The organism is Achromobacter marplatensis, from assembly GCF_002209535.1.
Lineage (GTDB): Bacteria > Pseudomonadota > Gammaproteobacteria > Burkholderiales > Burkholderiaceae_B > Achromobacter > Achromobacter marplatensis.
Genome location: NZ_NJIG01000023.1, coordinates 1 through 56584 on the forward strand (window position 1 = coordinate 1; position 56584 = coordinate 56584).

Sequence of the window (56584 nt, forward strand, 5' to 3'; positions counted from 1 at the left end):
CCCCACTGCAGAGGGCGCACCCTCACCATACAAGGATGACGACGGGGACGTCCGGAGCGAAGGCTCCGGACCGCAATCGTGGGCGCGCGCCGTCACGCCGACAGCGACGATGGGCGACCTACGAAGACCCGAGGCGTAACCGACGAAGACCTGCCGACGCCTACGAATAACCATCAAATACCGCCAAAACCTTCAATCGCCTAGAATCCTCCCAATTCCAGTCCAGAACTCCCCGCCATGTCCGCCGCCCCCGCATCTCAAAGCGCCATCGCCTACGGCCTTGCCACTCTTGCCGCCGACGGCACCATTCTTGATACCTGGTATCCGCGTCCGTCGCTGGCCGATCACACCCCTGCCGGCGGCACCCGGCATCTGACGCCTGAAGAAGCGCGCGCCGCGCTTGGTGAGCACGTTCCCACGGCCCTCATCCGGGACACCCGCCGCAAAGTCGACATCGTCGCCGTGCGCACCGCGATCCCCTCGCTTGCCGAAGCGCCTGTCGACGCGCATGACGCCTATCTGCGGCTGCATCTGCTCAGCCATCGGCTGATCCGCCCCCATGACGCCAACTTGGACGGCCTGTTCGGCGTGCTCGCCAACGTCGCGTGGACCTCCGTCGGGCCCTGCGCCATCGACCAGGTCGACGCCTTGCGCTGGCAACTGCGCGCCATCGGCCAGACCCTGGAGATCCGCGGCATCGACAAGATTCCCCGCATGACCGACTACGTCGTGCCCGGCGGCGTGCGCATCGCGGACACCGCGCGCGTGCGGCTGGGCGCACACCTGGCGGCAGGCACCACCGTGCTGCACGAAGGATTCTGCAACTTCAACGCCGGCACGCTCGGCGCGTCGATGGTCGAAGGCCGCATCAGCGCGGGCGTCATCGTCGATGACGGCACCGACATCGGCGGCGGCGCCTCCATCATGGGCACCATGTCCGGCGGCGGCAAACAGGTGGTGTCCATCGGCAAGCGCTGCCTGTTAGGCGCCAACTCGGGCCTGGGCATCTCGCTGGGCGATGATTGCGTGGTCGAGGCCGGCTGCTACGTCACCGCCGGCACGCGCGTGCTGACGCCGGAAGGCGCCGTGGTGAAAGCCGTGTCGCTGGCGGGCCAGCATGGCCTGCTGTTCCGCCGCAACTCGCAGACGGGCGCCGTGGAGTGCCTGGTGCGCACCGCCGCCTGGGGCACCTTGAACCCCGCGCTGCACGCGGGGCATTGAATGGAAAAGGGCCGCTGCAAGCGGCCCTTTCTTCATCCGGGAAAAGCCGGCGCGCCCGGCGCCGCTTGGGGTCGTGTCCCGGTCAGGCGTATTCCGCCGTCTGCCCCAACTGGTCGTACACCAGGTTCACCAACAGGTCCGAGCTCAGGATGCGCGTGGCCAGGCACGAGAACACCGTCTTGCCGCTGTCGTCTTGCAGGGTGACCGTCTCGGTCCAGTCATTCAGGTCGATGCGCTTGAGCGACTCGTAGGGCCAGGTGGCGCCGCCGATGTGCAGGCCTTGCGCCGACAGGGCCAGTTCTTGCGTTTCCAGGCCAGGGAACTCGCCGGCCTTGATATAGCGGAAGGGAACGCGCGTGCCATTGGCGATCATGGCTTCCAGCACGGGCAGGCGCTGCTCGACGTAGCGCGAGCGGAATCCGTCCATGAATGCGGGAAATTCGCTGGTGCCGCTGGGCACCACGGTCCAGTCTTGGGCCGAATCCGTGCGGTAGGCAAAGCTGTCTACCTGAACCGCCGCGGCCGGGCCGGAGGCGAACAGGCAAAGATCCTGGATGTCCGCGAAAGCCGCGTAATTACGCGTGTCGCCATGCTGGCTGACCACGCCCTTGTCATGCAATTCAAAGCGATCCGGGGCGCTCCCCGTGTGCGTAAACACCGCCAATGCGTCAGATGCCTGCGGGGTTTTGCTATTAGTCATGCAACTTCCTTATTCAGTTAGGGTGCTTTCGCGGCCCAGGACGTCGCAAAGTCTTGCGACACGCATTCTCCCCCATATGAGGAATACGTGCTTGATGACCCCTTTTATCGCTGATAAAGGTGTCCCCTTGGCGGACACCAAGCACCCGCTCGCGTCACGCGCCCGGCGGAATCGGCACGAAGGGATGGTGCTGCACGTCCCCGCCCCCGGCGATGATCGCGGTCGCCTCGGGCACCTCTTCCCAGGCTCCGGGCATCTCGCTCAATGGTTCGGACAGCAGCAGGAAGGCGTTCTCGTCCAGCGCGGCGATCTGCGCGTCCTGCGGATACAGTTCGCGCAGGTGGCGCACGCAGGTGTTGTGGAACAAGGTGCGCGATTCGGCCTCGCTGGAATAGCGCACGGCGATCAGGCGGTGGCCGTCCAGTGCGCAGACGGTCATGTTGATGGGATGCGTGACGCCATGACGCCGCCCAGTCTCTTCCACCGCGCCCACCATGCGGGCCAGCGCCGGGATCGGGTCCTCCTCCAGGCCGAACGTCAGCGCCAGCAGGAACATCACCTCGGAATCCGTCGACCCTTCCAGCGACCCGAAATACGCCGGCGCGATCATCAGCATCAGATCGCGGCGCAAGAGCGGATAGTCGCGGATGACGCCGTTGTGCACGAACAGCCACTGCCCGTGCCGGAACGGATGGCAGTTGGTCTCTTGCGCGGGCGTATCGGTGGCCGCGCGGATGTGCGCGACGAAGAGCGGCGCATGGATCGCGCGCGCCGCCTCGCGCAGGTTGCGGTCGTTCCAGGCGGGATGCACGCTGCGATAGCGGAACGGAGGTTCGGGAGACTGACCCGCCGGGGCGCGGCCATACCAGCCCAGGCCGAAGCCGTCGCCGTTCGTGGTGGTGGCGCCCAGGCGCGCGTGCAGGCTCTGGTCGATCAGCGAGTGCTTGGCTTTGAAGAGCACGCTCTCCATCTGCAGGGGACTACCGGTGTAAGCCAGCCAACGACACATGACGCACTCCTTCAAGACAGACTTGCCCAGTGTAGGAGCGACCCGCAATTTTCTACAAGCTTGCCCGTCCGCGCCGCGGCATAGTGGCCTTTTCCCCGCATCAGCCGGAACTTGCCTGTGACTACGCCCTCATCCGTCCCCGCCCTGCAACAGGGTTTTTCCAGCGACAACATCGCGGGCGCCAGCCCGGAAGTCTTCGACGCCCTGCTGCGCGCCGGCACCGGCCAGGCCCCGGCCTATGGCACCGACGACGGCTCCTTGCGCGTGCAGCGCAAGCTGGCCGACATTTTCGAACGTGACGTGGACGTGCTGCTGGTGCCCACCGGCACCGCCGCCAATTCCATCAGCCTGTCGGCGTTGACGCCCCCTTGGGGCGCCGTGCTGTGCCACGCGCAGGCCCACATCGCCAATGACGAATGCGGTGCGCCCGAGTTCTACACCAACGGCGCGCGCTTAAAGCTTCTGGGTGGCCAGGCCGCCAAGATCGATCCGGCAGAACTGGCCGTGGAAGCCCGCCGCAAAGTCGGCGACGTGCACTCGGTCCAACCCTCGTGCGTCAGCATCACCCAGGCCACCGAAACCGGCGGCGTCTACACGCTGGATGAAATCAACGTCATCGGCGGCATCTGCCGCGATGCCGGCCTGCCCTTGCACATGGACGGCGCGCGCTTTGCGAATGCGCTGGTCAGCCTGAACTGCACGCCGGCGGAAATGACGTGGAAGGCGGGCGTAGAGGTCCTGTCGTTCGGCGCCACCAAGAACGGTGTGCTGGGCGCCGAGGCCATTGTGCTGTTCAACCCGGAACGGGCCCGTGAACTGGAGTTCCGCCGCAAACGCGGCGGCCATCTGTTCTCGAAGATGCGTTTGCTGTCGGCCCAGTTGGAAGCGTATCTGGACAACGACCTGTGGCTGCGCAACGCACGCCAGGCCAACGCCATGGCCGCGCGGCTGGCGGCCGGCATGCAAGGGCTGCCGGGCGTGGCGCTGCAAGGCACCGTCGACGCCAACATCCTGTTCTGCCAATTGCCTGCCCAGGCCATCGAAGGCCTGCTGGCCGATGGCTTCCGCTTCTACCACGACCGCTGGGGCCCGGGCGTCGTGCGCCTGGTGACGTCGTTCGCGACGCAGGAGCAGGACGTGGACCACTTCCTGTCGGCGCTGCGCGCGCAAGTTGCTTAAGACCTGTGCTCGCGTGCGGGTCCGCGGCCTAAGCCGCCGGCTGGTACGCCGAAGGCGGCGCGCCGTAAGCCATGCGGAAGGCGCGGTTGAAGTGGCTCTGGTCATAGAAGCCCACGTCCGCCGCCACCTGGGCCACCGACACCCGCTCGGTGGCCAGCGCCGCGCAGGCGCGCTCCAGCCGCAACCGCACCAGCCACGCGTGCGGCGTCAGGCCAGCCGAATGCGTGAAACGCCGCAGGAACTGGAAGCGGCTCAATCCGCATAGCCGGGCCAGGTCGTCCAGCGCGATCTTCTCGCACAGGTGCGCCTGGCAATAGTCGCGCACGGCGTGCAGATGCGTGGACGACAAGCCGCCCTTGACCGTTTCGGGCTGCACGGCGCCGGTACGCGCGAACAAGGCGCCCATCAACGCCAGCGACTGCGATTCCTGCGCCAGCGGCTCATCCGGCGCGCCCGACATCCACACGCTGTGCAACGCCATGAAACGGGCGGCTAGCGCGGCGTCTTCCACCAGCGTCGCAGAGAAGCGTTCATCCGCAGCCGCCCCCGACACGTCTTCGATGAAGCTGCGCATCAGCTCGGGCGACAGGCGGAAGGTCTTCAGTGTGTACGAAGCACCATAAGCGTCGACGCCCGCGCCATCGTGGATCTCGCCCGGCGGCATCAGGGCAAGGCCGCCGGGGCCCAGCAGGATGCTTCTGCCCCGGAAACACTGGCGCTGCACGCCCTGCGTCACCAGGCCGATGTGATAGTCCACATGGTAGTGGCGGTCAAACTGGAATTCGCTGAACCGCGCCTGGCCCAGCACCAGCCCCGGCGTGCCGGGCACCGGGTGATATCGGACGTCGTCTTTCATGGCGTCGGCTCCCGCGCGCTACTTCTTCAACAGCGCCTTCAGCATCGCCATGCGCTCCTTGGGATTCATGGCGGCCGTGGCTTCGTCTTCCTGCACCCGCACATCGCCCAAGCCCATCTCTTCGATGAAGCGCGACGGCTCCCGCACCAGGTCTTCACGGGCGCGGCGGCGACGCTTGCACCAGCTCAGGTTCAGGCTGCGCTGCGCACGCGTGATGCCCACGTACATCAGGCGGCGTTCTTCCTGGATGCGCGTGGCCAGGTTCTCGGCCGCGCGCGCCGGGTCGCCGACTTCGTCGTCCTTGCCCAGGTGAGGCAGCAGCCCCTCTTCCACGCCGGCCAGATACACGTGCGGATACTCCAGGCCCTTGGAGGCGTGCAGCGTCGACATCTTGACGGCGTCGGGCTCTTCTTCTTCGCCGCGCTCCAGCATGGTCACCAGCGCCACGTGCTGCACCAGGTCGAAGAGCGTCATGTTGTCTTCTTCGGCCTTGCGCTTGAGCCAGCCCGTCAGTTCCAGCACGTTCTGCCAGCGCGTCTGCGCCGGACGTTCCTCGAACAATTCGAACAGGTGGCGCTCGTACTGGATGGCTTCCACCAGGTCGTCCAGGATGACGCCCGCGGGTTCGGCGGGCGCGGCGTCCTTGCCCGAGGCCGCGCCGCGTCCGGCGCGCCACTGCATGCGGCGGATGAACTCGGCAAAGGTGCGCAGCGGGTCCAGCTGACGCGGCGCCAACAGGCTTTCCAGGCCGGTTTCGGCCACCGCCGCCAGCAGCGAGATCTCGCGCGAGGCCGCGTACTGGCCCAGCACCTGCAGCGTCGCCTGACCGATGCCGCGCTTGGGCGTGGTGGCCGCTCGAATGAACGCGGGGTCGTCGTCGTCATTGGCCAAAAGGCGCAGATACGACAGCACGTCGCGCACTTCGGTCTTGTCGAAAAAGCTCTGCCCGCCCGAGATCGTGTACGGAATCTTCAAATTGCGCAGCGCCTGCTCCAGGATGCGCGACTGGTGGTTGCTGCGGTACAGGATGGCGAAATCCTTCCACTGCGCCTGGCGTTCGAAGCGCGAGGCCGACACCTTCATGGCGATGGATTCGGCTTCCTGCTCTTCGCCGTCCATCGCCGACACCAGGATCGGTTCGCCCACGCCCAGGTCCGACCACAGCTTCTTGTCGAACAGCTTGGGGTTCTTCTCGATGACCTGGTTGGCGGCGGCCAGGATGCGCTGCACCGACCGGTAGTTCTGCTCCAGCTTGATGAGCTTGATGTTGGGGTAGTCGGTCGTCAGCTTGGCCAGGTTCTCGATCGTGGCGCCGCGCCAGGCATAGATTGCCTGGTCGTCGTCGCCCACTGCCGTGAACATGGCGCGCGACCCGGTCAGCAGCTGCACCAGGCGGTACTGGCACACGTTGGTGTCCTGGTATTCGTCCACCAGCAGGTAGCGCACGCGGTTCTGCCAGCGCGTGCGCACTTCCTCGTTGCTGGCCAGCAGCAACGCAGGGATGCGGATCAGGTCGTCGAAGTCCACCGCCTGATAGGCCGCCAGCGTGGCCGCGTAGCTGCGGTAGACGTTGGCCGCTTCAACATCGCCCGGCGTGACCGCCTCGCGCGCGGCGTCGTCCGGCTCCAGCAACGCGTTCTTCCACAGCGAGATGATGCCCTGCACGTGGCGCAGGCGGGCCTTGTCGGTCGTGGCCAGCAGTTCCTGGATGATGGACATGGCGTCATCGGCGTCCAGGATCGAGAACGTGGGTTTCAGGCCCGCGTTGCGCGCCTCTTCGCGCAGCATCTTCACGCCCAGCGAATGGAACGTGCTGATGATCAGGCCCTTGGACAGCTTGCGGTCCACCAGGGTCTTCACGCGCTCGTCCATCTCGCGCGCGGCCTTGTTGGTGAAGGTCAGCGCCACCACGTTGCGGCCCATGTAGCCGCACTCGCGCAGCAAGTAAGCGATCTTCTGCGTGATCACGCGCGTCTTGCCGCTGCCGGCGCCGGCCAGCACGAGGCACGGGCCGTCCAGGTAAAGCACCGCCTCCTTCTGGGCGGGATTCATGCCTTGACCAATAGATTCGCTTGCGGACATTTTGAGTTGGGTCGTCATGCATCGCGCTCGCCGCAACGCGGATGCGGCCGCCAGGCGCAGGGCCGGCAGCCGCCCGTCAGCGGGCTGGTACTACGCGAGAAAATGGGGACGGGCGCAGCCGCCGATGCGGGCCTGCCGCGCCAGCGCGATAGAGGAAGACGATCATAGAACAATCGGATGGATGACGCATCGGCAGATGCCGAGGGGTCAGATCTCCAGCGGATCGACTTCCAGTTGCCAGCGCACGCGCGCCTCGTTGGCAATGTAGGGCAGATGGTGCGACCACGACGCCAGGAACGCCTGCAGGGCCGGTCTGCTGCTGCTTTCCACCAGCAGTTGCGCGCGTTCGATATTGGCCACCCGCACCACCCGCAGCGGCACCGGGTCATACAGCATGATCGCGTCCAGGCCCGGAAAGTCGGCCGCCCACTCCCCTTCGGGCAGCACGCGCGCGCGTTCCAGGAAAGCCTGCGCCACCTTCAACTCGCGCGCCTCGGCCGTCAGCAGCGCCTGGTAGACGAACGGCGGCAGGCCGGTGCTTTCGCGTTCATGCAGCGCATGCCGCGCAAAGCCCGCGTAGTCGTGACGCAGCAGCGCCTGGTAGACGGGCTGCTCGGGATAGCCGGTCTGGATCAGCACCTCGCCGTTGCCCTGGTGGCGCCCGGCACGGCCGGCCACCTGCATCAATTGGGCGAACAGACGCTCGGGCGCGCGGAAGTCGTGCGCGAACAGCATCGAATCGGAATTCAGCACACCCACCAACCCCAGGCGCGCAAAATCGTGGCCCTTGGCCACCATCTGCGTGCCCACCAGGATGTCGACTTCGCCCGCATGCACCGAGGCGAACAGCGCCTCGGCGCTGCCCTTCTTGCGCGTGCTGTCCGCATCGATGCGCAAGATGCGCGCGCCGGGAAAAAGCTCGGCCAGATGCTCTTCAATGCGCTGCGTGCCGCGGCCCATCGGCGCCAGGTCCTGGTCGCCGCATTCGGGGCATGCGCGGGGCACGGGCGCCTGATAGCCGCAATGGTGGCACTGCAGCCGGTGGCCGCGGCCGTCGGTGCGATGCAGCACGGTAAAGGCCGTGCAGCGCGGGCAATTACTGACCCACGCGCACGACTGGCAATGCAGCACGGGCGAATAGCCGCGCCGGTTCAGGAAGATCAGCGACTGCTCTTTGCGCTCCAGCCGCTGGCCGATCGCCTCCAGCAGATGCGGCGACATACCGTGCTTCATCTGCAGGCGGCGCGTGTCCACCAGCCGCATCGACGGCAAGCTGCTGGATCGCGCGCGCCCCGGCAGCGTCAGGCGCAGATAGCGGCCGCGCTCGGCGTGTTGCCACGTTTCCAGCGACGGCGTGGCTGAACCCAGCACCACGGGAATGTCCAGGTCATGGGCCCGCCACACGGCCAGGTCGCGCGCTGAATAGCGCAGGCCGTCCTGCTGCTTGTAGGAGGCGTCGTGTTCTTCGTCCACGACGATCAGGCCCAGCTTGCTCAAGGGCGCGAAGATCGACATGCGCGTGCCCAGCAGCATGCGCGCGTCGCCGCGCTGGGCGCGGGCCCAGGCCTGCAGGCGTTCGCCGTCGGACAAGCCGCTGTGCATCACGGCCAGGCCGTCCGGGCCCACCAGCGCCTCAAGGCGGGCGCGCAGCGCGCCTTCCAGCTGCGGCGTCAGGTTGATTTCGGGCACCATCAGCAGCACCTGGCGCCCCTGGGCCAGCACGCGTTCGGCGGCCCGCAGGTACACCTCGGTCTTGCCGCTGCCCGTCACGCCATGCAGCAGCACGGGCTTGAAGCCGGCCAGGGCGCCAATGGCGTCCACGGCGGCGGCTTGGGCCTCGTTCAGTTCGGGCGGCTGGTCGGCCTTGGCCGGCGCGCGCGCCGTCTTGCGCTTGCGGTTGTCCAGCCGCGCCACCGGCCCGCCCGCCGACCGTTTTCCCTGATACGCCGTGGGTTTGCGCAGGGGTGGCGGCAAGGTCGGCAGCATCACCTCGCCCAGGGGCCGCTGGTAGTATTCCGCGGCAAACCGCGCCAGGCGCAGCCAGTCCTCGTCAAAAGGCGGCAGGTCGTCCAGCACTTGCTCGATGGGGCGGATCTGCTTCGGGTCGAACGAGGGCTCGGCCGGGTTCTCCACCACCACCCCGATCATCTTGCGCCGCCCGAACGGCACGATCACCCGCAGGCCCACCGGCACGGGGGTCTCGCTGCGGTAATCGAAGGGGCCGGGCAAGGGCACGTCCAGCGCCACGCGCACCCAGCAAACCGCTGCGGGAGTCGTAATCGGCGGCGCTTCAGACATGGATGCTGGGAGGGTGCATGGGGCGGGTAAGACCTGGATGGCGGGAAACTGCTAAGGAAGGCGCAGCGGGGCAATTGTCGCCCCAATGCGTCGGCTTGCTCCAGCCCCCACCTGTGGATAACTTTGGGGAAAAGGCTGGGGCAACGTCAAGATTTGGAATAAGCGTAGATTGCGCACGCTGTTGCAATCCGGTGGAAAACTGGTTTTTTGTCTATTAAAACAAAGACTTAAACAGCCTTCCAAGATTGTAAACTAGCTTCTAAAGGGTTTTCCCCGAGCAAAATCTTGCTGTGCACAAGTGTCCGCCGGGGCCCTCAAACTTCGGCCCTTTGGACCGAAGCGTTCACTCACTTACCCCCGCAGCAAGCGGCTGTGTTGGTGGACTTCGTCGACCAATTCCGCTACTGCTTCCGGCGGCGTAAACCGCGAAATGCCGTGTCCCAGGTTGAACACGTGGCCGCCCTTGCCCACCGGGCCGAAGGCGTCCAGCACGCGGCGGGCTTCCGTACGAATGGCGGACGCGCCGCCGAACAACGCCATCGGGTCCAGGTTGCCCTGGAAGGCCACGGAGTCGCCCGTGCGGCGGCGGGCCGCAGCCAGGTCCACCGTCCAGTCCAGGCCTACCGCGTCGCAGCCGCAAGCCGCGATTTGCTCGAGCCACTGGCCGCCGCCCTTGGTGAAGACAATGACCGGCACGCGCCGGCCTTCGTGCTCGCGGGTCAGGCCGTCCACGACCTTCTTTGTGTACGCCAGCGAGAACTGCTGGAACAGGCCATCGGCCAGCACCCCGCCCCAGCTGTCGAACAACATGACGGCTTGCGCGCCAGCGGCGATCTGCGCGTTCAGGTACTGCAGCGTGGCTTCGGCGTTGATTTCCAGGATGCGGTGCAGCAGATCCGGACGCGAATACAGCATCGTCTTGATCAGGCGGTAGTCGTCGCTGCCCTGCCCTTCGACCATGTAGCAGGCGATGGTGAACGGGCTGCCGGCAAAGCCGATCAGCGGCACCTTGCCGTCCAGTTCGCGGCGGATGACGCTGACCGCGTCGAATACGTAGCGCAGCTTGTCCATGTCGGGCACGGCAAGGCGCGCCACGTCGTCCTCGGTACGCACCGGGCGGGCAAAGCGCGGGCCCTCGCCTTCGGCGAAATCCAGGCCCAGGCCCATCGCATGCGGCACGGTCAGGATGTCCGAGAACAGGATGGCCGCATCCAGGTCGAAACGCTCGAGCGGCTGCAATGTGACTTCCATCGCGTAGTCCGGATTCTGAGCCAGGCCCATGAAAGAGCCTGCCCGGGCGCGCGTCGCGCGGTATTCGGGCAGGTAGCGACCCGCCTGGCGCATCAGCCAGATCGGGGTATAGGGCACGGGCTCGCGCAAGAGCGAGCGCAAGAACACATCGTTCTTCAAGCTGGAAGCAGACACGACTATCCTCGATGATCGGAAGCCGTGATTTTACTTCCCCAAGCTGACAAGGCGCGCCAGGCCGGCAGACCCGGCTTGCTTGGGCGCAAGTCGGCGGCAGTTCTGCCGGGCATTTCAACTTTTTCGGCGGCGGCGCGGGGTGATCCCCGGTATTTCAATACTCCGTCCGACGCGCCAACGCCGCCTGCCGATACGGCGCGGCCTCGATGCCGTGCTTGCGCATCAGCGCCCAGAATGCGCGCCGATGCTTGTCGCAGGCCCGGGCGGCCTGCGCCACGTTGCCGCCGTGGCGTGACAACGCGTGACGAATGTAGTCCTGCTCGAAACCGTCCACCACCCGCGACTTGGCCACGCGGAACGCCTCCTGCGCCGGCAGGCGCCGTGCCTCGCGCATGCCGGCCGCGGCCTGTTCGACAAGTTCTGCCGGCAACCGCGGGCGAGCCACCTCGTGCGCTGCGGCTTCTGACCCGCCCGGATAACTGGCCGCCGGTTCCCGCACACTGGCGCGCGGCGGCTGGCGCCACACGGCGGGCCGCACCATCCGGTCCAGGCGCACCCGCATGCTTTCCAGGCAGGCGGGCTGCGCGATGAAGTCCGCCACGCCTAAGCCCAGCAGGTCTTCGATGGCGGGGGCCTTCATGTCGTCCATCAGCAGCAGGATAGGCGTCGTCAGCGCGGTGCCTGCCTGAGCCAGGGCCATGCGCGCCCACGCGACCGTGGACGGCGTCACAGGCAGGATGCAGCCGTCATAGCGCTTGAGCGATATCGCCAGGCGCGCGAGCACCTGAACGTCCTGCAGCGGATGTGGGTGGACGCCCGTGCCGTGCGCAGGAGCCGCGAGAAGCTCGGCATTGGCCTCCGCTGCGTGTGTGCGAACCAGCGGCACCAGGTGCAGTCGGATCCGCGTCAGCCGGGCTTGATGCCGGGCGACCCAATCGCGCATGGCGCCTTCATGGCCCGGCGCCAGCAGCACCCCGCAATCCAGGACTTCTCGCACGCTTTCCCCTTTGGCTAAGTAGGCAAAGTTGAAGGCTACTGTCGTGCAAGCCGCGTCGCCATTCGTAGTGAACGCATTGCGGTCGCCCCCGCACCCGGGCACATGATGCGCGGGCATGAAACGCGCGAGCATGAAAAAAGCGGCCATTGGCCGCTTTTTCCAATCCGGAGCGAACCCCGGGGTATTGCTTTGCCGCTTAGTGCGAACGACCGCCTTGGCGCAGCTTGCGCGCCGCGATGGCTTGCGCAGCCAGCATGGCGAGTTCCGCTTCGACGACAGCGATGTCAGCCTTGTCCTTGGCGTTCGCAAGGGCCTCTTCGGCCTTCTTGCGAGCTTCCAGGGCACGGGCTTCGTCCAGGTCGGCGGCACGGATAGCCGTGTCGGCCAGAACCGTCACGCTGCCCGGCTGCACTTCCAGAATGCCCCCGGCGACGAAGATGTTTTCCTCGCCTTGGTCGGCACGAACGATCTTGACCGTCCCGGGGCGTATGCGCGAAATCAGCGGGGTGTGGCCGGGCAGAATGCCCAGTTCACCCGCTTCGCCAGGCAGCACCACGAACTTCGCCTCACCGGAGAAGATCGCTTCCTCTGCGCTGACGACATCCACATGCAGGGTAGCCATATCGGTTCCTTATTGCAGTTTCTTGGCCTTCTCGAAGGCCTCGTCGATCGAACCGACCATGTAGAAGGCCTGTTCCGGCAGGGCATCGCACTCGCCGTTCACGATCATCTTGAAACCACGGATGGTTTCGGCCAGCGGAACGTACTTGCCGGGCGAGCCGGTGAACACTTCAGCAACGTGGAACGGCTGCGACAGGAAACGCTGGATCTTACGAGCGCGGGCCACGGCCTGCTTGTCTTCCGGCGACAGTTCGTCCATACCCAGAATCGCGATAATGTCGCGCAGTTCCTTGTAGCGCTGCAGCGTTTGCTGCACGCCACGAGCCACGGCGTAGTGCTCTTCGCCGACGACTTGCGGGTCTAGCTGGCGGCTGGACGAATCCAGCGGGTCCACGGCCGGGTAGATACCCAGCGAAGCGATGTCACGCGACAGCACGACGGTGGAGTCCAAATGCTGGAAGGTCGTGGCAGGCGACGGGTCGGTCAAGTCATCCGCAGGGACGTACACGGCCTGGATCGAGGTGATCGAGCCCGTCTTGGTCGACGTGATGCGCTCTTGCAGCTTGCCCATTTCTTCAGCCAGCGTGGGCTGATAACCCACGGCCGACGGCATACGGCCCAGCAGTGCGGACACTTCGGTACCGGCCAGCGTGTAGCGGTAGATGTTGTCCACGAAGAACAGGATGTCGCGGCCTTCGTCACGGAACTTCTCGGCCATCGTCAGGCCGGTCAGCGCCACGCGCAGACGGTTGCCCGGGGGTTCGTTCATCTGACCGAACACCATCGCGACCTTGTCCAGAACGTTCGACTCTTCCATTTCGTGGTAGAAGTCGTTGCCTTCGCGGGTACGCTCACCCACGCCGGCAAACACCGACAAACCGCTGTGCTGCTTAGCGATGTTGTTGATGAGTTCCATCATGTTCACGGTCTTGCCCACGCCGGCGCCGCCGAACAGGCCGACCTTGCCGCCCTTTGCGAACGGGCAGACCAAGTCAATAACCTTGATGCCGGTTTCCAGCAGTTCCACCGACGGCGACAGTTCGTCGAAGCGGGGAGCGCTTTGGTGGATGCCACGCTTTTCTTCGTGTTGGATCGGGCCGGCTTCGTCGATGGGACGACCCAGCACGTCCATGATGCGGCCCAGCGTGCCGGTGCCGACCGGCACCGAGATCGGGGCGCCCGTGCCGGTGACCTTCATGCCGCGGCGCAGGCCGTCGCTGGAGCCCAGCGCAATGGTACGCACCACGCCGTCGCCCAACTGTTGCTGCACTTCGAGCGTCAGACCCTTTTCGGCGAACGAGGAGGACTCGTCGTCGGCCAGAGTAAGCGCTTCATAAATCTTGGGCATGTGATCGCGGGGGAACTGAATATCCACCACGGCGCCGATGCACTGAACGATGGTTCCGTTGCTCATGTCGATTCCTTGCTTGATAGCTTTAGATGGGAGCTGCCTGCCTTAAACGGCGGCAGCGCCCCCTACGATTTCCGAAATTTCTTTGGTGATCGCGGCCTGACGGGTCTTGTTGTAGACCAGTTGCAGCTCTCCGATGACCTTCTTGGCGTTGTCCGACGCCGCCTTCATGGCGACCATCCGGGCCGACTGCTCCGAAGCCATGTTCTCGGCCACGGCTTGATACAGCAGGCCTTCAACGTAACGCTGCAGCAGGTCGTCGATCACGCTACGGGCGTCGGGTTCGTAGATGTAATCCCAGCTGTAGTCCGACTTCACTTCCGACGTCTTGGCCAGGCTTTCAGCACCCGTCTGGTACGGATCTTCCAAACCACTGGCCAACGGCAGCAGACGCAAGAACAGCGGCTCCTGCTTCATCGTATTGACGAAGCGGGTCGATGCCACGTACAGCGCGTCGATGCGGCCATCCAGGTAGGCGTCCAGCTGCACCTTGATCGCGCCCAGCAGGCGGTCCAGTTGCGGCTTGTCGCCCAGTTGCACTTCCTGGGAAACCAGTTTGGCGCCGATACGGGTCAGCACACCCACGCCCTTATTGCCGAAAGCGGTCGCTTGCACGGCGATGCCGTTTTTCTCGAACTCTTTCAGCTTGCCCAACGTCACACGAGTGATGTTGGTGTTCAAGCCGCCGCACAAACCCTTGTCAGTCGTCACCATGACCACGCCGACCGCTTTGATTTCGCGTTCGACCAGGTACGGGTGGCTGTACTCGGGGTTGGCCTGCATCAGGTGCGCAGCAATCTCGCGCACCTTGGTGGCGTACGGACGACCAGCACGCATCCGTTCCTGCGCCTTGCGCATTTTGGATGCGGCGACCATTTCCATCGCCTTGGTGATCTTGCGCGTGTTTTGCACGCTCTTGATCTTGGTTCGGATTTCCTTAATTCCGGGCATTGCGCTTTCCTGTGAAGACTGGCCGATGGGTTCCGCTCACGCCTCAACCATCCGGTAAGGATGGGTGAGGCGTTGCAGACGCCTAACCCATCACTTTCTTAAAAAGCACCGTGCTTCTTGAATTCCTGAACGGCGGTGGCCAATTCGGCCTCGTCGTCCTTGGACAGTTCCTTGGTGTCTTCGATGCGCTGGATCATGGCCGCATGCTTGGCCTTCAGTTGATCCTTGAGCGACTTCTCGAACGACAGCACTTGGGCCACGTCCACGTCATCCAGGTAGCCGTTGTTGACCGTGTACAGCGTGACGGCCAGTTCCCACACTTGCAGCGGCTGGTATTGCGGCTGCTTGAGCAGTTCGACCACGCGCTTGCCGCGTTCCAGCTGGCGACGGGTGGCGTCGTCCAGGTCGGAAGCGAACTGCGCGAAGGCGGCCAGTTCACGGTACTGCGCCAAGTCGGTACGGATACCGCCGGACAGCTTCTTGACGACCTTGGTCTGCGCAGCGCCACCCACACGCGACACCGAGATACCGGCGTTGATTGCGGGGCGGACACCGGCGTTGAACAGGTCGGTTTCCAGGAAGATCTGGCCGTCGGTGATCGAGATCACGTTGGTCGGAACGAAGGCGGAAACGTCACCGGCTTGCGTTTCGATGATCGGCAGTGCGGTCAGCGAACCGGTCTTGCCCTTGACGGCGCCATTGGTGAACTTTTCGACGTAGTCTTCGTTCACGCGGGCAGCACGTTCCAGCAGACGCGAGTGCAGGTAGAACACGTCGCCCGGGTAGGCTTCGCGGCCCGGCGGACGGCGCAGCAGCAGCGACACTTGGCGATAGGCCCAGGCTTGCTTGGTCAGATCGTCATAAACGATCAGGGCGTCTTCGCCGCGATCGCGGAAGTATTCGCCCATCGTGCAGCCGGCGTAGGCGGCCAGGTATTGCATGGCGGCCGAGTCGGAAGCCGAAGCGGCCACGACGATGGTGTATTCCATCGCGCCGTGCTCTTCCAGCTTGCGGACCACGTTGTTGATCGTGGAAGCCTTCTGGCCGATAGCGACGTACACGCAGGTGACGCCCTTGCCCTTCTGGCTGATGATCGTGTCGACAGCGACGGCGGTCTTGCCGGTCTGGCGGTCGCCAATGATCAGTTCGCGCTGGCCGCGGCCGATCGGCACCATCGAATCGATAGCCTTGATGCCGGTTTGCAGCGGCTGCGACACCGAGCGGCGGGCGATAACGCCAGGCGCCACTTTTTCGATGATGTCGGTTTCTTTGGCGTTGACCGGACCCTTGCCGTCGATCGGCTCGCCCAGCGTGTTGACCACGCGGCCTTTCAGTTCCGGACCGACCGGAACTTCCAGAATGCGGCCGGTCGTCTTGACCTGGTCGCCTTCGGAGATGCCGGTGTAGTCGCCGAGGATAACGGCGCCGACGGAATCGCGCTCAAGGTTGAGCGCCAGACCGAAAACGTTGTTGGGAAATTCGAGCATTTCGCCCTGCATCACATCGGACAAGCCGTGGATGCGGGTAATACCGTCGGTCACGGACACGACGGTGCCCTGAGTACGGACATCAGCCGAAGCGCCCAGGCCCTCGATGCGGCTCTTGAGCAGTTCGCTGATCTCGGAGGGATTGAGTTGCATATTGACTCCTGGAATCCTGTTAGTTGCCTTAAGCGGCGAGCTGATCGCGCATGCGGACCAATTGGGCTTGTACGGAAGTATCGAGCACCTGGTCACCGACAGCCACGCGCACGCCGCCGATCAACGACTTGTCGACGGTGACGTTGGGCTTGAGCTTGAGGCCGAATTTTTGTTCGAGCGCGGCAACCAGTTCTTTGACCTGGTCGTCGCTCAGTTCGAACGCGCTGGTGATTTCCGCCTGCGCCGTGCCCTCGTGACGATTCCGCAGCACCACGAATTGCGTGGCGATGTCGGGCAGCAGCAGCAGTCGGTCGTTTTCAACCAGCAGCTCGATGAAATTACGGGCGGCCTGCGGCAGTTCGACCTTGATCAGGCCGGAAAACAGCTCAACGCGCTGCTTGTCGCCCAGACGCGGGTCGGCCATGGCCTCGCGCACGTCGGGGTTGGAGGCGACCTGCGACATTTCGCTGACCAGGTCGGCCCAAGCCGGCAAGCCGGCCTTGTCGTCGCGCGCTGCGCTGAAGAGCGCTTCAGCGTAGGGACGGGCAACAGTGGAAAGTTCAGCCATGACGGTCCCGGATTAAAGCTGCGCGCGAAGCTGGTTCAGCAGCTCGGCGTGGGCGCGGGCGTCAACCTCGCGCTTGAGGATCTGTTCAGCACCCTTGACAGCCAACGCGGCAACGTCGTCGCGCAGCGAGTCACGAGCGCGCTGAACTTCCTGCGCGGCATCTTGAGCTGCTTGAGCCACGATACGGGCGCGTTCAGCTTCCGCTTCACGGCGGGCTTGCTCGATCAGGGAGGCGGCTTGCTTTTCGGCCTCGATGATGCGGGCGTGGTTTTCGGACTTGGCAGAAGCCTCGATAAGACTGACACGCGCCTGGGCTTGAGCCAAGTCGGCTTTGCCCTTCTCGGCGGCGGCAAGGCCGTCGGCGATTTTTTGGCGGCGCTCGTCCATCGCCTTCGTCAGAGGAGGCCACACGAATTTCATCGTGAACCAGCCCAGAACGAAGAACACGAGCATCTGGAAAATGATCGTCGCGTTCAGATTCACGGTCGTTCCTTTAACACCTTGCGGCTCCGACCGCACCCGGAAAGGGGCGTCACGGAGCACTCGATACTTTGCTGACCGGCGATGGGACTTGCGCCCTCATCGCCGCCAGCGTCATGACCCGCCTATTCGCCGGCGGGCGCTGCCTTAGCCGACGAACGGGTTGGCGAAGGCGAACAGCATGGCAATACCCACGCCGATCAGGAATGCCGCGTCGATCAGGCCAGCCAGCAGGAACATCTTCGTTTGCAGAGCGTTCATCAGCTCAGGCTGACGAGCCGAAGCTTCCAGATACTTGCCGCCCATCAGTGCGATGCCGATGCAAGCGCCGATAGCACCCAAACCGATGATGAGACCGCAAGCGAGGGCAACGAAAGCGACGTTGGTCATGACAACTCCTTGGTTAGAAATCTGAAGTCAAAAATTGAAAAATAAGGGGTACAGCTCAATGCAAGATAATCTTGCTATCCCACGCTGGCCGGGTGGCCAGCGCAGGAAATTCGGGGGATCAGTGGCCTTCGTGTGCCTGGCCGAGATACACCAGCGTCAGCATCATGAAGATGAAGGCCTGCAGAAGAACGATCAGGATGTGGAAGATCGCCCAGATGGAGCCGGCCAGGATGTGGCCGATTCCCAAGCCGATGCTGGCACCGTTGAAGCCGGTCCAGGCGCCGCCCAGGAGGGCGATCAGCATGAAAATCAGTTCGCCGGCGAACATGTTGCCGAACAACCGCATGCCCAGCGACACGGACTTGGCGGCGTATTCGATCAGGTTCAGCAGCAGGTTGAACGGGGCCAGCACGACGGCGCCCAGGCCATGCGCATGGAACGGCGCGGTGAACAGTTCTTTGACGAAGCCGCCCGGGTGCTTGATCTTGATGCCGTAGTAGAACATCAGCAGCAGCACGCCCAGCGACATGCCCATCGGCACGTTCAGGTCGGCGGTCGGCAGAATGCGGTGGTAATAGAGGGGATCGCCGTGTTCCGCACCCAGGCCGGTCAGGCGCCAGATGGAGGGCAACAGGTCAACCGGCAGCAAGTCCAGCGCGTTCATCAGGATGATCCAGAGGAACACGGTGAGCGCCAGCGGGGCGATGAAAAGACGGCTCTTGGCGTTGTGGACGATGCCCTTGGCCTGGTCGTCGACCATGTCGACGATCATTTCCACGAAAGCCTGGAAGCGGGTCGGCACGCCACTGGTGGCGCGGCGAGCAGCGCGCCACAGGAAGAAAATCACGATCAGACCCATCAGGCCGGACCAGAACAACGAGTCGTAATTGATGATGTCGAACTGAGCAATTGCGCTCTGTTTCTCACCGGTATTGTTCAGATGCACCAGGTGATGCTGAATATACGCGGACTGAGGCGACACGTCGCTGGCAGCAGCCATTTGAATCCTACCCTATTTGCTGTATGCCCGAACCCTTGCGAGCCGGACGATTCCACGATCACGTTTGCCGCTACTGACTACTCGGCGCTAAGACAACTTGCGGAACATCAAAAGCAGGAGGTAACCCTTCAATGTGAGTATCAGACCGAGCAATGCAGCGGGCCACACCAGGGTGTCCTGCGCCACACGCGAAAGCCCCCACAACAGCAATGCCGTTGCGAACAACTTGATCAACTCACCAGAGAGAAAGGTAAAGGGACTGGCTCGACCGGCACGAACGCTGACAACCAGGCGCAATGCGAACAACGCATTGGGTATGAAATACGCTCCCGCCCCCGCCAGCGCCGACCAACCAGCCGCTGCCCCTCCGACAACCCCCGCAATTACTGCTGCTGCGAGCCCCATGGCGCCTTGCGCCGCCAATGCCAACAGGAGCCCGCGGCTAGCTTGAGCATTCAGCGCCGCGCGATCCGCGTCGCTGAGAACCAGAACCTTGTCCATCTCGTCCTGGTCCAACAAACCCTGTTGCACATGTTGCATCGAGTTCTGCTGCATCAAACTTCCCCGCTGTACTTCTTGCCCCTATCAGAACCGGCGTGCCCGCACTTGAAACCTGATGCTTTGTCCTTACATAAGTCAAAGGCACCGCTTTCAGTACGCGCTAGTGTCTGGCTTCGGCTTGCCTGGGTTCGCCTTTCAGCGTTTGCCTTTCAGCGTTCGCCTATTCAGCCCATGCTTTTCAGCATCCGCTAATTTAGCGTCTCTACCCTGCAATCCGCGCCCATCCACCGCTTACCAGCCGCCACGTGTTCTTATCCCGCAAGCGTCAAACCCGCAGAGTATAGCGTGATTCTTTTTGCTCGAGCAAATGAACTTTCGGGGGTTTGTAAGGTGCAAACAACGGCCCGGGCGTACTAGATACCGCACGAAAAATAGGGACGCGAGCGCGCCCCTCGTTCCACCTGCTCAAGCCTTGCGCAACCCGCCTCTGCACTCTAAAAAAACGGCCCCGACATCGGGGCCGCTTTGTTCCGGCAGGCGGTGGCAACCGGCTGCGCGGGCTTAGTCTTCCTTGACCGGCGGCGGCGCCCACTGGCCATCCAGCGCCGTGTCTTGCGGCCAGTACAGGCGCAGGCTCAACAGGAACGGACCGTCGGCGGCCGGCGTGCTGATCCAGTTCGAACGCTTCTTCTCGCCCGGGTCGCGGCGCTGGATGTAGATGTCCAGCGAGCCGTCCGAGTTGTACTTCAGCCCGTCGGTGCTGCGCAGCGCGTAGCGGTTGGCGGGGTTGTCGGCAAAGCCGTGCTTGTCGTTATAGACGTGCAGCGACCAGAACGCGTTGACGGGCGGCAGCTGGCCCTTGTCGAAGTGCAGCACGTAGTCCTCGTTGGAGTTCAACGGACGGCCCTTCGAATCGGCCACGGTCACCGGGTACAGCACGTCCTCCGGCGTCGGCGCGCCCAGGCCCGCATAAGCGATGGCGGCGCGGCGCGCGTAGTCGGTGCCGTAGGTGCCGATGCCCGACAGGACGGTGTTCCAGCCGTTGATCGGCGTGCCCAGGCGCGACACGCCATCGGCGATGCGGCGACCCGCGAGCGGCTGGGCATCGGCCAGGGCCTGCTGCACGGCCGGGCTCAGGCGGCCATACGAGAACGGTTGGCGGCTGTCCAAGCCGATGCGGCGCATGCGGTCCAGGATCGGCGAATCGTTGGCGTGCGGCGGATTGTTGCGCAACACATCGAAGAACAGTGCAAAGAAGGATGCCGCGTCCATGCTGGCCGCCTGCTCGGCGGGCGTGCCCTCGGGCAGGTTTACCGGCGTCGGCAACGGCAGGCCGCTGCCGATCGGGGCCGAGCCCACGCCCGATCCGGTCTGCGGATAGGCGTTGCCCGCGGTGTAGCGGCCGCTGCGCATCGGCGTCGCGGCGGTCTGCGTGACAAGCGGCACAGCAGTCATGCCGGCCTGGATCTGATTGACGGCCGCGTAGTCCTGCGGACCGCCGGTCTGGGTCCAGCCGATCAACCAGCCGGTCGAGGTCGGGCTGCGGATCACGTCGATGCCGGCGGGCACGCTGCCCTGCCAGTTGGGGCCGACGATGGCGAAGGATTGCGCGCCGGGGCCGTTGGTGCGGGTGCCGCGCGAGGCGAACACGTCGCTCCACATATCCAGCGCCGACAGCACCGAATAGCGCCCGCCCGTGTCGGGCAGGTTCACGATCAGCGGCGCTTGCGAAACATCGAACCACAGGCTGGAGTACAGCGCGTCGGCGCTGGGCCACGGCGTGTCGGCGGCGCGCGGGTCAGGGAAAGCGGTCTTGTGGCCGAACTGGTTCACCGGCGCGCGCCCGTCCAGCGGACTTTGCACGGCGGTGGCCTTGCGGCGCGCCAGCTCCATCAACACCATGGGATAGGCGTAGACGTAGGCATCGATGGCCGTGTCGCGCAGATCCTGCTCGCTCATCTGCGGCGCGGCAGCCGAGGCGGGATAGGGCGTTTCGGACACCAGGCGCAGCGTGGGCTGCGGCGATTGAGCCTGAGTGGCGGTCACGAAGCAGGCGCTGAGCGCGCCCGCAAGGACCGCGGCGGACCACCGGCGATTGGCGATAAAAGTACGCATGCAAGGCTCCTTCTTGATTTTGTTTGCAAGCGAGCCGCCGCGCGGGACTTGCCAGGTTGGGCAAGCCGCTCTGGCGCGGCACCTCTTGATGACGCCTAATCAGGATAGGGAAGAAGTCTGCAACAAGGTGCTGCCCAGACGTTTCAAGGCGCAACGGGAAAACCCGTATTCATCGCCCATGAAAAACGCGCCCTGCCGGGCGCGTCGGGTGTATCAGGACATGCACACGCCGCTTGCGCGGACGTAACAAGGCTTAACGGTGTTTAAAGTCCGGTTTGCGCTTTTCGGTAAACGCGGCCATGCCTTCCTTCTGGTCTTCGGTGGCGAACAGGGAATGGAAGACGCGGCGTTCGAACAGCAGGCCTTCGTTCAGCGAGCTTTCGAACGCCCGATTCACGCATTCCTTGGCCATCATCACGGACGGCAGCGACATCGACGCGATGACGGTGGCGGCATCCAGGGCTTCTTCCATCAGCTTGTCGGCGGGGACCACGCGCGACACCAGGCCGGCGCGCTCCGCTTCTTCGGCGCCCATCATGCGGGCGGTCAGCGCCAGATCCATGGCCTTGGCCTTGCCCACGGCGCGCGGCAGGCGCTGCGTGCCGCCGGCGCCCGGGATCACGCCCAGCTTGATCTCCGGCTGGCCGAACTTGGCGGTGTCAGCGGCGATGATGATGTCGCACATCATGGCCAGTTCGCAGCCGCCGCCCAGCGCGTAGCCGCCCACGGCGGCGATTACGGGCTTCCGGATGCGCTTCAAGGTTTCCCAGTTGCGGGTGATGTATTCGCTGCCGTACACATCCATGTACGACCAGTCTTTCATCGCGCCGATATCGGCGCCTGCGGCAAAGGCCTTCTCGCTGCCGGTAATGACCACGCAGCCGATGTCGGCATTCGCTTCGAACGCCAGCAGTGCCGCGCCGAGCTCATCCATCAGTTGATCGTTCAGCGCATTGAGCGCCTTGGGGCGGTTCAGCGTCAGCAGGCCGACGCGGCCCCGGGTCTCGACCAGTACAAACGACTCGCTCATTGAATGTCTCCAGTAATAAGATAGAAGCATGAAAAAATCAGATGCCGCTTTTCCGATACTTTACCGCCTTGCGCCGTTCGATCCGGCAGGACACCGCTACCGGATAACCCTAACCATCGATACGCCTTCTCCTGAAGGCCAGCGGCTGTCGCTGCCGGCCTGGATTCCGGGCAGCTACCTCATCCGCGATTTCTCGCGCCAGATCGAATCGCTGTCGGCCCATGCGGGCACGCGGCGCGTGAATGTCGACAAAATCGATAACCACACCTGGCAGGCCGCGCCTTGCGACGGCCCGTTGCGGGTCGAATACGTGGTCTACGCGTGGGACCTGTCGGTGCGCGGCGCGCATCTGGACGAAAGCCACGGCTTCTTCAACGGCACCAGCGTGTTCCTGCGCGTGCATGGCCAGGACCATCTGCCCTGCCTGGTGGACCTGACGCCGCCGCGCGGCCTGGACGGCTGGAAGGTCTACACCAGCCTGCCCGAGGCCCGCGGCCACAAGGGCGCCGCCCGCCGCCACGGCTTTGGCCTGTACCTGGCGCCGGATTACGACGCGCTGATCGACCATCCCGTGGAAATGGGCACGCCGCATGTGGCGACGTTCATGGCCCACGGCGCGGAACACGAACTGGTGTTTACCGGCGTGACGCCGAACCTGGATCTGGCCCGCATCACGGGCGACGTGAAAAAGATCTGCGAGACGCAGATCGCGTTCTTCGAGCCCCGCACGAAACGCGCGCCGTTCCTGGACAGTTCCAACCGCTACGTCTTCATGACCATGGTGACGGGCGACGGCTACGGCGGCCTGGAGCATCGCGCCAGCACTGCGCTGATGACGTCCCGCAAGGACTTGCCGGTGCTGGGCCAGCAAGGCCAGGGCGAAGGCTACCGCGGCTTTCTTGGCCTGGTCAGCCATGAATACTTCCATACCTGGAACGTCAAGCGCATCAAGCCGCAGGCGTTTGCCCCCTACCACCTTGAGCAGCCCGACCTGACGCGCCTGCTGTGGGTGTTCGAAGGCTTCACGTCCTATTACGACGACCTGCTGCTGCTGCGCTCGGGCGCGATCACGCAGTCCGACTACCTGCGCTTGCTGGCCAAGACCATCACCAGCGTGGCCCGCACGCCGGGCCGCGCCAAGCAGTCGGTGGCGGAAAGCTCGTTCGACGCGTGGACGCGCTATTACAAGCAGGACGAGAACTCGCCCAACGCGCTGGTCAGTTACTACACGAAGGGCGCGCTGGTGGCGCTGGGCCTGGACTTGCTGATCCGCCGCGACTCCGCCGGCCGCCATTCGCTGGACGACGTGATGCGCCTGCTGTGGGAGCGCTATGGCCGCGACTTCTATCAGGGCAATCCGCAGGGCTTGCCCGAAGACGGCCTGCCCGCGCTGATCCAGGAAGCCACCGGCGTGGATGCCCGCCGCTTCATCGCGCGCCATGCCTACGGCACGGCCGACGTGCCGCTGGCCGAACTGCTGGCCGCCGAAGGCATCACGCTGCAATGGAAGACGGCGGCCAACATCCCGTCGCTGGACGTGCGCACGCGCAAACAGGGCGACTCGCTGCTGCTGGCCACCGTGCTGGAAGGCGGCGCGGGCCACCAGGCCGGCCTGTCGGCGGGCGATGTGCTGGTGGCGGTGGATGGTTTGCGGGTGGATGCACCCGCCGGCCTGGACCTGCTGCTGGCGCAGTATCGCCCCGGTGATCGCGTTACGGTACACGTGTTCCGCCGCGACGAGTTGCGCGCGTACCGCGTGAGGCTCACCGCGCCGGAAGCGCTGGATTGCGTGTTGACGGTATAGCGCCGCGCGTCGGGGGATACGGCACAGGGGCCCATCGGGCCCCTGCTTAATTCAGCTTGGCCCCCGAGGCGTCCACCGCCTTTTTCCACGCGTCCAGTTCGCGGTCGATATGGCTGGCGAAGTCGGCTGGCGTAGAGCCCACGGTTTCATAGCCATAGCCCGCCAGTTGCTGCTTCAACGCGGGCAACGCCACGGCGTCGGCGATGCCGCGGCTCAAGGCGTTGACGACATCGGGCGGCGTGCCCGCCGGCGCCAGCACCCCGTACCAGCCGTTCACGACGAAGCCAGGCACGCTTTCGGCCACCGTGGGCACATCGGGCAGCAAGGGCGAGCGGCGTTCACCGGTGACCGCGATGGCCTTCAACTTGCCTGCCTGCACCTGTGGCAACGACGTGGAGATGCTGTCGAACATCAACGACACCTCGCCGCCCAGCAAGGCGACGACCGCGGGGCCGCTGCCTTTGTACGGCACGTGCATCATGTCCACGCCCGTCTGGTTCTTGAACATCTCGGCGGCCAGATGGCTGGTGTTGCCGTTGCCGGCGGACGCGAAACTGAGCTTGCCGGGATGGCTCTTGCCGTAGGCGATCAGTTCGGGGATGGTGCTGGCCGGCGTGGACAACGGCGCAGCCACCAGCATCGGCAACGTCGCCACCAGCGAGACCGGCGCGAAGTCACGGCGGGTGTCGTAGGGCAAGGACGGATACAGGCTGGGGTTGATGGCATGCGCGGCCAGCACCATCAGCAAGGTGTAGCCGTCAGGCTTGGCGCGCGCCAATTGCGCGGACGCGATGGCGCCGCCCGCGCCCGGCTTGTATTCCAGCACGATCGGCTGACCCCACTTCTTCTGCAGTTCCGCGCCCAGCGGCCGGGCCAGCATATCGGCGCTGCCGCCCGGCGGATACGGGATCAGCAAGGTGATGGGCTTGTCGGGGTAGGTCGGGGCGGCTTCTACAGCACCCAGGGACAGGACGCCGAGCGACGCGGCGATCAGAAGCGAACGGATCATCAGGGGGTCTCCTTTGCCCGAAGGCGGATGCACACCGTCAGGCGTAGCGCGGCGTGCCGGCTGGATCCAGCACGATCACGCGCGGCGTCGCCGGGAAATGCAGCGGCGCCTCGGTCACGGAACGCAGGAAGGCCGCGGTAACGCCTGCCTTCATGGCGTAGACATTCAAGCCGCCGGGCGTCACGTCGATCACCGCCAGATCGGTATAGATGCGCGTCACCACGCCCTTGCCCGTCAGCGGGTAGGTGCATTGGCGCAGCACCTTGGGCGTGCCATCGCGGCCGCGGTGCTCCATCGTGACCAGGACCTGCTTGGCGCCCACGGCCAGGTCCATCGCGCCGCCCACGGCGGGAATGGCGTCGGCCGCATTGGTCTTCCAATTGGCCAGGTCGCCTGATTCCGATACCTGGAACGCGCCCAGCACGGCGTAGTCCAGGTGGCCGCCGCGCATCATCGCGAACGACACGGTGTGCTCGGTGATGGAAGCGCCGTCCAGCAGCGTGATGAACTGGCGGCTGGCGTTGATCAGGTCTGGATCCACGTTTTCGCCGCTGGCGGCCGGGCCCATGCCCAGGATGCCGTTTTCGCTGTGCAGCAGGATGTCCTTGTCTGACGGCAGGTAGTCGCCCACCAGCGTCGGCATGCCGATGCCCAGGTTGACGATGGAGCCGTCGGGGATGTCGCTGGCCAGCAGCTGTGCGATCTGCTGGCGGGTCAAGCCGGGGATGTCTTGCATGTCAGGCCTCCACCCGCACCACGGATTTCACGAAGATGCCTTGCGTCATGACCTGCTCGGGCACGAACGTGCCCAGCGGCACAACCTCGTCGACCTGCGCGATGGCGTGGCCGGCGGCCATGCACATCACCGGATTGAAGTTGCGCGCAGCATGCCGATACATCAGATTGCCCCAGCGGTCGCCCAGATGGGCGCGGATCAGCGCGTAATCGCCGCGCAGGGGATGTTCCAGCACGTAGCCCACGCCGTCGATCACTTCCTGGCGACGGCCCGCGGCCAGTTCGGTGCCGTAGCCGGTGGGCGTGTAGAACGGCCCCAGCCCGGCGCCTGCCGCGCGCAGCCGTTCAGCCAGCGTGCCCTGCGGCACGCATTCCAGTTCCACCTCGCCAGCGCGGAACGCACGCGCGAACGCATCGGAATTGGGCGGACGCGGATGCGAACAGATGATCTTGCGGACCTGCTTGCGGATCAGCAGCGCGGCGATGCCGCGCTCGAACGTGCCGGCGTTGTTCGAGATGATGGTCAGGTCGCGCCGGCCCGATTCCGCCAGGCATTGCAGCAGCTCGTAAGGCACGCCCGCTTCGCCGAAGCCGCCCACCAGCACGGATGCGCCGTCGGGAATCACCGCCACGGCCTGGGCCATGGATGCTTGGATCTTGTCGATCACGTCTATTGCTCCTGCGCCAGTCCGGCCGCGTCCACGATCTGTTTCCAGCGAGCGCGTTCCTGGCCGATGAACGCGGTGAATTCGGCGGGCGTGTTGCCGCCGGCCTGCCCGCCCATGGCCTTGAAGCGGTCGCTGACTTCGGGGCTCTGCACGACGTCACGCGTGGCGGCGTAGAGCTTGCCGATGACGTCCTCCGGCGTGCCGGCCGGCGCAACCAGGCCAAACCAGGCAGTCACTACCATGTCCTTCACGCCGGCCTCGGCCATGGTCGGCACGTCCGGCAGTTCAGCCAGCCTGCGGTCGCTGGTGACCGCAAGCGCGCGCAGCTTGCCGGATTGGATGAACGGCATCGAACTGGGCAGGTTGTCGATCATGAACGTGAACTGCTGGCCCAGCAGCGCGGCCACCGCCGGGCCCGCGCCCTTGTAGGGCACATGCGTGCCGGGGATGCCGGCGCGCTGCTTGAACAGTTCGGCCGACAGGTGCGGCGATTGCCCCGCGCCGGAACTGCCGAAGGACACCTTGGCCGGGTCCTGCCTGGCCAGCGCCAGCAGGTCGGCGACCGTGCGGGCGGACGAGGCTTCGTTCACGACCAGCACGTTGGGCACCGAGATCACCAGCGTCACCGGCGCGAAGTCGGCGGGCTTGTAGGGCAGCGTCTTGTACAGCGCGTAGTTGATGGCGTTGGGGCCGATGTTTCCCATCAGCAAGGTGTAGCCATCGGGCTTGGCGCGCGCCATCGTCTGCGCGCCGATGATGCCCGCAGCGCCCGCGCGGTTTTCCACGATGACCTGCTGCCCCAGCCGGGCGCCCAGCTTGTCCGCGATCAGCCGCGCGGCGATGTCGGTGGTGCCGCCAGGCGCGGACGGGACGATGAGGGTGATCGGCCGTTCAGGCCAGGCGGCATGGGCCTGGCCTGCCAGGGCGAATGCCACCGCGCCGACAGCCAGCCAGCGATGCGCGTGCAACATGCTTGTCTCCCGACGTGATCATTGATTGATCAACTTGTGGAGACAGAGTGTGTGCGCCGCGGGGGAAATTGCCTATTCTGCAATCTGGAGGGCGGCCTTCGCCTGAGGTGAAGCCGCCCTCCCTGCGCGCTAGGGCTGGCGGCGGATGAAGTGATTCGCGGGCAAGCGGATCGGCTTCCGATGTTGGGACTACGGCTTTCGAATTTCGGCGGACGCCGCTTGCAGAGCCTGCCACAGGCGGTTCGCGACTGGGCCTTGCGGGCGGTCGCTGCGCCGGGCGGCCACCAGTTCTTCGATGCTGCCGGGCAGATGGCGGCTGGCAATCGACACCAGCCGGCCGTCGCGCAATTCGTCTTCGATCAGGAAACGCGGCAGATGGCCCCAGCCCATGCCTTGCAGGATGACGTCCTTCTTCATGAGCTGGTCAGGCACCGTGCATTGCGGGGCACCATCGACCATGAAGTAATCGCGCGGCGGCGTATGGCGGGCCGTGTCGCGCATCACGCATTGCGTGGCTTCGCGCAATTGCGGGAAGCTGATGGCGCGGCCGCGCGCGGCGGGCAGGAACCCCGGCGCCGCCACCGGAACGAACGGCACCTTGGCCAGGTCCAGCCATTCGATGCGCGGATCCTGCTTGTCCACGCGATGCAGGATCAGGTCCGCGTCGCCATCGAGCAGGCGTTCGGCCGGGCCGCCCACGGCCTCGAAGTGCAGATGCAGGCGCGTGCCGGGGCACTGCGCGGAAAAGCGGTTCAACACGGCCAGCATCCACGGCCGCGGACAGAAGTCGCCGATCACCACATGCAGGTCGCTTTCCTCGCCCATCGCCAATTGCGCGGCGTGTGTGCGCAAGCCTTCCAGTTCGCGCAGCAAGCCTTGCGCGCAGCGGTGGAAGGATTGCCCCGCCGGCGTCAGCCGCACGCGATAGCCGCTGCGATCCAGCAAGGCCAGATCCAGTTGGCGCTCCAGCTTGGCCACGGCCGCGAACACCGCGGGGTGCGAACGATGCAGCGCGACGGCAGCGGCCTGGAAGCCGCCCGCGTGCGCCACGGCGTCGAAGCACTGCAGGTCGTGCAGGGTGAAGTCGCTCATGCGTGCCTCTGATGTCTGTTTTTCTGACAATGATGGTCCGGACTTTGTAATTTCTTCCGGATCGGCGCGCAACTACGATTTGCCTCATCTCCACCCGACCAGGCAGACCCGCCATGCAAGACCTCTCCTTCTTCACCACCGGCGACGGCGTGCGCATCGCCTACCGCATCGATGGCGACGTCCGCCTGCCGGTGCTGGTGCTGTCCAACTCCATCGGCACCACGCTGCACATGTGGGACGGCCAGATCCCCGCCCTGTCGCGCCACTTCCGCGTGCTGCGCTACGACACCCGCGGCCACGGCGCGTCCGGCGTGCCGGCAGGCGCCTATTCGATGGACCGGCTGGGCCGCGACGTCATTGAGCTGCTGGACGGCCTGGACATCCCGCGCGCCCACTTCCTGGGTCTGTCGCTGGGCGGCTTCATCGGGCAATGGCTGGGCGTGCATGCGCCGGATCGCATCGACCGCCTGATCCTGGCCAACACGTCCGCCTACCTGGGACCCGCGCCGCAATGGGACGCGCGCATCGCCGCGACGCTGGAGGCGCCCGACATGACGGACACAACCGCCATGTTCCTGGGAAACTGGTTCCCCGCCCGCCTGCTGCACGCCGGCGGCCCCGTCATCGACGCGTTCCGCGCCGGGCTGATGGCCACCGACAAGCATGGCCTGGCGGGCGCGTTCGCGGCCGTGCGCGACGCGGACTTGCGGCGCACCATCGCGTTGATCACGGCGCCGACCCTGGTCATTTCAGGGCGCGACGACACCGTGACGGCGGCCAGCCACGGCGCCGCCATCGCGGCCACGGTACCGGGCGCGCAGTCGCTGGAATTGCCGGTGGTGCACCTGTCGAACATCGAACAGCCCGAGGCGTTCATGGACGCGGTGCTGGGGTTCCTGCTGCCGCGCTGAGGCGGCCCCGCCCGGCATCAGCGCAAGGCGCTGGGGCTGGCGTTGAAGCGGCGGCGGAACGCCACCGAGAAATGCGCGGGCGCGTAGCCCACGTGCCAGGCGGCTTCCGACACGCTCATGCCGCCGTTCAGTATCAGATCGCGGCCACGCAACAACCGCGCCTCTTGCACGCAACGCGCCATGCTCAGGCCGAACACGCGCTTGAACGCCTGTTCCAGCTTGCGCGTGTGCAGGCCGAAATCTCGCGCCAGTTCGGAGGCCCCTGGCGGCTGGCGCAGGTCGGCCAACAGCCGGCGGCGCGCTTCATGCGCCGCGTCCAGTTCCCGCGCGGCAGCGTGGGTGGGTTCCGCGGACAAGGCGGCGGTCCGGGTCGCCTGCGCCAAGGCCACGGCCGCCAGTTCCAGCCCCTTGGCAGCCAGATACAGGCGGCGCGCCGCCCCGTCGAAGGCGCAGACGCGCACCTGGTCGGCGATGCGGCGCGCGTCGCGCCCGGCGGCACCGTGCCAGACGATCGGCTCACTCGACGGCTGCCCCGGCGAGAGTCGCTTGAAGAAGTCAGGCTCCAGCCCCAGTTCCGACCACAACGCCGTCTCCGGCAGGCTGACCATCGCGTACTGCTGGTCCACGCCCGCCTCGAAGGCGTCCGCGCCTTGCGCCTGGCCGGTGTTCCACGCCAGGAACAGCGTGGGGCCCTGCAAGCGCAAGGCGGTGCGGTCTTCGATCCGGCTGTGCACATCCCCATCGAGCATGATGACTTTCAGGCCGCGGTGCAGCGGTTCGTCGCGCCAGCGGGTGGCGTTGCGCCGGAACACGCCCGCGTGCAGGGCGACGCCGCCGGGCTGGCTCAGTGCCGCGTCAACGCGATGGTGTTCGGCGGCGGCGCGCAGGGAAGGCATGGACGGATCCGGTTCTTATTTGAGAATAATTATTATTACCCAAATAAGGCCCGCCTGTCCGGACGGCGGCCGGCTTATTCCCCTGCGCGCTCCCAGCGGCGCTGGATGGCCTTGGCCGCCACGACCCCGTCCGCCATCGACGTGACCACGCAGGGATGCATGCGGTGCGCCACTTCGCCCACGGCGTAGATGTCGGGCACGCTGGTTTCGGCGGTGGCGAAATCCGTGCGGATGTAGCCGCGGTCGTCGCGGGCCAGCCGCAGGCCGTCGGCGAAGGCGGCTTGCGGTTCCCACCCGTAGAAGACCAGAATCAGGTCGTAGGGTTGGCCGTCCACGCTGCGTCGGGCGGGATCCACCTGGTAGGGGCCGATGCGCACCCCTTCGCGGCCGGCGCGCGTCACCCATTGCTGCTGGGCGCGGACGCTGCGGGCGTACAGATGCACGGCGCGGGCGCCGCGGTTGCGCACATAGACGTAGTTTTCGAACGCGTTGTCGCCGCCGCCCAGCACCGCGACCGACAGGCCGGAGTAGTCCTGCGCCACGATGGGGGAACCCGGGCCGATCAGCACGCCGGGCCAGGATGCGCCCGGCGGGTGGTCCGGCAGGCCCTTGGCCCGCACGCCCGAGGCGATGACGAGCGTGCGTCCGCGCACCTGCGTCTGGCTGCCGTCCGGGCCGGTCAGGGTGGCCTGGATGCCGCCCTTGCAAGGCAAGACGCCGGTCGCGCGGGTTTCCAGGCGCAGCGGCACGCCGGCCGCGCGCACGCTCGCGTCAATATTGGCCGCGACCTGCTGGCCGGTCACCCCGGGCAGCACCGCGATCCAATCGTCGGCGAACGGATTGTCATTGCCCAGCCCGCCCAGGCGGGTGCTGGCCTCTACCAACAGCGGGGACAGACCCAGCCTGGCCAGCCACAGGGCGCAGGAAGCGCCGGCCGGGCCGCCGCCTACAATGACCGCATCGTGCATCTGTTGCATTTCACCCCTTATTGACTGCGCCGGCGTCCTCAAAGACGCCCGGACATGGCCGAATTGTAGCCAGCGCGCCGTCCCTGACCCGCTGTCGCCTTACAATTCCGGCTGTCCCACCCAGGTTTTCATCATGCCCACACGCCGCATCATCCTTTCCGGGCTTGCGCTCGACGCCCGCATCGGCATCCTCGAACACGAGCGACGCGCCACCCAGCCCCTGCACGTCGATGCCGAGTTTGACGTGGACATTCAGCGCTCGGTCGACGACCACGATATCCACAGCGTGCTGGATTACCGCCGGCTGCGCGAGGCCATCGTCGAGGAATGCACCCAGGCGCATGTGAACCTGATCGAAACCCTTTCCGAACAAGTCGCCGCGCGCCTTCTGGCCGACTTCCAGGAAATCCGCTCGCTGCGCCTGCGCATCAGCAAACCCATGGCCTTTTCCGACTGTGCGGCGGTAGGCGTGGAAATCCAGATCACGCGTTGACCATGAACGATATCGCTCCCCCTATCCGCTTCCGTACCGAAGCAGAAGAGAAGGCCCGCCACGAAGGCAACAAGCTGACCAAGCGCCTGGCCCGCGAGACCACGCGCGCGCTGTCCGACTACAACATGATCGGAGAAGGCGACCGCGTCATGGTCTGCCTGTCGGGCGGCAAGGATTCCTATGCGATGCTGGACATCCTGCTCCAGCTGCAAAAGCGCGCGCCGTTCAAGTTCGAACTGATCGCGGTGAACCTGGACCAGAAGCAGCCTGACTTCCCCGACCACATCCTGCCTCAGTACCTGAAAGAACTGGGCGTGCCCTTCCACATCGAGACGCAGGATACGTATTCCATCGTCACGCGCGTGCTGGAAGAAGGCAAGACGATGTGCTCGCTCTGTTCGCGGTTGCGCCGCGGCATCCTGTACCGCGTCGCCTCCGAACTGGGCGCGACCAAGATCGCGCTGGGCCACCATCGCGACGACATCCTGGCCACGTTCTTCCTGAACCTGTTCTACGGCGGCAAGGCCAAGGGCATGCCGCCCAAGCTGGTGTCCGACGACGGCCGCCACACGGTGATCCGCCCGCTGGCCTATGTAGCCGAAACGGACCTGATCGCCTACGCCGAACTCAAGCAGTTCCCCATCATCCCGTGCAACCTCTGCGGCTCCCAGGAAAACCTGAAGCGCAAGGAAGTGGGCCGGATGATCAAGGACTGGGACAAGCAGCACCCGGGCCGTTCGTGGAACGTGTTCAACGCGCTGTCGCGCGTGGTGCCGTCGCATCTGATGGACCGCGACCTGTTCGACTTCGTGGGCCTGAAGCCCACCGGCGTGCCGGACGCCAACGGCGACACGGCGTTTGACGCCGTGGATCCGGACGAAGACGGCGACGACGCCTGCGGCGATACGCCGGAAGCGCTGGAACCGGGCGCGATCGTGGAAAAGAAGGTGATGTTCACGCGCAGCTGATGCCTATGGGTTGCGCGCGTTGAATGGCCGCGTCCTTGCGGCCATTTTTTCGCGCTCCACCCATCCTAACGATGACGCGCGTGCCCCGTAGGATGGGTGAAGCGCGCAGAATCCGGCATCGAGAACACCGCCATTGAACGCGCGCAACCCATCACAGATCAGGCGTTCAACACCCGGATCGGCTTGCCCGCCTGGAACGCCTTCACGGCTTCCAGCGAGTTCTGATAGAACGCCTCGAAGTTCTCGCGGCTGACGTAGCCCAGGTGCGGGGTCAGGATCACGTTGTCCAGGTCGCGCACGGTATCGGTGGGCGACAGCGGTTCTTCGGGATAGACGTCCAGGCCCGCGCCCGCGATGCGGAACTTCACCAGCGCATCCATCAGCGCTTCGTTATCCACCAGGCCGGCGCGCGACGTGTTCACCAGGTAGGCGGTGGGCTTCATCGCGGCCAAGGCGGTGGCGTCCACGACATGACGGCTGCGGTCCGACAGGATCAGGTGCAGGCTGACGACGTCGGACGTGGCGAAGAGTTCGTGCTTGTCCACGCGCTTGACGCCGGCGGCCTCGGCGCGCTCGTCCGTCAGGTTGGGGCTCCAGGCCACCACGTCCATGCCGAACGCCTGGCCCACCTTGGCCACGGCGGCGCCCAGTTTGCCCAGGCCGAGCACGCCGAGGCGCTTGCCGGCCAGGGGCTCGGGCATGGCGGTTTGCCACATGCCGCGGCGCATGGCCGCGTCTTCGGCGGGCAGGTGCTTGAACAGGCCCAGGATGTGCGCCCAGGCCAGTTCGGCCGTGGCGGTGTTGGCGTCGGCGCTGCCGGGCGCGCCGCACACGACGATGCCCTGCGCGGTGCAGGCGGGCATGTCGATGGCGTTATTGCGCATGCCGGTCGTGATCAGCAGGCGCAGCTTGGGCAGCGCGCGAATGCGCTCGGCGGGGAACGGCGTGCGCTCGCGCATCGCCACGATCACGTCGAAAGGCTCAAGCGTGGCCTCGACCTGTTCGTCCGGAATGAAGTTGTTGAAGATCTGGACCTCGGCGTCGCCGCCCAGCGAGGTCCAATCCGCATAGCGCCGGGCTACGTCGTGGTAATCGTCGAGAATTGCGATTTTCAAGTGCTGTCTCCGGGAGGCGTGGCGCTTGTCGCGCCAGCCTGCCCGGCCGGCGCGCGGCGCCGGTCAGTTCAAACGGGCTTTAAGTTGGTCCAGCGGGATCGCGCCGCTGACGCGCGACCCATCGGCAAAGAAGAGCGTGGGCGTGCCGCGCACCATCAACTGATGGCCCAGGGCCAGCAGCTTGTCTTCGGGCACGTCGCAACTGGCGGTAGCCGGCTTCTTGCCGCGCACCATCCAGTCGTCCCAAGCCTTGCCCTGGTCTTTGGCGCACCAGACGTCACGCACCTTGTCCTTGGAGTCCGGCGACAGGATCGGGTACAGGAACGTGTAGACGGTGACGTTGTCCAGGTCTTCCATCGTCTTGCGCAGCTGCTTGCAGTAACCGCAGTTGGGGTCTTCGAAGATTGCGACCTTGCGCGAGCCGTCGCCCTTGACCTGCTTGATGGCCAGGTCCAGCGGCAGCTGGTCGAACGAGACGGCGCTGAGCTTTTCCTGGGATTCGCGGGTGACGTCGCGGCGCGTCATGGCGTCGATCAACGGCCCTTCCATGACCCAGGTGACCTTTTCATCCGTGTAGATCAGGTCCATGCCCAGCTGCACCTCGAACAGGCCATACGGCGTACGGCGCACGGCCGTCACGTCCATGCCGGTGAAGCGCTGCTGGAAACGTTCCTTGACGGCATCCGCCACCGGGTCGATCTGCGTGGTGGACACGCTTTTTTCGCCCTTGCCCGGCTGGCCGACAGACTGCGTGGACACGGACCTGTCGCCCTTGGCGGGCGCTTGCGCCAGCGCCACGGTGGACAGACCCAGGCCACCGGCCAGGAAACAAGCCGCCACGGTGGCGGAGATGCGGAAGTTCATCAGTACTCCTGTACTTATCGTGTTCTTTGGAGGCAAGCGTAACGCATCCCGAGGGGGGTTGGCCGGGCGGGGACCGGACGCAGCGCGGATCTCAGTCAGGCTCCCGCCCCCTGCCAAGGTTCCAAAAGCATGCCCGACCGGGCTCAATTGGCAGAAGCACCCGCGATCAGGCGGCGCTTGACCAGCGGCGCCTTTTCGACCCAGTGCATGCCCGCGTTGCGCAACCACACCAGCGGCGTGGCGCGCGATGCGAACAGCTTGTGCAGGCCGTCGGTAGCAAGGCGCATGGCCAGCACCGGTTCGGCGCGCGCGCGCTGGTAGCGGTGCAGCACCCGGAGGTCGCCCGCCGTGCGGTAGGGTTCGCGGCCCGCCACCGTGCGCGCCAACGCCTCGACGTCGCCCAGGCCCAGGTTCAGGCCCTGACCCGCCAGCGGGTGCAGGCGGTGCGCGGCGTCGCCGGCCAACGCAATGCCGGGCGCCACCATCTGGGCGCGTTCCAGCGTCAGCGGAAAGCCGTGCAGCTTGCTGCGGACTTTCAGTCGGCCCAGGCGGCCTTCGGAGGCCTCGGCCAGCAGGGTTTCCAGCTTTGCGGCCTGCGCCTCGGGCGGCAATGCCAGCAGCGCCTGCGCCGGTTCGGTGCGCATGGACCAGACCATCGATACTTGCGGGCCGTCCGCGGTGTCGGGCAGCGGCAGCAACGCCAGCACGCCGTCATCACGGAACCACTGAATGGCCGTGCCCTGATGGGCGCGTTCGGCGTCCAGGTGCACGACCAGGCCCGTGTCGTCATAGGACACGGCGTCGTGTTTCATGCCTGCCGCCGTGCGCAGCGGCGAAGCCGCGCCGTCAGCGCCCACGAACAGCTCGGCCTGGATGCGCGTGCCGCTTTCGGTATCGATCGCGCCATCCCGATAGCCCGTGCAGCGGTCTTCCAGCCAGGGGATGCCGAACATCCGCACCGCCTGAATCAGCACGCGCTCGATTTCGCCGGATTCCACGATCCAGGCCAGTTGCGGCAGCGCCGCCTGCCAGGCGTTCAGGTTGACCTGCCCATCGGCATCGCCGTGGATTTCCATGGATTCGACGGGCATCAGCCGGGACGCGGGCATGGCGTCCCAGACACCCAGCTCGGCCAGAAAACGCTGGCTGGCGGGCGAAATGGCGTAGACGCGCGGGTGGTAGCGGTTGGGATCGGCGGCCGGCACCGACGTGCGCGGCGCCAGGACGGCGACGCGCTGGCCGCGGCGGGCCAGCGCCAGGGCGGTGGACAGGCCGACGATGCCGGCCCCGCAAACGACGATTTGATGGCTCATCTTGCCGAGGGCTCCCCAGCTTGCTTGGGCCACAGCACCCACATCTGGCCCCGTTGTTTCATGCGGCCCGCCTGCTGACCGGCCTCGTCGCCGTAACCCCAGTAGAAGTCGGCACGCGCCGCGCCGCGGATGGCCGTGCCCGTATCCTGGGCGAACACCAGCCGCTGCAGCGGCCGGTCAGAGGCCGGGAACGTGGTGGCCAGATACACGGGGGTGCCCAACGGCACGAACGTAGCGTCGACTGCGACCGAGCGCTTGGGCGCCAGCGGGATCGCGTAAGCGCCCTTCGGACCTTGCTCGGGGTCGATGACCGGCTCTTCGCGGAAGAAGACGACCGCCGGATTGGCGTTCAACATTTCCTGCACGCGTTTCGGATTGCGCTGGGCCCAGGCGCGGATGTTCTGCATGGACGCCTGGTCGGCAGTCAGCTCGCCGCGGTCGATCAGCCAGCGGCCGATGGACACGTAGGGCTGGCCGTTGTGGTCGGCGTACGCCACGCGGATGGTCTTGCCGGCGTCGGGGCCGTCAGTCAGCTGCACGCGGCCCGAGCCCTGCACCTGCAGGAAGAAGTTGTCCACGGGGTCGTCCACCCACACCACGACGGGCGGGCGGCGGCCAGAGGACTCGATGGCGGCACGGGTGTCGTAGGGCACGACCCGCTTGCCCTCGAGCTTGCCGCGCACGCGCTTGCCGGCCAGATCCGGGTAGATCGATCCCAGATCGATCGTCAGCAGGTCGGCGGGCACGGCGTACAGCGGCCACTGATGGTTACCGCCCTGGCGGCGCGAGCCGCGTACCAGAGGTTCGTAATAGCCCGTGACGGTATTGGTGGCTGGCTTGCCGTCGGCGGCATTCAGGCGCCACGGCTGCAGATAGGTCTGCAGGAAGCGGCGCACGCCCTCGGCGTCGCCTGCGGCCGGCGCCCGGGACGGGTCGACGGCGGCGGCGCACACGGGCTGCCAGGCGCGCGGCGTGGCGCGCGCAGGCGCGGCCAGGTTGCCGCTGGTGGGCCGCATCAGGCCGCGGCAGTTGCGCAGGAACAGCGGCCAGAACTGCGTCAGATCGTCGGACGACCAGCCCGGCATTTCGGACCAGGTCCCAGCCTTGAACTTGCCCGCCAGGGCACGCGGCGGCGTGTCCGGCAGGGCCGACAGCGACGGCACCACCAAGGGGCCGTCAGCCGCGGGGACGCGCGTGCCGGGCAGGCTGCCGGCATCGCCGGATTCAGGGGGGACGTCCGAGGGGGTGGAACATGCCGCCAACAGGACCGACAGCACGGACAGGCTAAGAATGCGCTTCATGAGCAGAGAAGAAAACGAGGCAACGGGCCGGGCCATTCAGTGCAGGGTGCGCGGCATGGCCAGGACGAATTCGGAGATCGGCACTTCGAACGGAATCCCGTTCTCGCCGACGCAGTGGTAGGTGCCGCGCATCGTGCCCACCGGGGTGGGCAGGGGACAGCCGCTGGTGTATTCGAAGGTCTCGCCGGGCGCAAGCAGGGGCTGCTGCCCCACGATGCCCAGTCCGCGCACTTCCTGCACGCGCTGGTTGCCGTCGGTGATGACCCAGTGGCGGCTGATCACCTGGGCGGGATGCTCGCCGGTATTGGTGATGCGCACGGTATAGGCAAACACGAATTGCTGTTCGCCGGGATCGGACTGTTCAGGCACGAAGCGCGGAGTGACAGAGACGCTCAGGTCGTAAGGTTTCACAGTCCTTTCCTGTGTGGCTGGGCGCGGGGGCCGGAGAACGGCGCCGGACGCTTTCAAGACGCAGTTTTCAGACCCGTGGAACCGGGCTGTTCCCGATACCGCGCCTCAAACTGCAATAATGGCACATTATGCCCTTCCCGACTCCGAACATCATGTCATCCTCCACGGCTTCCACCCGCATCACCCCCAGCATCCTGTCGGCTGACTTCGCCCGCCTGGGCGAGGAAGTCCGCAACGTCGTCGCCGCCGGCGCGGACTGGATCCACGTGGACGTGATGGACAACCACTATGTCCCCAACCTGACCATCGGCCCGATGGTGTGCGCGGCGATCCGCCCCCACGTCGAGGTGCCGATCGACGTGCACCTGATGGTCGAACCGGTGGACGACCTGGTCCCGATGTTCGCCAAGGCCGGCGCCGACTACATCAGCTTCCACCCGGACGCCAGCCGCCACGTGGACCGCACGCTGTCCCTGATCCGCGAAAACGGCTGTAAGGCAGGCCTGGTGTTCAACCCCGCCACGCCGCTGACCTATCTGGACTACGTCATGGACAAGATCGACCTGGTCCTGATCATGTCGGTGAACCCCGGCTTTGGCGGCCAGAGCTTCATCCCCGGCGCACTGACCAAGCTGCGCGAGGCGCGCGCGAAGATCGACGCCTGGATGCAGGCCGGCGGCCAGGAAATCGTGCTGCAGGTGGACGGCGGCGTCAAAATCGACAACATCGCCGAAATCCGCCGTGCAGGCGCCGACACGTTCGTGGCCGGCTCGGCCATTTTCGGCAAGCCCGACTACGCGGGCATCATCACGTCCATGCGCGAACAGATCGCCATCGGCGAAACCACCGCCATCTGAGGATCACGACGACATGACCGCTTTCCGCGCTGCGCTGCTGGACCTGGACGGCACCCTGCTGGACTCCATCCCCGACCTGGCCTTCGCGGCCAACGCCATGCGCGTGGAGCTCGGCATGACCGCGCTGCGCGAAGACGTGGTGGCCACTTTCGTGGGCAAGGGCGTGGACAACCTGGTCCGCCGCAGCCTGGCGGGCAGCCTGGACGCGGCCGACCCGTCGGCCGCCGAGTTCGACCGCGCCCGCGAAGCCTTTTACCGCCACTACCACCTGGTCAACGGCGAACGCGCCCAGGTCTACCCCGGCGTCATCGAAGGCTTGAAGCACATGCGCGACCAGGGCCTGAAACTGGCCGTCGTCACCAACAAGCCCACCGAATTCACGCTGCCGCTGTTGCAGCGCACCGGTCTGGCGGGCTTTTTTGACGCGGTCGTCTGCGGCGACACCTGCGCGCGCCGCAAGCCCGACCCCGACCAGGTGCTGCATGCCTGCGAACTGCTGGGCGTGGCGGTAACCGAAGCCGTGACCATCGGCGACTCGATCAATGACGCGCAGGCGGGCCGTACGGCCGGCACGCAGGTCCTGGTCGTGCCTTACGGTTACAACGAAGGCCGTGACGTGCGCGAGCTGGATGTCGATGGTATAGTGGACACGCTTGTCAACGCCGCCCAGTGGGTGGCGCTCTGGAACCAAAACCAGAACGCCGCGAAAACCGTCTCCTGAAACAGGGCCCGGGGCAGCTGACAAACCCTGAATTCTCAAAGACTTATCCCGGATCAATGAACGCTTACCCCCAGAACCAAATGCTCGGCGCCTCGTGGCGCTGGTGGCGTTTGTCTTCCGGGTGGCGATGATCCCTCCCGGCCCTGGACGCGTATGCCGCCTAGTGCCGTAGCTGTGTAAACACAGAGCCAAGCCCGGAACCAGTAACCTGGACCGGGCTTTTTTGTTGTGCGCCCGGTCTGAAAGCAAACACCAAATCGCTTACGAGACCCCGACATGACCGAAATCGAATTCAAGGCCCTCGCCGCGCAAGGCTACAACCGCATCCCGCTGGTCGCCGAGACCTATGCTGACCTGGACACCCCGCTGGGCATCTACCTGAAGCTGGCGCACGCGGGCCCGCTGGCCGGCCGCATGACCTGCCTGATGGAATCCGTGGTGGGCGGCGAGCGCTTTGGCCGCTATTCGTTCATCGGCCTGCCTGCCCGCACGGTGATCCGCGCCAGCGGCACCCTGACGGAAGTGCTGCACGACGGCCAGGTCGTGGAAACGCACGAAGGCGATCCCCTGGCCTTCATCGAGCAATACCAAGGCCGTTTCAAGGTCGCCCTGCGCCCGGGCATGCCGCGCTTTTGCGGCGGCCTGGCCGGCTACTTCGGCTACGACACCGTGCGCCACATCGAGCCCTGCCTGGGCCCGGCGGTCAAACCCTTCCCGGCCGGCATGGAAGGCGGCACGCCCGACCTGATGCTGATGCACGTGGACGAACTGGTCATCGTGGACAACCTGGCCGGCCGCATCTACCTGATGGTCTACGCCGACCCCAGCCAGCCCGAGTCCTATAGCCGCTCCCAGCAGCGCCTGCACGACCTGCGCGCCCGCCTGCGACGCCCGGTGGAAATTCCCTACAGCCACGCCAGCATGCAGACCGAAGAGCGGCGCGACTTCAAGAAGGAAGACTATCTGGCGGCCGTGCACCGCGCCAAGGAACACATCGCCGCCGGCGACCTGATGCAGGTGCAGATCGGCCAGGTCATCGCCAAGCCCTTCCGCGATTCCCCGCTGTCCCTCTACCGCGCCCTGCGGTCGCTGAACCCCTCCCCCTACATGTACTTCTGGAACTTCGGCGACTTCCAGGTCGTGGGTGCGTCGCCCGAGATCCTGGTGCGCCAGGAGCGCGTGGTGGACAACGGCGTGCCGAAGTCGCAGATCACCATCCGCCCGCTGGCCGGCACCCGCAAGCGCGGCGCCACGCCCGAGGAAGACGCGGCGCTGGCCGCTGAACTGAAGGCCGATCCCAAGGAAGTGGCCGAACACGTGATGCTGATCGACCTGGCGCGCAACGACGTGGGCCGCGTGGCGGAAGTGGGCTCGGTGAAGGTCAGCGACACCATGGTCATCGAACGCTATTCGCACGTCATGCACTTGGTGTCCAACGTGACGGGCAACCTGAATCCCGGCATGAGCAGCATGGACGTACTGCGCGCGTCCTTCCCTGCCGGCACGCTGACGGGCGCGCCCAAGGTCGAAGCCATGAAGATCATCGATGAACTGGAACCCGTGCGCCGCGGCATCTACGGCGGCGCGGCCGGGTACCTCTCTTACGGCGGCGAAATGGACGTGGCCATCGCCATCCGCACCGGCGTCATCAAGGACGGCACGCTGTACGTGCAGGCCGCCGCCGGCATCGTGGCCGATTCCAACCCCGAAGCCGAATGGGCCGAAACGGAAGCCAAGGCCCGCGCGGTGCTGCGCGCGGCCGAACAGGTGCAGCACGGCCTGGACGAACCCATCTGATCCCGGCCCCGCCCGAACCGAATACCGCCCGCACGGAGAAAAAAATGCTGTTGATGATCGATAACTACGACTCTTTTACCTACAACCTGGTCCAATACTTCGGCGAACTGGGCGAAGACGTGCGCGTCGCGCGCAACGACCAGATCACGCTGGAGGAGATCGCCGCCCTGAACCCCGACCGCATCTGCGTGTCGCCCGGGCCGTGCTCGCCGGCCGAAGCCGGCATCTCGGTGGCCGCGATCCAGGCCTTTGCCGGCAAAAAGCCTATCCTGGGCGTGTGCCTGGGCCATCAGGCCATCGGCACGGCCTACGGCGGCGACATCGTCCGCGCCCAGCAGATCATGCACGGCAAGACGGTGAAGATCTCGCACACGGGCACCGACATCTTCACCGGCCTGCCCACCCCGTACACCGTGATCCGTTACAACTCGCTGACTATCGACCCCGCCACCCTGCCCGACTGCCTGGCGGTGACGGCAACCGCGCCGGACGGCGACATCATGGGGGTCCGCCACAAGACGCTGCCCCTGTACGGAGTACAGTTCCACCCCGAATCCGTGCTCAGCGAACATGGCCACGCCCTGCTGCGCAATTTCCTGAACCTCGCCTGAGAAGGACGCATCGTGACGATTTCCCCCACCGAAGCGCTGACGCGCTGCATTGAACACCGCGAAATTTTCCACGACGAGATGCTGCATCTGATGCGCATGCTGATGCGCGGCGAGATGTCTCCGCAGATCGCCAGCGCCCTGCTGATGGGCCTGCGCGTAAAAAAGGAAACCATCGGCGAGATCACCGCGGCCGCGCAGGTCATGCGCGAATTCGCCACCCCCGTCGTAACGCCGAATCCGCCGGATCTGCTGGATATGTGCGGCACCGGCGGCGACGGCAGCCACACGTTCAACATCTCGACTACCGCCATGTTCGTAGCGGCGGCGGCCGGCGTGCCGATCGCCAAGCACGGCAACCGCAGCGCCTCGTCCTCCAGCGGCAGCGCCGACGTGCTGGAAGCCCTGGGCGCCAACCTGGTCCTGACGCCCGATGAGGTCGCCGAGTGCATCCAGGCTACCGGCATCGGCTTTATGTTCGCGCCCGCCCACCACGGCGCCATGAAGAATGTAGCGGCCGTGCGCAAGGAACTGGCCGTACGCACCATTTTCAACATCCTCGGGCCGCTGACCAACCCTGCGGGCGCCGCCAACCAGCTGATGGGCGTATTCCACCCCGACCTCGTCGGCATCCAGGTGCGCGTGCTGGAGCGCCTGGGTTCGCGCCATGTGCTGGTCGTGCACGGCAAGGACGGCATGGACGAAGCCTCGCTGGGCGGCGCCACGCTCGTGGGCGAACTGAAAGATGGTCAAATACGGGAATATGAAATCCACCCCGAAGACTACGGGCTATCCATGATGTCCAACCGGTCCATCAAGGTGTCCAATCGCGAGCAGTCGCGCGAACTTGTCATCGAAGCGCTGGACAATGTCGAGGGCACCGCGCGCGACATCGTTGCGCTCAATGCGGGGCTTGCCATCTATGCCGGCAATAAAGCCGATTCCATTCCCGAAGCCTTAGCGCTAGCATTTGAATTGATTGCCACCGGCGCGGCGCGAGCCAAGCTGGAAGAATTCTGCGCATATACCCGGAAATTCCAGAAATGAACGATATTCTTGCGAAGATCCTCGCCGTCAAGGTCGAGGAAGTCGCCGCCGCCCGCCAGATGCGCAGCGAAGCCGAAGTCCTGCGCGAAGCGCAGGCGCGCCAGGACGTGCGTGGCTTCGCCCAAGCCATCGAAGACAAGATTTCGCAGGGCAAGGCCGGCGTCATCGCTGAAATCAAGAAAGCGTCGCCCTCCAAGGGCGTGCTGCGCGAAACCTTCGCTCCCGCCGACATCGCCTCGACCTATGCCGTGCACGGCGCGGCCTGCCTGTCTGTGTTGACGGACGTGCAGTTCTTCCAGGGCTCGCACGACCACCTGCGCCAGGCGCGCGCCGCGTGCTCGCTGCCGGTGCTGCGGAAAGATTTCGTGATCGACCCCTACCAGATCATCGCCGCCCGCGCGATGGGCGCGGACTGCGTGCTGCTGATCGTGGCCGCGCTGTCGCCGTCGCAATTGCGCGACTACGAAACGCTGGCAATGGAACTGGGCATGGACGTGCTTGTGGAAGTGCACGACGCGCGCGAGCTGGACGTGGCGCTGACCATGAAGACGCCGCTGCTGGGCATCAACAACCGCAACCTGCGCACCTTCGAAACCAGCCTGAAGAACACGCTGGACCTCTTGCCCAACATCCCGGCGGGCAAGCGCGTCGTGACGGAAAGCGGCATCTTGAAGCCCGAAGACGTGAAACTGATGCGCGACCACAAGGTCAACGCGTTCCTGGTGGGCGAGGCCTTCATGCGCGCCAAAGACCCCGGCGCCGAACTCGCGCGCCTGGTCGGCTAAAGCCGCGTACCCAGGCTATCGCGCGCGCGGCAAACCCAACGCCGCCGCGCGCCGGTACACGGTGCTGCGGTGCACACCCAGCGCCCGCGCCGCGCGGCTGACATTGCCGCCGTGCGCGGCCAGTGCGGCGCGAACGGCAGCATCCGTCATCGATTGCAGATCTGCCGTGCCGCCTTCGGGCGGCGCGGCGACCGCATGCGCGTTGTCCGCCGCGGGCCGCAGTTCGGCGGGCAGCATGTCTGCATCAACCACGCCTGACGGCCCCGCCAACACATGCAAGGTGCGCAGCACGGCTACCAACTGCCGGTAGTTGCCCGGCCACGGGTAGGCCGCCAGCAGCGCTTCGATGGGCGGCGGCAACACCGGCCCCGCCCCCTGCGCCGCCCAGAGCGCGCGCAGCAATTCCAGACGGTCGGCACGCGCGCGTAGCGGCTCCAGCGTGACGGTGTATTCGGCGATACGGAAATACAGGTCGGGACGCACCGGCGCATCGGCGCCTTCGTGGGCCAGCGGACGGTGCGTGGCGCACACCAGCGCGAAATCCACCGGCACGGGCCGCGCCGCGCCCAGTGGCGACACCTCGCGCGTCTGCAACACGCGTAGCAACCGCGATTGCAGCATCAGCGGCATGTCGCCGATCTCATCCAGGAACAGCACGCCGCCGTGCGCCTGCCGCAGCAAACCCTTGCTGCCTTGACGCCGCGCCCCCGTGAACGCGCCATCCTCATAGCCGAACAATTCGGATTCGATCAGGCTTTCAGGCAAGGCGGCGCAGTTCACCGCCACGAACGGGCCGGATGCCCGCTTGCCCCGCGAATGCAATTGGCGCGCAAAGACCTCTTTGCCCACGCCCGTTTCGCCTTGCAGCAAAATGGACACGCCCGCATCTGACAGGTGCACGGCGCGCGCCAGTGCGCCAAGTGTGGCGGCGTCGAAACTGGGTGCGGCCGGGCGCGTGACATCGATGCTTGGCAAGGCCGGCGCCACCGGCTGCGGCGCACGCGCACGCGGCAGTCGCAGCCGCGCGTGGTAGCTCGCGCCCGTGCGAGTATGCACGCGGCCCGCGGCATCGGGGCAACGTTCCAGTACACCATCGAAGACATCGCTGTAGCGGTACACCCCCAACGCCGTTGCGGCCAGCCCCAGCGCCTGCAAGGCACGGCGGTTGGCGCCAATCAGCACATCACCCTGAAACGCCAACAGGCCTTCGCCTGGTGCGCCCAGGCCGGAATGGTGGTCGTGCAGCCGCAGCACGGCATGGTGCTCATAGGCTTGTTCAAACAAGCGGTGTTCGATCAGATCGACCGCGGCGCGCACCAGCGCCAGGACGTCGGGACGGATGTCGCGCGCCTGGCTGGATAAATCCAGCACGCCGAGCGTTCGGCCTTCGCTATCGGTAATGGGCACCGCCGCGCAAGTCAGGATGCGATTGGGTTCGAAGTAGTGTTCCGCGCCATGCACGGTAATGGGCCGGCCTTCGACCAGCGCGGTGCCGATGGCGTTGGTGCCGGCGGCGGCTTCGTCCCACGGTGCGCCGGGCATCAGCGCCACGCGCGACGCCCGGCTGGCGAACCCCGCATCGCCGTCGCTATCCAGCACCAGCCCTTGGGCGTCGGACAGAATCACCAGATTGCCGCTGCCGCCCGCCTCGCGACGGAGATACGACATGGCGGGTTCGGACAGCCTGCGCAGCGCTTCGTTGCGCTGCTGGGCTTCGCGCAGTTCGCCTTGCGTCATGAGTTCGGCACGGCGCACGCCACGCATGTCGAAGCCCAGGTCCGCGCAACGGCGCCAGGATCGAAGGATGGGTTCGGCAACGATGCCGCCCGGCACCGCCCCCTGCTGGTTGAACAGCAGGCGCGCTTGCGTCAGCGCGTGCTGACGAGAATGAGTGGCCATGCGTGTCTCCTAGGACAGGCGTTCTGCGACACCTGTTCCGCGACAATGTCGCAAAAAACGGCAGTTGCCCGGGGTTGCGCGGGCTGATCAACTTTCGCACGTGAGAGCGCGCGCTGTCCAGCGGGGAAGCCCGCAGGTTGGCATGTTCCTTGCTTGATACCGGATAGGCAGCCGACTGCCGCTATCCCAACAATATCGGAGACAAGCATGGACATCGCGACCCGCATCACCCCGGACTCGTATGGCACCCGTCTGGACCTGAAAACGCAGTACGACAATTTCATTGATGGAAAGTGGCAGAAGCCGGCAGACGGTGAGTACTTCGACAACGTCACTCCGGTGACCGGCCAGGTGCTGACCCGCAACGCGCGCTCCAAGGAGCGCGACATCGATCTGGCGCTGGACGCCGCGCACCGCGCCGCGCCGAAATGGGGTGCGACCCCGGCCGCCGAACGCGCTCGCATGCTGATGCAGATCGCAGACGTGATGGAAGCCAATCTGGAACGCCTGGCCACGGCCGAAACCTGGGACAACGGCAAACCCATCCGCGAAGCCCGCGCCGCCGACATCCCGCTGGCGATCGACCACTTCCGCTATTTCGCCTCGTGCATCCGCAGCCAGGAAGGCGGCCTGTCCGAAATCGACAGCGACACCGTCGCCTATCACTTCAATGAACCGCTGGGCGTGGTCGGCCAGATCATCCCGTGGAATTTCCCCATCCTGATGGCCGCTTGGAAGCTGGCGCCTGCGCTGGCGGCGGGCAATTGCGTGGTACTCAAGCCCGCGGAACAGACGCCGCTAGGCATCCTGCTGCTGATGGAACTGATCGGCGACATCCTGCCCCCGGGCGTGGTGAACGTGGTCACGGGCTTCGGGCTGGAAGCCGGCAAGCCGCTGGCCTCCAGCAAGCGTATCGCCAAGATCGCCTTCACCGGCGAGACCACCACCGGCCGCCTGATCATGCAGTACGCGTCGCAGAACATCATTCCAGTGACGCTGGAGCTGGGCGGCAAGTCGCCCAACATCTTCTTTGCCGACGTGGCCGCGCAAGACGACGACTTCCTGGACAAGGCGGTGGAGGGCTTCGTCATGTTCGCGCTGAACCAGGGCGAAGTGTGCACGTGCCCCAGCCGCGCGCTGATCCAGGAATCGCTCTACGACAAGTTCATGGAACGCGCCTTGAAGCGCGTAGCCGAGATCAAGCAGGGCAACCCACTGGACGGCGACACGATGCTGGGCGCGCAGGCGTCCACCGAGCAACTGGAGAAGATCCTGTCGTACCTGGACATCGGCAAGCAGGAAGGCGCCGACGTGCTGGCCGGCGGCTCGCGCGCGCAGATGCAGGGCGCGCTGGAAGGCGGCTATTACGTGCAGCCCACGGTCTTCAAGGGCCACAACAAGATGCGCGTGTTCCAGGAAGAGATCTTCGGGCCGGTCGTGGCGGTGACGACGTTCAAGGACGCCGATGATGCGCTGGCTCTGGCCAACGACACGCTATATGGCCTGGGCGCAGGTGTGTGGTCGCGCGACGCCAACACGTGCTATCGGATGGGCCGCGCCATCAAGGCCGGCCGTGTATGGACCAACTGCTATCACGCCTATCCCGCGCACGCGGCGTTTGGCGGCTACAAGCAGTCGGGCATCGGACGCGAGAACCACAAGATGATGCTCAACCACTATCAGCAGACGAAGAACCTGCTGGTGAGCTATTCGCCGAAGAAGCTGGGCTTTTTCTGATCGTCAACCTGCGGCCGGCGCGCCGGGCCTTCGGGCCTGGCGCGCCGGCGCTCCCGGATAGGAATGACGCCATGACAGAGCACACGCCGCGCGTGGTCGCGACCGACGAGGCGCGCCAGTTGATCGATACCTTGCGGACCAAGCACGGCCCCTTGATGTTCCACCAGTCGGGCGGTTGCTGCGACGGCAGTTCGCCCATGTGCTATGCGCTGGGCGAATTCATGGTGGGCGGCTCGGACGTCCTGCTGGGCGACCTGGAGGGGTGCCCGTTCTACATGGGCGAGGACCAGTTCGCTTATTGGGAGCACACGCAGCTGATCATCGACGCCGTGCCCGGCCGGGGCGGCGCCTTTTCGCTGGACAGCGCGGAAGGCAAGCGCTTCCTGCTGCGCTCCCGGCTGTATTCGGACGAGGAATGGGCGCAGGTGGCCCCGGTCACGAAGGGGTGAAGGAACCGCCCTTGTTGCCTGGGCCGTGGCCGGCCGGGTCTTGCGCCTGCCCCGCCAGCTTCCACTGGAACGAGACGCGCCGGATGCGGGCGGCGCGGAATTGCGTGAACGAACGGCCGCCCGGCATGGGCGCGCCGCGATAGGCACTACTTGCGTTTTTCATCGTTGGGCCCACTCCAGGGCGTCTTCAAGCCGGTCATTACCCCAGAACATTTCATCGCCCACGAAGAACGTGGGCGCGCCGAACACGCCGAGGTCGCGGGCGCGGTCCACCTGCCGGCGCAGCGCCTCCTTGGCGGCCTCGGACTTGGCTTGGGTGATCAGGGCGTCCGCGTCCAGCGACAGCTGGGTCAGCAAGCCATGCACGACGTCTTCGGCTTGGATGTCCAGGTCATGCTGGAAGTTGGCGCGAAACACCGCCAGGCAGAAATCGCGGCCCCAGGGTTCGTCCTGCCCCAGCAGGCCGATGCGGGCCGGCAGCACGCTCATGCGCGGAAACAGGCGCGGACGGTTGTAGACCACGCTGTATTTGTCGGCCAGGCGGGCGATGTCGCGCATCATGTACGCGCCCTTGCCCGGGAACAGCCGGAACGGCGTGTCGTTCCATCCCTGCGCCTGGAAGATCGGGCCCAGCAGGAAGGGACGCAGGTCGACCCGCACGCCGGCCGCCTGCGCCAGGGCGTCGACCCGCTCAATCGCCAGATAGCTGTAGGGGCTGGCGAAATCGAACCACATCTGCACGCGGGGCGAGTCAGGCAACGGCGCGGTCATCACGGGTACTCCGGCGGAAAAGGTGGCGCTACGGCGCAGGCAATGCGCCCGTCGCAGCCTGTTATTGAACGCCGTCGGCGTATTATTGCTCAAGCGACATTTCCGTCTGATACGCATGAGTTTCACGAATGCCATATCCGCTGGCCAAACTTCCTCCGCTTGACCTCGTCCGAGGCTTTGTCGCCGTGGGCCGCCGCATGAGCATCACGCTGGCCGCGCAGGATCTGCATGTGACGCAGTCAGCCGTCAGCCGCCAGATCCGGGCGCTGGAGGCGCATCTGGGCGTGCCGTTGCTGGTGCGGGGTTTTCGCAGCGTGTCGTTCACGTCGGAAGGTGCGCAACTGTTCCGCATGGCCGACGTGTGGCTGAGCCAGCTGGGCGACCTGACCGAACAGCTGCGCGCCCCCGAACGGCGCACGCCGGTCACGGTGACCACGACCATCGGCGTGGCGTCCCTGTGGCTGCTGCCCCGGTTGGGGGAGTTCCAGGCGGCGCACCCGCATATCGACGTGCGCGTGGCCGCCGACAACCGCCTGATCGACATCGACCGCGAAAGCGTGGACATCGCCATCCGCTACAGCCCGCGCGAGATGGTGCCGGACGGAGCAGTCTGGCTATTCGGGGAATCCGTGATGCCGGTGGCACATCCGTCCCTGCAAGCGCGCGAGCTGGACGCCCGCGAATTGCAACGCCATGTATTGCTGGAATTCGACGACCCGACCCGCCCCTGGCTGCAATGGTCCGAATGGCTGAACGCGCGCGGGCTGGGCCGCACCCGCGCCAAGGGCATGCTGCGCTTTAACCAGTACGACCAGATCGTGCTTGCCGCGCTGGCGGGCCACGGCATCGCACTGGGCCGGCTGGCGTTGATCGCGCCCATGCTGGCGGACGGCCGGCTGGAGGCGGTGGGCGGGCAGGCGGCCCGCGCGACAGAACATGCCTACTGGCTGGTGCGCAACGCGCGCCGCAGCACGCCGGACGCCGATGGGGTGGCGCAGTGGCTGACCGAACAGGCCGCCATGACCGCGCGCGATCTGTCCCCCGCGACGCATACTGGTTAAGCCCGGTACGCCTCCATCACAAAGCTATACAAACCTTTGTACATTCGGGCCCGGCCCCCTGTACATTTCGCGCTGCATGGCGAACGGCCGCGTTAAACCCACCACGAAAAGCCCCGATCGCTCGCTGCCATTCCGCCCCTAGGGGCTGCGCCCCCCTGGACACGGGCCGGAATCTCTTTCATGCGCCATCCCCCCGCGCCGGTCTCGCCCGACAGGACCGCGGGCATCCTATTGCCGCTATCTGCGTGTTGGCCGATAGCTCCTTCCCCCGGTGCAAATGAAGCGTTTTCCTCCAGCGTACGCGTGGCAAGACTGGTTTCTCAACGTCCAACGCGCGTTCCTGCTTATCCTGGCGCCCTGGCTGGTCAGCGTGCTGGCGCAGTTTGCAGGCCGCGCCTACCTGCTTGCGACCTATGCGCCGCCAGCGACCTATGCGGCGCGTCCGCAGGACGTGGGCAAGTCGCTCGGCGTCGGGCTGCTGTTCGACATCAAGGTGACGAGCATCGTCTTTTCGGCCTTGCTGCTGCTGGCGATGCTGGCCGCCGGCAGCCGGGCCTTGCACGCGCGCTGGCTGCGCTGGATGCCCGGCGTGGGCGCCGGCCTGGCCGCCCTGTTCGCGGCCTCGACGGTAGTGACGGTCTGCTACTACGCCACGTTTTCGCGGTCGATCGACATCTTCGTATTTGGCCTGATCGATGACGACACCCGCGCCATCGCGATGACGCTGTGGCACGGCTACCCCGTGGCGCAGGCAGGGCTGCTGCTGTCGGCAGTGCTGGCCTCTACGTGGTGGTTGGGCACACGCTGGCAACGGCGCGTGCAGCGCCTCCCGCTGCGGCGCCGCGCGCTGGCCCCGGCTGCGCTGCGTGTGCTGCTGATCGTCGCGATCACCGTGCTGGCGTGCCGCGGATCGCTGGGCCGCTTCCCCTTGAACAAGGACGACACCAGCATCTCCAGCGTGCGGCTCTTGAACGACATTACCCCCAATGGCATTTCGTCGTTTTTCTGGGCCCTGGCCGAACGCGGCAACGACAAGCGCTTCCAACCGGTCACGGCGGCAGCGGGCCAGGCGCTGTACGAGCGCTTCCTCGGCCACCCCGCGCAGGGCCTGCAACCCTTCATGGCCGTCACCGCGGCCAATCCGGCGGCCCGCGCGCGGCGGCCGCACGTCGTGCTGCAGGTCATGGAAAGCATGGGGCACCACCTGAACGCCTATGACCAGCCGGGACGCGACCTGCTGGGCGCGCTGCGGCCGCATTGGCAACAGGACTGGCGCTTCGATCGCTTCCTGTCGGAAGGCAACGGCACCATCGATTCGCTGTCGCGCCTGCTGGTGCGCAGCCCGGTGTCCGCCATCGGCCAATCTTCGGCGGCCGACGCCGAGTTCGCCAGCAACGCCTTCGCGCCGTATCTGGCACGGGGCTACCGCGTGCTCTTCGTCACGTCAGGCGCCGCCACATGGCGCAACCTGGGCACGTTCGCCACGCATCTGGGCGCCCATGAATTCATCGACCAGCAGTCCCTGCGAGCCCGTTATCCCGAGGCCGAAGCCGGCACCTGGGGCGTCCCCGACGAGTACATGTTCCGCTACATCGAAAGCCGCTTGGCCGAGGCGGACCCGGACGGTGCGCCGCTCTTCATCATCGCGTTGTCCACCACGCATCACCCGCCGTTCCTCATTCCCGAAGGCGGCAAGCACGGCGACCTGCCGCTGTACGACGTGACGCGCCAGCCGTACTTCAAAGCCTGGGATGGCCTTGCCGACGCCTTCGACACGCTGCGCTACGCCAACGACCAGCTGGGACGTTTCCTGACACGCGTGAAGGCCTCTGCCAGCGGCAGCCGCACCATCGTAGCGGTCACGGGCGATCACAACCTGTTGGGCATCGATTACCAGGACGACAAGGACGCGGCCTTGGCGCGCGCGGTGCCGTTCTACCTGTACGTGCCACCCGCCTATCGGGCCGGCGCCACGTATGACCCGGCGCGCGTGGGCAGCCACAAGGACATCATGCCAACGCTGTACCAATTGAGCTTGCCGGACACGCCTTACTTTCGCACCGGCTGCAACCTGCTGGCCGCGCGGACGGACCCGGTATGGTGCTTCGGGATGAACGACCCGGACGTGACGATCACGCAAGAGGGCGCCTACCGTCAGACCCGGCCGGGCAAGATCCTGCCGTGGGCCGGCCCCGCCGGCCTGGCGCTGGCCCGCGAGCAGGACACCTCGCCCGCACAGCTGGCCGAGCAGAAGCGCCTGCGCGCCTATCCCGACCTGCTGCGCTGGCAGATGAACCATCAGGTGCAGACGCAGCCGCACCCCCACCCGCGGCCATAGCCCCGCCTGGTCGATCCGTTTATTCCACGCGTACCTGCGCGTCGCCGGTGGTCATCTCGCCCACCACGGCAGCCTGCTCGAAGCCCTGACTGCGGAACAGGTCCAGCACGGCGTCCGCGGCCTCGGGTGCGCAGGCCACGAGCAACCCCCCGGACGTCTGCGGATCGGTCAGCAAGGCGCGCTGCGTGTCGGTGACCGCTGCGCCCAGCTGCACCGAGCCCCCATAGGACGCCCAGTTGCGGCCGGACGCGCCCGTGATCACGCCATCGGCCGCGAAGGCCTGCACGCCCGGCAACCAGGGCAAGGCCTCCAGGCGCAGCCGCGCGGTCAGCTTCGCGCCGCGCGCCATCTCCAGCGCATGGCCCAAAAGGCCGAAGCCCGTCACGTCGGTGATCGCGTGCACGCCGTCCAGCGCGGCCAGCGCCGGGCCGGGGCGGTTCAGGCGCGTGGTCGTGTCGATCATCACGCGGTAGCCCGCATCGTCCAGCCGGTTCTTCTTCAGCGCGGCCGACAGGATGCCCACGCCCAGCGCCTTGCCCAGGATCAGCACGTCGCCCGCCCGCGCATCCGCGTTGCGCTTGAGACGGCCGGGGTGCACCAGGCCCATCGCCGCCAGACCGTAGATCGGCTCGACGGAATCGATGCTGTGGCCGCCCGCGACCGGAATGCCCGCGTCCTCGCAGACCGATTCGCCGCCGCGCAGGATGTCGGCGATGACGCTATGCGGCAGCACGTTGATCGGCATGCCGACGATGGCCAGCGCCATGATGGGCGTGCCGCCCATCGCGTATACGTCCGACAGCGCGTTCGTGGCCGCGATGCGGCCGAAGTCGAACGGGTCGTCCACGATGGGCATGAAGAAGTCGGTGGTGGCGATGAGCGCCTGCTCGTCGTTCAAGCGGTAGACCGCGGCGTCGTCGGCGGTCTCGGTGCCCACCATCAGGTTCGGATAGCTGGCGGCGGGGCCGAAACGCTTGAGCAGTTCGGACAACACCCCGGGCGCGATCTTGCAGCCACAGCCGCCCCCGTGGGACAACGACGTCAAACGCGGCACGGCCGCCGTGGCAACATCCTGGGTCATTTCAATCTCCATGGGTCAATGGAAAAAGGATAGCACCGCCGCCGAGGTTGGCTCTATGATGATCCGGCAGGATGCGTAGGAGCACACCCCAAGGGACGGCCGCCCGGCCAAGGGCGCACCGATAGCCAAACTTCACCGTGCGTGAGGGCTTCATGGATCGCCGACACTTTCTCCGACTCTCCGGCGCATTGTGCGCCGCCACAACCGCGTTGCCGCAAGCGCTGCGCGCCCAGCAGGCTCCCGTCAGCGCCGACTGGCGCAGCTTTGAACTGACCACCGACATCAGCGTGAAAGACCCCGGCGCGCACACGCGCATCTGGGTGCCGGTGCCGTACGCCACCGACACGCCGTACCAGCGCGGCGCGCAAAGCACCTGGCAGGTCAGCGGCGGCGGCACCGCCCAGCTGATGCGGGCGCCCGGCTACGACGTGCAGATGCTGGCCGTGCAATGGCCCGATGCCCAGGCCCCGCGCAACGTCACCGTGACCAGCCGCTTCCAGACGCGCAATCGCCGGGTCGACCTGACGCAGCCGCCGCCCTCGGACGCGGTGCTTGAACGCCCCGCCGCGCTGCGCGAGTTCCTGAAACCCACCGCGTTGCTGCCCACCGACGGCATCGTCAAGACCACCGCGGACCAGATCACCCGCGGCCACCAGGGCAACCTGGCGCGCGCCCGCGCCATCTACGAATGGGTGGTGGAAAATACCTGCAGGACGGCCGCGACCCGCGGCTGCGGCGTGGGCGACGTGCGCTACATGCTGACGGCGAACGACCTGAACGGCAAATGCGCCGACATCAACGCGCTGTTCGTGGCCCTGGCCCGCGCCGCCGGCATCCCCGCACGCGACGCCTATGGCTTGCGCGTGGCCAATTCCGAGCTGGGCTACAAGAGCCTGGGCAAGGCCGGCGACGTCACGAAAGCCCAACACTGCCGCGCCGAATTCTACGCCGCCGACTATGGCTGGATTCCGGTCGACCCCGCCGACGTGCGCAAGGTCATGCTGGAAGAGCCGCCGGGCGAATTGCCGCTGACCGACGCGAAGGTGCGCGCCGCGCGCGTCATGCTGTTTGGCGCGTGGGAAATGAATTGGGTCGCGTACAACCACGGCCACGACGTCGTGCTGCCGGGCTCGGCGCATGACCCGGTGCCCTTCCTGATGTATCCCAACGGCGAGACCAGCGCGGGACGGCTGGACAGCCTGGACCCCGACAGCTTCAGCTACAAGCTCAGCGCCAAACCCGTCGCCATCTGACCCCGCCCGCGGAGGAAGCCGCCTTGATCAGCCGTCGCCGCCTGCTGCAATCCGGCCTGTCGCTGGCCGCCCTGCCCCGCTGGGCGCGGGCCGCCAGCGACTCGGCGCTGAAAACCGCCACCGGCCCCGACTGGGCGCCTTGGACTGCGCCCACGCCCGCCCTCGTCCTGCCCGACCTGGCCGGGCGCGAACAGAAGCTCTAGGCCTGGCGCGGCAACGTCGTCATCGTCAGTTTCTGGGCTACCTGGTGCGAACCCTGCCGCGATGAAATCCCCCTGATGTCCGCCATGGCCAAGCGCCACCGCGAAGAAGGCTTGCGGCTGGTCGCCGTGAACGTGGGCGAAGCGCTGGGCAAGGTCTCGACCTTCCTGGCGAAATGGCCCGTGGCCGGCACGGTGCTGCATGACCGCAACAGCGCGGCGTCCAAGAAATGGGAGGCGATCGGATTGCCCGCGAACTACCTGGTGGACCGCGCCGGGTCGATCCGGTATTGGCATCTGGGGGAACTGGACTGGCGGGCGGACCGCGTGACGGGCGTGGTGACGCGCATGCTGCGCAGTTGAAGAGGGTGGCGGAAGGCAGCAGGAGTCGAACCTACCTGGGAACGTCTGACGCCCCCAACTGGGTTTGAAGCCCAGCCGTGCCGCCGGGCACGAATGCCTTCCTCAGCAGCCCGCCTATGATACCGGCTCTGCGTTCACCTGCATCGCCGCGTACGCGCTTTCCGCCCGCAAGACGTGCGTATCGCGCACCCGCCGCGTATAGCCCACCCGGTCGAAGAACTCCAGGATCTGGATGGCGCGCTTGCGGCCCAGCCCCGTCGCATCGCGGAACACTGCAGCGTTCAGGCCCGCCGGCTGCGCCGCCAGGTCCGCCGCGATCCGCGCCAGCGCGCGCACCTGGTCCCGGTGATAGAACAGGTCCTTCACCACCTGCGCCACGTCGCCGCGGCGCAGCAGCTTGCGCAGCAACTGCCGCACGCGCTCTTCGGGTTCGTTCTGCGTGCGGGCCAGGTCGCGCACCCAGGGCGGATCGAAGGCGCCCTGCTCCAGCAATGGCAGCAGGCGCGCGGCCAGCGCCGATTCCGCGTCGGCCAGCGTGGAGGTATGGGCCGGCAGATGCAGCCAGGGGCCGTTGCGCGCCACGCGCCCGTCACGCTGCAGATGGTCCAGCACGGCCGTCCACAAGGCGTCCGGCCCCACCGGCATCGCCATCCGGCGCAATCGCGCGCTGTCCGGACCCGGCTCGTCGGGCGCACTTTGATGGAAGGCCGCCAGGGCCTGTTCGACGCGCTCGCGCAAGGCGTCCCAATGCGTGGCCAGGATCAGGGTGCGCGGCGCCTGCGCATTGCGGGTCTCGATCCACAACGCGCCATGCGGCGCTTTGATCGCGCGCACGGGCTTGCCGGTCAGGCGCTGCAAGGCGCCTTCATCCAACCCGAGCGGCGCGTGCGCCAGCACCGGCGGCAGGCCGCCGCCGTCCAGCATGTCGGACAAGGCCTGTAAGCCCTGCAGGCGCGAGGCCGCCCGGCGCTTGCGGTCCGGCGCATTCGGGTCCAGCACGCGGCCGCCGCCGACGGTGCGCGTCGCCTGCGCATTGCGCACGATGTAGCGGTCGCCCGGCATGGCGCAGACCGGCTCGTCAAAGACCAGTTGCACCCAGCCGGACTGACCCGGCGCCAACGTCTCGGCGCTAAGCGGCACGACGTGCGCCACGTGGCGCGCGGCGCCGATGTGCACGTGCAGCGGCGCCCAGGCGCGCACGGGCGCGTCGGCGGAAGCAAGCAGCGTCAGCGCGACATCGATATGGCGCGAAGGCAGGAAGCAGCGGGCATCCGCGATCCAGTCGCCGCGCGCAATGGCGTTCTTGTCGATGCCGGCCAGGTTCAACGCGCAGCGCTGGCCGGCCACGCCGGTTTCGCTGGGCTGGTTCTGCGCGTGGATGCTGCGCACGCGTACCCGCGTGCCCGCAGGCATCAAGCGCAGATCGGCCGTGTCGTCGCCTGCGCGGGCCTGGCCCGCGTGCGCGGTGCCGGTCACCACGGTACCGTGCCCCGCCAGCGTGAACACGCGGTCCACCGCCAGCCGGAACAGGCCCGCGGCATCGCGCTGGCGCAAGCCTTCGGCCTGCGCGTGCAGATAGGACTTCAGTTCTGCGGTGGCGGCATCACCCGCTTGCGAGGCCTGC

Annotated in this window: 53 protein-coding genes, 1 tRNA gene and 1 pseudogene (1 of these 55 cut by a window edge); 19 read left to right on the forward strand and 36 right to left on the reverse strand. The window is 66.2% G+C overall.

The window, feature by feature from the left end:
- The first annotated feature begins 237 nt into the window (after positions 1 to 237).
- Positions 238 to 1221 carry a 2,3,4,5-tetrahydropyridine-2,6-dicarboxylate N-succinyltransferase gene (dapD, locus tag CEY09_RS28770; RefSeq protein ID WP_088591223.1) on the forward strand — a complete coding sequence of 328 codons (984 nt, stop codon included), beginning with the start codon at positions 238 to 240 and terminating at the stop codon, positions 1219 to 1221.
- A gap of 82 nt (positions 1222 to 1303) precedes the next feature.
- Here the strand turns inward: dapD and CEY09_RS28775 are convergent, their stop codons facing one another.
- Entirely contained in the window at positions 1304 to 1921 is a 618-nt protein-coding gene (locus CEY09_RS28775) for a hypothetical protein (protein ID WP_035214049.1), read from the reverse strand.
- Between the two features lie 154 nt (positions 1922 to 2075).
- The gene (locus CEY09_RS28780; protein WP_006227264.1) at positions 2076 to 2930 is read right to left on the reverse strand and encodes a class II glutamine amidotransferase; all 855 of its coding nucleotides are present in this window, start codon (positions 2928 to 2930) and stop codon (positions 2076 to 2078) included.
- A gap of 117 nt (positions 2931 to 3047) precedes the next feature.
- Here CEY09_RS28780 and CEY09_RS28785 point away from each other — a divergent pair, with 117 nt between their 5' ends.
- On the forward strand, positions 3048 to 4109 hold the full coding sequence (locus CEY09_RS28785) for a threonine aldolase family protein (protein ID WP_006227265.1): 1062 nt from the start codon (positions 3048 to 3050) through the stop codon (positions 4107 to 4109).
- Between the two features lie 28 nt (positions 4110 to 4137).
- Here the strand turns inward: CEY09_RS28785 and CEY09_RS28790 are convergent, their stop codons facing one another.
- The 16 genes from CEY09_RS28790 to CEY09_RS28865 all read right to left on the reverse strand — a co-directional run bounded on the left by CEY09_RS28790 (position 4138) and on the right by CEY09_RS28865 (position 22474).
- On the reverse strand, positions 4138 to 4965 hold the full coding sequence (locus CEY09_RS28790; protein WP_088591224.1) for an AraC family transcriptional regulator: 828 nt from the start codon (positions 4963 to 4965) through the stop codon (positions 4138 to 4140).
- An 18-nt stretch (positions 4966 to 4983) separates the two neighbouring features.
- Positions 4984 to 7047, reverse strand: coding sequence for a UvrD-helicase domain-containing protein (locus CEY09_RS28795; RefSeq protein WP_088591225.1), 2064 nt, complete (start codon positions 7045 to 7047; stop codon positions 4984 to 4986).
- A gap of 207 nt (positions 7048 to 7254) precedes the next feature.
- On the reverse strand, positions 7255 to 9345 hold the full coding sequence (locus tag CEY09_RS28800) for a primosomal protein N' (RefSeq protein WP_088591226.1): 2091 nt from the start codon (positions 9343 to 9345) through the stop codon (positions 7255 to 7257).
- 351 nt (positions 9346 to 9696) lie between these two features.
- Positions 9697 to 10770, reverse strand: coding sequence for a uroporphyrinogen decarboxylase (gene hemE / locus CEY09_RS28805; RefSeq protein WP_006227269.1), 1074 nt, complete (start codon positions 10768 to 10770; stop codon positions 9697 to 9699).
- A gap of 154 nt (positions 10771 to 10924) precedes the next feature.
- The gene (locus CEY09_RS28810; RefSeq protein ID WP_234818421.1) at positions 10925 to 11767 is read right to left on the reverse strand and encodes a helix-turn-helix domain-containing protein; all 843 of its coding nucleotides are present in this window, start codon (positions 11765 to 11767) and stop codon (positions 10925 to 10927) included.
- 196 nt (positions 11768 to 11963) lie between these two features.
- Complete coding sequence (locus tag CEY09_RS28815) at positions 11964 to 12389, reverse strand: F0F1 ATP synthase subunit epsilon (protein WP_006227271.1); 426 nt, start codon at positions 12387 to 12389, stop codon at positions 11964 to 11966.
- Positions 12390 to 12398: 9 nt separating this feature from the next.
- A complete protein-coding gene (atpD, locus tag CEY09_RS28820; RefSeq protein ID WP_006217063.1) occupies positions 12399 to 13802 on the reverse strand; it encodes a F0F1 ATP synthase subunit beta in 1404 nt (467 codons plus the stop codon).
- A 42-nt stretch (positions 13803 to 13844) separates the two neighbouring features.
- Positions 13845 to 14750: a F0F1 ATP synthase subunit gamma gene (atpG, locus tag CEY09_RS28825; RefSeq protein ID WP_006227273.1), complete on the reverse strand. Its 906-nt coding sequence runs from the start codon at positions 14748 to 14750 to the stop codon at positions 13845 to 13847.
- Between the two features lie 98 nt (positions 14751 to 14848).
- Positions 14849 to 16390, reverse strand: a complete 1542-nt coding sequence (gene atpA, locus CEY09_RS28830) for a F0F1 ATP synthase subunit alpha (protein ID WP_088591228.1) — start codon at positions 16388 to 16390, stop codon at positions 14849 to 14851.
- 28 nt (positions 16391 to 16418) lie between these two features.
- The gene (locus CEY09_RS28835) at positions 16419 to 16958 is read right to left on the reverse strand and encodes a F0F1 ATP synthase subunit delta (protein ID WP_088591229.1); all 540 of its coding nucleotides are present in this window, start codon (positions 16956 to 16958) and stop codon (positions 16419 to 16421) included.
- Between the two features lie 12 nt (positions 16959 to 16970).
- On the reverse strand, positions 16971 to 17441 hold the full coding sequence (locus tag CEY09_RS28840; protein ID WP_006227275.1) for a F0F1 ATP synthase subunit B: 471 nt from the start codon (positions 17439 to 17441) through the stop codon (positions 16971 to 16973).
- A 144-nt stretch (positions 17442 to 17585) separates the two neighbouring features.
- Complete coding sequence (gene atpE / locus CEY09_RS28845; RefSeq protein WP_003815363.1) at positions 17586 to 17828, reverse strand: F0F1 ATP synthase subunit C; 243 nt, start codon at positions 17826 to 17828, stop codon at positions 17586 to 17588.
- Positions 17829 to 17946: 118 nt separating this feature from the next.
- Positions 17947 to 18828 (reverse strand): F0F1 ATP synthase subunit A, encoded by an 882-nt coding sequence (gene atpB, locus CEY09_RS28850; RefSeq protein WP_006227276.1) that lies wholly within the window; start codon positions 18826 to 18828, stop codon positions 17947 to 17949.
- Positions 18829 to 18915: 87 nt separating this feature from the next.
- Entirely contained in the window at positions 18916 to 19329 is a 414-nt protein-coding gene (locus CEY09_RS28855; protein WP_035214069.1) for an ATP synthase subunit I, read from the reverse strand.
- 561 nt (positions 19330 to 19890) lie between these two features.
- The gene (locus CEY09_RS28860; RefSeq protein WP_088591230.1) at positions 19891 to 21444 is read right to left on the reverse strand and encodes a DUF1254 domain-containing protein; all 1554 of its coding nucleotides are present in this window, start codon (positions 21442 to 21444) and stop codon (positions 19891 to 19893) included.
- 253 nt (positions 21445 to 21697) lie between these two features.
- Positions 21698 to 22474: an enoyl-CoA hydratase gene (locus CEY09_RS28865; protein WP_088591231.1), complete on the reverse strand. Its 777-nt coding sequence runs from the start codon at positions 22472 to 22474 to the stop codon at positions 21698 to 21700.
- A gap of 28 nt (positions 22475 to 22502) precedes the next feature.
- Between CEY09_RS28865 and CEY09_RS28870 the strand changes: the two genes are divergently transcribed.
- On the forward strand, positions 22503 to 24278 hold the full coding sequence (locus CEY09_RS28870) for a M61 family metallopeptidase (RefSeq protein ID WP_088591232.1): 1776 nt from the start codon (positions 22503 to 22505) through the stop codon (positions 24276 to 24278).
- A gap of 46 nt (positions 24279 to 24324) precedes the next feature.
- On the opposite strand, the gene CEY09_RS28875 is transcribed toward CEY09_RS28870, so the two are convergent.
- From CEY09_RS28875 to CEY09_RS28895, 5 genes are all read right to left on the reverse strand, one after another.
- The gene (locus CEY09_RS28875; protein ID WP_088591233.1) at positions 24325 to 25287 is read right to left on the reverse strand and encodes a Bug family tripartite tricarboxylate transporter substrate binding protein; all 963 of its coding nucleotides are present in this window, start codon (positions 25285 to 25287) and stop codon (positions 24325 to 24327) included.
- Between the two features lie 37 nt (positions 25288 to 25324).
- Positions 25325 to 26023 (reverse strand): 3-oxoacid CoA-transferase subunit B, encoded by a 699-nt coding sequence (locus CEY09_RS28880; RefSeq protein WP_088591234.1) that lies wholly within the window; start codon positions 26021 to 26023, stop codon positions 25325 to 25327.
- Between the two features lies 1 nt (position 26024).
- Complete coding sequence (locus CEY09_RS28885; RefSeq protein WP_088591235.1) at positions 26025 to 26690, reverse strand: 3-oxoacid CoA-transferase subunit A; 666 nt, start codon at positions 26688 to 26690, stop codon at positions 26025 to 26027.
- 2 nt (positions 26691 to 26692) lie between these two features.
- Complete coding sequence (locus CEY09_RS28890) at positions 26693 to 27661, reverse strand: Bug family tripartite tricarboxylate transporter substrate binding protein (protein ID WP_088591236.1); 969 nt, start codon at positions 27659 to 27661, stop codon at positions 26693 to 26695.
- Between the two features lie 189 nt (positions 27662 to 27850).
- Positions 27851 to 28753 carry a LysR family transcriptional regulator gene (locus tag CEY09_RS28895; protein ID WP_088591237.1) on the reverse strand — a complete coding sequence of 301 codons (903 nt, stop codon included), beginning with the start codon at positions 28751 to 28753 and terminating at the stop codon, positions 27851 to 27853.
- 113 nt (positions 28754 to 28866) lie between these two features.
- On the opposite strand from CEY09_RS28895, the gene CEY09_RS28900 reads away from it, so the two are divergent.
- Positions 28867 to 29664, forward strand: a complete 798-nt coding sequence (locus CEY09_RS28900) for an alpha/beta fold hydrolase (protein WP_088591238.1) — start codon at positions 28867 to 28869, stop codon at positions 29662 to 29664.
- Positions 29665 to 29681: 17 nt separating this feature from the next.
- Here the strand turns inward: CEY09_RS28900 and CEY09_RS28905 are convergent, their stop codons facing one another.
- Both CEY09_RS28905 and CEY09_RS28910 read right to left on the reverse strand, forming a co-directional pair.
- Entirely contained in the window at positions 29682 to 30560 is an 879-nt protein-coding gene (locus tag CEY09_RS28905; RefSeq protein ID WP_088591239.1) for a helix-turn-helix domain-containing protein, read from the reverse strand.
- A gap of 74 nt (positions 30561 to 30634) precedes the next feature.
- Positions 30635 to 31537, reverse strand: coding sequence for an NAD(P)/FAD-dependent oxidoreductase (locus CEY09_RS28910; RefSeq protein WP_088591240.1), 903 nt, complete (start codon positions 31535 to 31537; stop codon positions 30635 to 30637).
- Between the two features lie 124 nt (positions 31538 to 31661).
- Here CEY09_RS28910 and folB point away from each other — a divergent pair, with 124 nt between their 5' ends.
- On the forward strand, positions 31662 to 32021 hold the full coding sequence (folB, locus tag CEY09_RS28915; RefSeq protein ID WP_006217044.1) for a dihydroneopterin aldolase: 360 nt from the start codon (positions 31662 to 31664) through the stop codon (positions 32019 to 32021).
- A gap of 2 nt (positions 32022 to 32023) precedes the next feature.
- Complete coding sequence (gene ttcA, locus CEY09_RS28920) at positions 32024 to 32989, forward strand: tRNA 2-thiocytidine(32) synthetase TtcA (protein WP_088591241.1); 966 nt, start codon at positions 32024 to 32026, stop codon at positions 32987 to 32989.
- A 158-nt stretch (positions 32990 to 33147) separates the two neighbouring features.
- Here ttcA and CEY09_RS28925 read toward each other — a convergent pair whose 3' ends face one another.
- The 5 genes from CEY09_RS28925 to apaG form a co-directional block, all read right to left on the reverse strand.
- Positions 33148 to 34104: a D-2-hydroxyacid dehydrogenase family protein gene (locus CEY09_RS28925; RefSeq protein WP_006227292.1), complete on the reverse strand. Its 957-nt coding sequence runs from the start codon at positions 34102 to 34104 to the stop codon at positions 33148 to 33150.
- 63 nt (positions 34105 to 34167) lie between these two features.
- A complete protein-coding gene (locus CEY09_RS28930) occupies positions 34168 to 34968 on the reverse strand; it encodes a DsbC family protein (RefSeq protein WP_088591242.1) in 801 nt (266 codons plus the stop codon).
- A gap of 143 nt (positions 34969 to 35111) precedes the next feature.
- The gene (locus CEY09_RS28935; protein WP_088591243.1) at positions 35112 to 36281 is read right to left on the reverse strand and encodes a UbiH/UbiF family hydroxylase; all 1170 of its coding nucleotides are present in this window, start codon (positions 36279 to 36281) and stop codon (positions 35112 to 35114) included.
- A complete protein-coding gene (gene mltA, locus CEY09_RS28940; RefSeq protein WP_088591244.1) occupies positions 36278 to 37582 on the reverse strand; it encodes a murein transglycosylase A in 1305 nt (434 codons plus the stop codon). The genes CEY09_RS28935 and mltA overlap by 4 nt, the downstream gene beginning before the upstream one ends.
- A 36-nt stretch (positions 37583 to 37618) precedes the next feature.
- A complete protein-coding gene (gene apaG, locus CEY09_RS28945) occupies positions 37619 to 37993 on the reverse strand; it encodes a Co2+/Mg2+ efflux protein ApaG (RefSeq protein WP_006227296.1) in 375 nt (124 codons plus the stop codon).
- A 128-nt stretch (positions 37994 to 38121) separates the two neighbouring features.
- Between apaG and rpe the strand changes: the two genes are divergently transcribed.
- The 6 genes from rpe to trpC all read left to right on the forward strand — a co-directional run bounded on the left by rpe (position 38122) and on the right by trpC (position 43808).
- Positions 38122 to 38850, forward strand: coding sequence for a ribulose-phosphate 3-epimerase (rpe, locus tag CEY09_RS28950; RefSeq protein ID WP_006227297.1), 729 nt, complete (start codon positions 38122 to 38124; stop codon positions 38848 to 38850).
- Positions 38851 to 38863: 13 nt separating this feature from the next.
- Positions 38864 to 39571, forward strand: a complete 708-nt coding sequence (locus CEY09_RS28955) for a phosphoglycolate phosphatase (RefSeq protein WP_088591245.1) — start codon at positions 38864 to 38866, stop codon at positions 39569 to 39571.
- A 276-nt stretch (positions 39572 to 39847) separates the two neighbouring features.
- Positions 39848 to 41368 (forward strand): anthranilate synthase component I, encoded by a 1521-nt coding sequence (gene trpE / locus CEY09_RS28960; RefSeq protein ID WP_088591246.1) that lies wholly within the window; start codon positions 39848 to 39850, stop codon positions 41366 to 41368.
- 44 nt (positions 41369 to 41412) lie between these two features.
- Positions 41413 to 41979 (forward strand): aminodeoxychorismate/anthranilate synthase component II, encoded by a 567-nt coding sequence (locus CEY09_RS28965; protein WP_088591247.1) that lies wholly within the window; start codon positions 41413 to 41415, stop codon positions 41977 to 41979.
- A 12-nt stretch (positions 41980 to 41991) separates the two neighbouring features.
- A complete protein-coding gene (gene trpD / locus CEY09_RS28970) occupies positions 41992 to 43023 on the forward strand; it encodes an anthranilate phosphoribosyltransferase (protein ID WP_088591248.1) in 1032 nt (343 codons plus the stop codon).
- A complete protein-coding gene (gene trpC / locus CEY09_RS28975) occupies positions 43020 to 43808 on the forward strand; it encodes an indole-3-glycerol phosphate synthase TrpC (RefSeq protein ID WP_006227302.1) in 789 nt (262 codons plus the stop codon). The genes trpD and trpC overlap by 4 nt, the downstream gene beginning before the upstream one ends.
- A 15-nt stretch (positions 43809 to 43823) precedes the next feature.
- Here the strand turns inward: trpC and CEY09_RS28980 are convergent, their stop codons facing one another.
- The gene (locus tag CEY09_RS28980; protein ID WP_088591249.1) at positions 43824 to 45707 is read right to left on the reverse strand and encodes a sigma-54-dependent Fis family transcriptional regulator; all 1884 of its coding nucleotides are present in this window, start codon (positions 45705 to 45707) and stop codon (positions 43824 to 43826) included.
- Between the two features lie 207 nt (positions 45708 to 45914).
- On the opposite strand from CEY09_RS28980, the gene adh reads away from it, so the two are divergent.
- Positions 45915 to 47444: an aldehyde dehydrogenase gene (gene adh / locus CEY09_RS28985; protein WP_006227304.1), complete on the forward strand. Its 1530-nt coding sequence runs from the start codon at positions 45915 to 45917 to the stop codon at positions 47442 to 47444.
- A 71-nt stretch (positions 47445 to 47515) separates the two neighbouring features.
- A complete protein-coding gene (locus CEY09_RS28990) occupies positions 47516 to 47893 on the forward strand; it encodes a DUF779 domain-containing protein (RefSeq protein WP_088591250.1) in 378 nt (125 codons plus the stop codon).
- Here CEY09_RS28990 and CEY09_RS32340 read toward each other — a convergent pair.
- Both CEY09_RS32340 and CEY09_RS28995 read right to left on the reverse strand, forming a co-directional pair.
- Positions 47880 to 48056, reverse strand: coding sequence for a hypothetical protein (locus CEY09_RS32340; protein ID WP_167390181.1), 177 nt, complete (start codon positions 48054 to 48056; stop codon positions 47880 to 47882). The two genes, CEY09_RS28990 and CEY09_RS32340, sit on opposite strands and share 14 nt — an antisense overlap.
- On the reverse strand, positions 48053 to 48664 hold the full coding sequence (locus tag CEY09_RS28995) for a 2-hydroxychromene-2-carboxylate isomerase (RefSeq protein ID WP_088591251.1): 612 nt from the start codon (positions 48662 to 48664) through the stop codon (positions 48053 to 48055). Before CEY09_RS28995 ends, CEY09_RS32340 begins: the two co-directional genes overlap by 4 nt.
- A gap of 128 nt (positions 48665 to 48792) precedes the next feature.
- Between CEY09_RS28995 and CEY09_RS29000 the strand changes: the two genes are divergently transcribed.
- Entirely contained in the window at positions 48793 to 49725 is a 933-nt protein-coding gene (locus CEY09_RS29000; protein ID WP_088591252.1) for a LysR substrate-binding domain-containing protein, read from the forward strand.
- Positions 49726 to 50002: 277 nt separating this feature from the next.
- On the forward strand, positions 50003 to 52063 hold the full coding sequence (locus CEY09_RS29005) for an LTA synthase family protein (RefSeq protein WP_088591253.1): 2061 nt from the start codon (positions 50003 to 50005) through the stop codon (positions 52061 to 52063).
- 19 nt (positions 52064 to 52082) lie between these two features.
- Here the strand turns inward: CEY09_RS29005 and selD are convergent, their stop codons facing one another.
- On the reverse strand, positions 52083 to 53144 hold the full coding sequence (gene selD / locus CEY09_RS29010) for a selenide, water dikinase SelD (RefSeq protein ID WP_088591254.1): 1062 nt from the start codon (positions 53142 to 53144) through the stop codon (positions 52083 to 52085).
- A 152-nt stretch (positions 53145 to 53296) separates the two neighbouring features.
- Here selD and CEY09_RS29015 point away from each other — a divergent pair, with 152 nt between their 5' ends.
- The 3 genes and pseudogenes from CEY09_RS29015 to CEY09_RS32655 form a co-directional block, all read left to right on the forward strand.
- Entirely contained in the window at positions 53297 to 54397 is a 1101-nt protein-coding gene (locus CEY09_RS29015) for a transglutaminase-like domain-containing protein (protein WP_088591255.1), read from the forward strand.
- Between the two features lie 23 nt (positions 54398 to 54420).
- A complete protein-coding gene (locus CEY09_RS32650) occupies positions 54421 to 54600 on the forward strand; it encodes a hypothetical protein (protein ID WP_234818422.1) in 180 nt (59 codons plus the stop codon).
- A 15-nt stretch (positions 54601 to 54615) separates the two neighbouring features.
- Positions 54616 to 54960: pseudogene (locus tag CEY09_RS32655) on the forward strand (TlpA disulfide reductase family protein); the annotation flags it as partial.
- A gap of 6 nt (positions 54961 to 54966) precedes the next feature.
- On the opposite strand, the gene CEY09_RS29025 reads toward CEY09_RS32655, so the two are convergent.
- Positions 54967 to 55062: transfer RNA gene (locus CEY09_RS29025), tRNA-Sec, on the reverse strand.
- 12 nt (positions 55063 to 55074) lie between these two features.
- Positions 55075 to 56584: the 3' portion of a selenocysteine-specific translation elongation factor gene (selB, locus tag CEY09_RS29030; protein WP_088591256.1), read on the reverse strand. 437 nt of this gene lie beyond the right edge of the window; the window shows 1510 of its 1947 coding nt (coding positions 438-1947); its start codon lies beyond the right edge, outside the window; it ends in the stop codon at positions 55075 to 55077.

Coding starts and splice junctions, on each gene's coding strand:
- selD (WP_088591254.1), bottom strand. CDS start 53,144: ATGACCCAGGATGTTGCCACGGCGGCCGTGCCGCGTTTGACGTCGTTG.
- CEY09_RS28955 (WP_088591245.1), top strand. CDS start 38,864: ATGACCGCTTTCCGCGCTGCGCTGCTGGACCTGGACGGCACCCTGCTG.
- CEY09_RS32340 (WP_167390181.1), bottom strand. CDS start 48,056: ATGAAAAACGCAAGTAGTGCCTATCGCGGCGCGCCCATGCCGGGCGGC.
- CEY09_RS28780 (WP_006227264.1), bottom strand. CDS start 2,930: ATGTGTCGTTGGCTGGCTTACACCGGTAGTCCCCTGCAGATGGAGAGC.
- CEY09_RS28990 (WP_088591250.1), top strand. CDS start 47,516: ATGACAGAGCACACGCCGCGCGTGGTCGCGACCGACGAGGCGCGCCAG.
- trpE (WP_088591246.1), top strand. CDS start 39,848: ATGACCGAAATCGAATTCAAGGCCCTCGCCGCGCAAGGCTACAACCGC.
- atpE (WP_003815363.1), bottom strand. CDS start 17,828: ATGACCAACGTCGCTTTCGTTGCCCTCGCTTGCGGTCTCATCATCGGT.
- CEY09_RS28815 (WP_006227271.1), bottom strand. CDS start 12,389: ATGGCTACCCTGCATGTGGATGTCGTCAGCGCAGAGGAAGCGATCTTC.
- trpC (WP_006227302.1), top strand. CDS start 43,020: ATGAACGATATTCTTGCGAAGATCCTCGCCGTCAAGGTCGAGGAAGTC.
- CEY09_RS28875 (WP_088591233.1), bottom strand. CDS start 25,287: ATGATCCGTTCGCTTCTGATCGCCGCGTCGCTCGGCGTCCTGTCCCTG.
- CEY09_RS28775 (WP_035214049.1), bottom strand. CDS start 1,921: ATGACTAATAGCAAAACCCCGCAGGCATCTGACGCATTGGCGGTGTTT.
- atpB (WP_006227276.1), bottom strand. CDS start 18,828: ATGGCTGCTGCCAGCGACGTGTCGCCTCAGTCCGCGTATATTCAGCAT.
- CEY09_RS28860 (WP_088591230.1), bottom strand. CDS start 21,444: ATGCGTACTTTTATCGCCAATCGCCGGTGGTCCGCCGCGGTCCTTGCG.
- CEY09_RS28800 (WP_088591226.1), bottom strand. CDS start 9,345: ATGTCTGAAGCGCCGCCGATTACGACTCCCGCAGCGGTTTGCTGGGTG.
- CEY09_RS28795 (WP_088591225.1), bottom strand. CDS start 7,047: ATGTCCGCAAGCGAATCTATTGGTCAAGGCATGAATCCCGCCCAGAAG.
- CEY09_RS29015 (WP_088591255.1), top strand. CDS start 53,297: ATGGATCGCCGACACTTTCTCCGACTCTCCGGCGCATTGTGCGCCGCC.
- CEY09_RS28835 (WP_088591229.1), bottom strand. CDS start 16,958: ATGGCTGAACTTTCCACTGTTGCCCGTCCCTACGCTGAAGCGCTCTTC.
- CEY09_RS29000 (WP_088591252.1), top strand. CDS start 48,793: ATGCCATATCCGCTGGCCAAACTTCCTCCGCTTGACCTCGTCCGAGGC.
- dapD (WP_088591223.1), top strand. CDS start 238: ATGTCCGCCGCCCCCGCATCTCAAAGCGCCATCGCCTACGGCCTTGCC.
- ttcA (WP_088591241.1), top strand. CDS start 32,024: ATGAACGATATCGCTCCCCCTATCCGCTTCCGTACCGAAGCAGAAGAG.
- rpe (WP_006227297.1), top strand. CDS start 38,122: ATGCCCTTCCCGACTCCGAACATCATGTCATCCTCCACGGCTTCCACC.
- adh (WP_006227304.1), top strand. CDS start 45,915: ATGGACATCGCGACCCGCATCACCCCGGACTCGTATGGCACCCGTCTG.
- CEY09_RS28790 (WP_088591224.1), bottom strand. CDS start 4,965: ATGAAAGACGACGTCCGATATCACCCGGTGCCCGGCACGCCGGGGCTG.
- atpA (WP_088591228.1), bottom strand. CDS start 16,390: ATGCAACTCAATCCCTCCGAGATCAGCGAACTGCTCAAGAGCCGCATC.
- mltA (WP_088591244.1), bottom strand. CDS start 37,582: ATGAAGCGCATTCTTAGCCTGTCCGTGCTGTCGGTCCTGTTGGCGGCA.
- CEY09_RS28855 (WP_035214069.1), bottom strand. CDS start 19,329: ATGGACAAGGTTCTGGTTCTCAGCGACGCGGATCGCGCGGCGCTGAAT.
- CEY09_RS28930 (WP_088591242.1), bottom strand. CDS start 34,968: ATGAACTTCCGCATCTCCGCCACCGTGGCGGCTTGTTTCCTGGCCGGT.
- CEY09_RS28870 (WP_088591232.1), top strand. CDS start 22,503: ATGAAAAAATCAGATGCCGCTTTTCCGATACTTTACCGCCTTGCGCCG.
- folB (WP_006217044.1), top strand. CDS start 31,662: ATGCCCACACGCCGCATCATCCTTTCCGGGCTTGCGCTCGACGCCCGC.
- atpG (WP_006227273.1), bottom strand. CDS start 14,750: ATGCCCGGAATTAAGGAAATCCGAACCAAGATCAAGAGCGTGCAAAAC.
- CEY09_RS28995 (WP_088591251.1), bottom strand. CDS start 48,664: ATGACCGCGCCGTTGCCTGACTCGCCCCGCGTGCAGATGTGGTTCGAT.
- CEY09_RS28895 (WP_088591237.1), bottom strand. CDS start 28,753: ATGAGCGACTTCACCCTGCACGACCTGCAGTGCTTCGACGCCGTGGCG.
- atpD (WP_006217063.1), bottom strand. CDS start 13,802: ATGAGCAACGGAACCATCGTTCAGTGCATCGGCGCCGTGGTGGATATT.
- CEY09_RS28905 (WP_088591239.1), bottom strand. CDS start 30,560: ATGCCTTCCCTGCGCGCCGCCGCCGAACACCATCGCGTTGACGCGGCA.
- CEY09_RS28900 (WP_088591238.1), top strand. CDS start 28,867: ATGCAAGACCTCTCCTTCTTCACCACCGGCGACGGCGTGCGCATCGCC.
- CEY09_RS29005 (WP_088591253.1), top strand. CDS start 50,003: ATGAAGCGTTTTCCTCCAGCGTACGCGTGGCAAGACTGGTTTCTCAAC.
- CEY09_RS28880 (WP_088591234.1), bottom strand. CDS start 26,023: ATGCAAGACATCCCCGGCTTGACCCGCCAGCAGATCGCACAGCTGCTG.
- CEY09_RS28965 (WP_088591247.1), top strand. CDS start 41,413: ATGCTGTTGATGATCGATAACTACGACTCTTTTACCTACAACCTGGTC.
- CEY09_RS28980 (WP_088591249.1), bottom strand. CDS start 45,707: ATGGCCACTCATTCTCGTCAGCACGCGCTGACGCAAGCGCGCCTGCTG.
- CEY09_RS28935 (WP_088591243.1), bottom strand. CDS start 36,281: ATGAGCCATCAAATCGTCGTTTGCGGGGCCGGCATCGTCGGCCTGTCC.
- CEY09_RS28890 (WP_088591236.1), bottom strand. CDS start 27,661: ATGTTGCACGCGCATCGCTGGCTGGCTGTCGGCGCGGTGGCATTCGCC.
- CEY09_RS28910 (WP_088591240.1), bottom strand. CDS start 31,537: ATGCAACAGATGCACGATGCGGTCATTGTAGGCGGCGGCCCGGCCGGC.
- CEY09_RS28865 (WP_088591231.1), bottom strand. CDS start 22,474: ATGAGCGAGTCGTTTGTACTGGTCGAGACCCGGGGCCGCGTCGGCCTG.